Raw genomic sequence first — 57,054 nt, forward strand, 5'->3', positions numbered from 1 at the left:
TCGGGCTTGACGAGCGTCGGGGTGATCGTCGGGCTGAAGCCCGCCTCTTCGGCGACGTCGCGAGCGAGGTTGAGCAGCGCCATCTCGAGCTTCGCGCCGAAGCCGGTGAGGTAGTGGAACCGCGCGCCGGAGACCTTCGTGCCCCGGGCCGTGTCGATGGCCTTCAGCTCCTCGCCGAGGGCGAGGTGGTCGAGGGGTGCGAAGCCCTCCGCTGCGAAGTCCCGCGGCTGACCGACGGTCTTGAGCGTGACGAAGTTCTCCTCACCGCCGGAGGGGATGCCGTCGATGATGAGGTTGGGCAGCTTCGCCGCGAGGCTCTCGAAGGCGAACGAGGCCTCCTCCGACTCCGCCTGCAGGGCCTTGACCTTCGCCGACTTCTCCTTGCCCTCGGCGATGAGGGCAGGCTTCTCGTCCTTCGACGCCTTCGCGATCTGAGAGGAGAAGGCCTTCTGGTCGGCGCGAGCGTCCTCGAACGCCGTGATGGCCGCGCGCCTCGCGGAGTCCGCGGCGAGGACCTCGTCGACGAGCTCGACGGAGGCCCCGCGGGCCTTCTGCGACGCCTTGAACAGGTCCGGGTCTTCTCTGAGCAGCACTAGATCGATCACCGTCTCAGCTTAACGGGCGCGCAGTCATTTCGACATTTCGACCGTTCGGCCTCCACTCAGGTGCACCGGAGTAAATTTGTGCCATGACCCTTGACCTGGACCCCGCCATCCTGTGGCTGCTCATCCCAGGGTTCCTCGTCACCGTCGTCGCCGCCTATCTCCTCGGCGCCCGCAACGGCGGACGCCGGGTCCTGCGCCGCCTTCATCGCTTCTCGAACAACCATGCCCCTGCCGGCATGGAGGAAGTGCCGGCAGACCGCTACCGGGCAGCCCTCGTCATCAATCCGACGAAGGCCAATGCGAAGAACATCGCGGCGACGGCGAAGGCGATCTGCCGGTTCGAGGGGTGGGCTCCCCCGCTCATCTTCGAGACCACCCTCGAGGACGCCGGAGAAGGGGCCGCCAACGAGGCCCTCGAAGCCGGGGTCGACGTCGTCATCGCCGCCGGCGGGGACGGCACGATCCGCGCGGTCGCCTCGGCGCTCACCGGAACGGCGACACCCATGGGGATCATCCCGATGGGCACGGGGAATCTCCTCGCCCGCAACCTCGGCCTCGTGCTCGACAAACCCGAATGGGCGATCCGGATCGCCCTGTGGGGCCGCAACCGCGACGTCGACGTCGGGGTGGCGCAGATCAGCAGGGGCGGGGACCGTCACGTGTTCATGGTCATGACCGGGCTCGGCTTCGACGCCGAGGTGATGGCCAAGACCACCGCGAACGCGAAGAGCAGGCTCGGCTGGCTTGCGTACCTCGAAGCCGGTTCGCGCACGCTGGTGGGGCGCCCGAGCCATGTCAAGATCACCTATGACGACGACTATCGGGTCTCGGCACGGGTGCGGTCCGTCATCGGCGGCAACTGCGGCAAGCTCCAGGGCGGGATCCAGCTGCTGCCCGAGGCGGTCATCGACGACGGCCTCCTCGACGTCCTCGTCGTCAGCCCGAAGAACCTCGGCCAATGGGTGGGTGTCGCCGCCTCGATCATCGGCCGCAAGACCCGCAACGGCCTGCACACCGACATCCGCAAGTGCCACAACGTCGTCATCGAATCCCGTGACGAACTCGAGGTCCAGCTCGACGGGGACCCCGCGGGCACGACGAAGTACCTCGCGATGGGGATCCTGCCGTCGGCGATCACCGTCAAGGTGCCGACGACCGATCAGCGCAAGGAGATCAGGGCCGAAGTCTGGCCCGTGTGAGGCGGGCCGACCGAGAAGTGAGGCGGGTCGGCGGGCGTTGCCGGCGGCGCGTCACCTGTGGGTCGACACTACCCGCCGGTAGGTCACGGGATGGTCGCGAACATGTGACGGCATTCACCAAAGTGTTACCGGAATGCCACTCGAACAAAAGTTACAAAAATAGTTCTGATAATTCCCTGTACCTAGGATGACTTCCAGATGTGCACGGTGGTGTCATAGCGTCGAAGCAACACTCCCGGTCGGCGGGGGTCTGATCGGTGGAGTGTGCAGATGGCGCGGGTGGGGTTGTCGTTCAGCGACAGGTCGGAGATCTCGGCGGCCTCGAAAGCGGGCTGGTCGGTGCGGAGGATCGCCCGTCACCTGGGGCGTTGCCCGTCGGTGATCTCGCGGGAGCTTCACCGGAACTCGACGAAGACCCGCGGCTACCAGGCCGTGACCGCAGACGTCAGAGCGCAGCGTCGGCGAGCTCGCCCGCAGCAGCGGAAGGTCGCGGGGGATCCGGTGCTGCAGGCGAGGGTGGACGCCGACCTGGCCGCGTCCTGGACGCCGAACGAGATAGCGGGCCGGTTGCGTCTGGAGGCGACAGACCCGACCGTTGAACGCATGGCGAACTCTCCTGACGCACGCGGCCGAACCGTCTCCGGTGAGGCTATCTACCAGTACATCTACGCAATCCCGAAGGGTGAGCTCGCCCGCAAGGGCATCTTCCTGCAGTCCAAGCGGACCAAGCGCCGACCACGTACGACCGGGCGGACGCGCGGTGGCCCAATCGTAGGTATGGTCCCGATCGCGGAGCGAGGTGAGGACGCCGCCCAGCGTCGGGTGCCGGGGCACTGGGAGGGTGACCTGATCATCGGGAAGAACGGCACCTCGTGCGCGGCGACGCTGGTGGAGCGGATGAGCGGGTTCACCGGGCTGCTGGCCCTGCCCTCGAAACACGCCGAGCCAACCGCTGACGCGGTCATCGAGTTTTTCAACGACCTGCCCGAGATGATGAAGGCATCGTTGGCGTGGGACCAGGGCAGCGAGATGGCCCAGCACGCGAAGGTCTCCCTGGCCACGGCGATGCCGGTCTACTTCGCCGATCCCCACTCGCCCTGGCAGAGGCCCAGCAACGAGAACACGAACCGGCTCTACCGGGAGTATCTGCCCAAGGGCACGGTGATCCCCGATCACCAGCCCTACCTCACCACCATCGCCGAGGAGATCAACAATCGACCCCGCCGCCGACTGGGCTATCTCACGCCCACCGAGGCATTCGCTCGACTGCTCGCCGGCGAGCCCCATGTTGCTTCGACGCCTTGACATCGCCCACCCCCTCACATATAGATAGAAGGCACTCCAATGAAGAAGATCATCCTCGCGCCGGCTGTCGCCCTCGCGTTCACCGGACTCGTCGCCGCACCGGTCGCCGCCGCCGAAACCCCTTCGACTCAGTCGGCTGAAGCCAAGGCCGCTGAGCAGGAGAAGGCGGAGAAGGAGAAGGCCGAGAAGGAAGCCGCCGCCAAGAAGGCCGCGGAGAAGAAGGAAGCCGAAGAGAAGGCCGAGGCCAAGAAGAAGGCCGACGCCAAGGCGGCTGCCAAGAAGAAGGCGGACGAGAAGGCTGCCGAGGAGAAGAAGGCCAAGGAGGCCGCGGAGGAGAAGGACGACGCGAAGAAGTCGGCTCCTGAACCGGCGAAGAAGGAGACCACTCCTCCGCCTGCGCCGACGCCGTCTTCCTCACCGTCGCCCTCGACCGAGCCCTCGGAGGAACCCACTGACGATCCCACCGAAGAGGCGCCCGAACAGCAGGCCGATCCTGTGCTCGTCGTCCCCCAGGGCGAGATCGCAGCCGAGGATCTTGCTGACCCCTCCAAGGGCGTCACCGTCACGGTCACAGGCCTCGAGACCGGTGATCTCCTCACCCCGCTCAACGGGCTCGCCGGTGACTCCGTCGAAGCCGCAGGCTCGACCGCGACGCTGAATCTCTTCTACGACGGCAACGCCGAAGACCTCGAGGACGGCCCGCTTCCATTCACGATCGACTACCAGGGCGCCGCCGGGATTGAGACGCTTTCGGGCACGGTCAACGTCAAGGCCGTCGATGACCAACCAGTCGAGCCGATCGAAGCAACCCTCACGGTCGACCCCAAGGAGATCACCGCCGAGGACCTCGCGAACGAGGAGAAGGGCGTCAAGGTCACCGTCTCCGGGGTCAAGGAAGGCGACAAGGTCACCGATTCCCTCACAGGCAAGGCTGTGACGGCAAAGTCTGACGGAGAACTCGTCATCCCCATCTACTACAAGGGCGAGCCGGAAGAACTCGATCCGGGCACAGTCCCGTTCACCGTGACGATCGACCGCGAAGGCACCGCGTCGAAGGAACTCAAGGGCGAGATCACCGTCGTCGAAGACGATGCCGTCGAGCCGATCGAGGCTACCCTCAAGGTCGACCCCACGGAGATCTCGCGAACAGGGACAAGGGCGTCAAGGTCACCGTCTCCGGCGTGAAGGCAGGGGACATCATCACCAACTCCCTGAGCGACGACACCTACACGGTCACCGAAGACGGTGATTACACCTTCACCCTCTACTACGAGGGCAACCCGGACAGCATCGAGCCTGGCAAGGTCCCGTTCACCGTGACGATCGACCGAGAGGGCACGGAGTCCAAGGACCTCAAGGGCGAATTCACCGTCATCGACGACAAGACCGAAGCCCCCGCCGAGGCGTCCCTGACGGTCACCCCGAAGTCGATCGAGGCCGCTGACTTCATCAACGAGAAGAAGGGCGTCAAGCTCTCGGTCAAGGACTGCAAGCCCGGCTCGGATGTCCGTTTCATGGTCACCGCCGATGGCAACTCGCGAGTGACCGCCTACGACCGAACGGTCAAAGCCGACAAGGACGGCAAAGCCTGGGTCCGGGTCTTCGGAACCTCATCGAACGCCTCGGCGTATGTCGGCTCCTACTCGGTCACGGCGACCTGCGGCGATGACTCGCTCAAGGGATCGTTCAAGGTCACGGCCGGGTCCAACGCCGGCGGAGGCGACGGCGGCGGTGACAACGGCAGCGGTGCCGGGGGCAACGACGGCGGCAGCGGAAGCGGAAACTACCTGCCCCGCACGGGTGTCGAACTCGACGGCCTCGCCGCAGGCGCACTCCTCCTGCTCGTCGGCGGTGCCGCGGTGACGATCACGATGCGCCGGAAGAAGGGCGACTTCTCTCCGTCGTACATCTGAAGCACTGATCCACCGGACGGGACAGGCAGAGCCTGAGGGAAGCCAGCCTGCACCGGAACGGCGGACGCGACACAAGGGCCGGGAGTTCGATCGAACTCCCGGCCCTCTCGCATGCCCGGAAAACGTGATCAGTCCGTGACAGAAACGGCTTATCCGCCCGGATATGCTTCTGTAGTTATCTGACAATCCCCTGAGAGGACCGCCTCCTTCCATGCCCAAGAAACTTGCGCTCATCCCCGCGCTCGCCCTGGCGATCGCCGGACTCGGCGCGACGCCTGCACTCGCCGACACCGCCGCCGCAGACAGCGCCTACTCCGCTGCGGGCGCGGCCGCTGAGAACCTTGAGACCGCCGTGGCGACTGACGACGCCGCGCCAGCGGACGATGCAGCGACCACCGATGACCCCGCTCCGGCCGAACCCGCCCCGGCAGAGGACCCGACTCCCTCGGAGGGATCGAGCTCGGGCGATGACGCCCCGGCAGAGGACCCGACTCCCTCGGAGGGATCGAGCTCGGGCGATGACGCCCCGGCAACCGGAACCCCGGACGCACCGTCACCGGCAGAGGACGAGACCCCTGCCGCCGACGAGTCCACGGACGGGGCCGAAGAGGAGACCGCTCCCGCCTCGGCGCCGATCGAGGCCACCGTCACGGTCGACCCGAGCACCGTCGACATCTTCGACTTCTGGGAGGACGGAGTCACCATCACCGTCTCCGGGCTCGAGAAGGACGACGTCGTGACGAATTCGCTCACCGGCGAGACGAAGACGGCCAAGGGTTCCACCGTCGAATTCGAGTACTTCGATGATGCCGAGGAGATCGTCGAAGCGCAGGTCGTCGACTTCACCGTCACCGTCGAGCGTGCGGATCAGGAGCCGCAGGGGTTCCCCGGCCGCTTCACGATCACCGAGGAGGACTACGAGGACTTCCAGGAAGGCGAGCTCTCGCTGGCCACCAACTCGATGAGCGTCTCGGAGTTCAAGAGGAAGGGCATCGCCTTCACGGGCACCGGATTCGCACCCGGCGAGATCGCCTTCGCGGCGGCAGCGAAGTTCGACGCCGAGAATTTCTACGTCGACCAGCTGATCTACTCGGAAGACGATCTCACAGTCTCGGACGAGGGCGTCGTCTCCGGCGTCATTCGTCCGACCGAGACCGACGACATCAAGCCGGGCGACTACATCGCCATCGCCAGCGGTGAGGAGCAGTTCTCCTCAGCTGAGTTCACGCTCACCGCTGATCAGGCTCAGGCCTCCCTGACCGTGTCTCCGAAGACGATCGACGCGAGCGACTTCGCGAACAAGGACAAGGGCGTGACCCTGACCGTCAGCGACTGCACACCGGGAACTGACGTCCGCTTCGTCGTCACCCCCAAGGGCAATTCGGACGTCACCGCGTTCGACCAGACACTCACCGCCGATGAGACCGGCACCGCCTCGGTGAACGTCTTCGGCACCTCCTCGCGGACCCAGGCCTACGTGGGCGACTACTCGGTGACGGCGACCTGCGGCGATGACACGCTCACGGGTGAGTTCTCCGTGACCTCCGGCGCGAACGCCGGCGGGACCGCGGGAACCGGGAACGTCAGCGGAAGCCAGCTGCCACGCACGGGCGCCGACTTCGGTGGGCTCACCGGCGGACTCGCGCTCCTCCTCGTCGGCGGCGTCGCCGTGGCGATGACCATGCGTCGGGCGAAGGCCGGACAGGCTCCGACCGAGCTCTGAGCGCTTCACTCCGACACACGACTGTGCCCCGACTTCTGTCGGGGCCACAGTCACATCCGGGATCGGGACCACCGCCTCGGCGAGGCCGGGGACCGGCTCAAGGGACGATCGCCTCGGCGGGGGTGCGGTTGCTCAGCGCACCCGCAGGGCGGACGGGGCGATGCTCACCTCGATCCTCTCCGTCTCGCCGAGCTCGTCGCCGTCGACCTCGACGACCCGGGGCTTCTCGAGTTCGATGGTCAGTGAGGTCACGCGCTGATGGATCGCGGTGTCGCTGCTCTGGGCGGAGTCGTCCTTCGACATCATCCGGCGCAGGCCGTTGTCCCAGACCATGTTCTTCATCGTGTCGAGCCAGCCGGTGACCCCGTCGGCCTTGAGGACGAGGACGTCGAGCTCGCCGTCGGCGGGATCCGCGTCGGGCAGCAGGGTGATGCCTCCCTGGAGGGTGCCGCAGTTGCCGACGATGAGAGTGTGTGCCGACTCGTCGTCGATCTGCTCGCCCGGGCGGGAGAGCTTGATCTCCATGACGTCGCTGGCAGAGACGGCGCGGCCGAGCGACTCGACGTAGGCGAGCCAGCCCGCCTTGTCCTTGAGGTCGTCGTTGGTCTCGGTGATCATGTGGGCGTCGATGCCGAAGCCGGCCATGACGACGAAGGGCTGGTGCTCGTTGCCGTCGGGGAGGGTGATCTCGACCCAGCCCATGTCGATGCTCTGCGGGGTGCCCGTGATCGCCCGATCCATCGCGGCTTCCAGATCGTTGAGCGGCACCTCGAGATTGCGGGCGAGCAGGTTGCCGGTGCCCAGCGGCACGATGCCGAGGTCGACGTTCGCCCCAGTCTCGGCGAGGTGGCCGGCCACTGCACGGACGGTGCCGTCGCCGCCGGCGGCGATGACCACCTCGGCGCCATCGGCGATGGCCTGCTCCGCCGCTGACTTGCCGGGGTCGTCCTCCTCAGTCTCGTACCAGGAGACCGAGAGGTCTGGATCGTCCGGCAACGCCGCCACCAGGTCGTCCTTCTCAGTCTTCGCGGGATTCCAAACGATGCCGATCCGTCTTCCAGCCATTCCAGAACCTTCCCTCTCAGCGGTGCGTTGCAGGTCGTATCGTGCGGGCGTGCGGTGACCGAGGGCAGGACATGGTCAGTCCTGCTCTCGGAATCGCCGACGGCTCAATCCATCTTGTCATATCGCGCGCGGAGGAAGAGGAAGACGCCGTAGAGGACGAGCCCGACGCCCACACAGAGCAGCAGGATGCTGCCGAAGGGCTGATCGCGCATCGCCTTGAGAGCCCCGTCGACACCGGTTGACTTCTCCGGGTCTCCGGCCACGCCGGAGACGATGACGAGGATGCCGACCGCGAGCAGGGTCGCGCCCTTGCCGAGGTAGCCGACCACGCCGGTCACCGTCAGCAGCTTGCCGACGGCGCGCGACCTCGGCGGGCGGACGTCGTCCTTCCACTTCCGACGGATGCCGTTGACGCAGAAGACGATGCCGATGACGGCGATGACGGCACCGATGAGGATGAGCAGGAGGATGCCGCCCGGTGCCTGCGCAAGCGTCGAGCTCGCCTGCGACGAGGACTGCCCGGAGTCCGATCCCTGTCCGAAGGCGAACTTTCCGAACAGCACGGCCACTGCCGCGTACGCGATGCCCTGGGCAATCGCGAGGACGAACTCCTTCCAGTTGCTCCGGCCGTCCTTGTCCCGCGGGTCGCTCGAGCCATGGCCGCGCAGCGACGCGGTGCCGAAGAAGGCGTTGATGAGGTTCCACAGTGCCAACAGCGCACAGCCGAGCATGCACAGCCACAGCAGAACCATGCCGAACGGCTGGGCGGCCATCTGCTGCATCGCGCCGGACTGCTCGGCCTCTCCCCCGCGCCCCAGCGCCAGTCCCACCGAGGTGGCTCCGAGGATGATGTGGACGAGTCCGTTGGCGACGAAGCCGACTCTGGCCGCGCGTTCGAACCACTTGCTGTCCGCGGCGCTGGTCGCCGCATCATCGGCCTTGTCAGCGGCCTTCTTGATCGTTGAGTCTCCAGTCATAGCACTCAGTTAAACACCGACGGCCTCGGAGTCAAGGCCTGTTGTCTCAGAAGGCGTGTTGCAGTCTCAGAAGACGGGTCGCGGAAGACGGGTCGCGGAAGACGGGTCGCGCCGGGGTCGGGCTCCTTGCCGAAGCGGGATTGCTCGAAAAGGGCTGACCAAAACGTTCTAAACTATGTGCGTCGTGAATGTTTCATTACTGTTACTTTCGGAATCGCTCCACCCCCTCGTCCCCGAAGGAACACAATGAAGAAGCTCGTGCTCGCGCCTGTGGTGGCCCTCGCCATCACCGGCCTCGCCGCATCCCCCGTCATCGCCGCTCCGAGCGGAGGCGACGCATTTGCCCGCACCTGAGTCCAGGCTCCCTCCGATGGCGGACAGCCTGCCGACAGCGGCGCCGACTCGCAGACGGAGATCGCGGCGAAGGTCTCCGTGTCACCGCAGAAGATCTCGCAGACCGACCTCAACAACAAGGACAAGGGCGTTGTCGTCACGGTGACCGGCCTCGAAGCCGGTGACAAGGTCTCGGATGATCTCACCGGAGATGTCGGCGAGGCTGAGGGAGGCAGCTTCGAATACACCATCTTCAGCACTGTCGACGATCCTTCCGCGATTCCCGCCGGTCCCATCGACTTCACCGTCACGGTCAAGCGCGGCGAAGAGACCCAGGACATCCCCGCCTCGTTCACCGTCATCGAGGACGACACCGAAGAGCCGACCGCTCCGGTCGTCGACCCCAAGGCGACGCTGGCAACGAAGACGATCACGGTCTCCGAGATCAGCACCGACGGACTCAAGTTCACCGGCGAGGGCTTCACCCCCGGCGGCACCGTGAGCTTCGCCGGCGGTCCTGCCGGCTCTCAGGCCGGCCCGCAGGCCGACACTCAGGCCAACGAACCGCTCAAGGCCGACAAGGACGGCAAAATCTCGGGCGCGTTCATCCTCGCCGAGGGGTCGGCGACTCCCGGCAAGTACACCCTCGTCCTCATCGATGACGAGTCCGGCAAGGAGACCGAGGCCCTCGAATTCACGATCACCGAGGACACGACCGACGATCCGACCGAGGATCCGACGACGCCGGTGGCCGAGGCCAAGCTCATCATCTCCCCGGAGTCGGTCACTCCGCAGGACTTCGTCAACGAGAAGAAGGGCGTCAAGCTCGCCGTCGAGAACTGCGAGCCCGGTGAGGACGTCCGCTTCCTCGTCAACCCCGAGGGCAACACGAACGTCACTGCGTTCGACCGGACCGTTAAGGCCGATGACGAGGGCAAGGCCGACGTCACCGTCTACGGCACCTCGAAGTCGAACCCGAACGCCTACACCGGCGACTACAGCGTCACCGTCACCTGCGGCGACGACAAACTCACCGGCAAGTTCTCCGTCGAGGCCGACCCCAACGCCGGTGGCGGCGATGGCGGCAACGACGATGGCGGCAATGGCAACGGCACCGGAGGCGGAGACCTCCCCCGCACCGGCATGGAGCTCGGCGGTCTCGCCGCCGGAGCAGCACTCCTCCTCGTCGGCGGCGCAGTCGTCACCATGACGAAGCGCCGCCGGTCGGCCGCCCTCTCCCCCTCGGACATCTGAGCCGAGCAGAGATCGTCAGCTCAGCCGATCTCAGACGGACCGGCCACCCTTAGCCAGGCCGATCCGGTGATCGAACGGTTGAGCTGCTGACACAGACAGAGGCGTTCAGTCCGATTCCCTCAGGGTCTCGGACGGAACGCCTCTTGTCGTCTGTCGGGGTGGCAGGCTGTCGACAACCGGCCCGGAACGCCCTATATCGGCGCGGCCGGCCGGTCTCCTACCCGAGGTCGTCACGCGATTCGGCGTAGGTGCCGCCCCATCTCTCCATTTCGGCGATGACCGGGATGAGAGCGCTACCGAGACCGGTCAGACGATAGTCGACTCGCGGTGGAGACTCCCCGTGATCGGTTCGCTGCACCACCCCGTCCGCCTCGAGCTCGGCGAGCTGCCGCGTCAATGTCTTCCGGTTCACTCCCGGCACAGCCCTTTGGAGCTGGCCGAAGCGGATCGGGCCGTCGATCATCGACTTCACCACTGTGATCTTCCACGTGCCACCGAGGACTGCCACGACCACCTCGGCGGGGCAGGTCTCCAGAGCCACTCGAACTTTCCCTCGCACTCTGCCCTCCCGGTTCCGGGCCGTCTCCGTGGCGCCGTTTGCGGTCCTGATGGAAGCCAGGGACAGAAATGTCCGTACTGGTGCCGACTGACTTCTTCCTTCCACCATAGAGCCATGGACGAATCTGCACGGGTGCTCTGGGTTAGTGCACACCCTGAACCTCTCTCGCTCAACGGTTCGATACGCCGGACGGGGATCGCGGCAGTGACGGCTCAATCGCACACCGTCGATGAGGTCGATCTGTATGCGATGGGGTGGGACCCGGTGCTGCGACGTGAGCAGTTCGAGTCCGATGACGCTGTGCTGCCCACCCGATTCGATGCGACCGGCGAGGTTCGACGAGCATTCACCATGGGGCGCCTGCCCGGGGACGTAGCGACTGAACAGGACCGGCTTCGTTCCGCCGACGCTCTGGTCCTGCAGTTCCCGCTGTGGTGGTACGGCATGCCCGCCATCCTCAAGGGTTGGTTCGATCGTGTGTTCACCAGCGGGTTCGCATTCGGCACAGACCCGCGCACAGGCATGCGTCTGCGATTCGAGAACGGCCCATTCAGCGGTCGGCCTGCACTCGTCATCGTTACCGCCGGCGATCGGCCGGGAGCTCTGACCCCTCGCGGGATCAGCGGCGATCCGATCGATCTCCTCTTCGGCCTTCTGCACGGCACGCTGGCCTACACGGGATTCAGTCCGCTTCCTCCTCTCATCGTGCCTTCGGCAGATTTCCTCACCGAGGCAGACTGGCCCCAGGTCGAAACATGTGTGCATGAGCGCCTCTCAGGGCTCTTCACCGATGCTCCCCTTCGCGCACGACCGCAGTTCACCGGCGACTACACAGACGACTGGGTCCTCAAGAACGACGTCGCACCGGAACAGACCGGCTTCGCCGCGCATTGGCTGTGATTCGAGCGACGTTCACCCGTCACCCGACTGCGCGCCTGCGGGCGACGACGAGCGCGACGACGGCGATGAGGGCGAAGACACCGGTGGCGACGAACCCGAGGTACTCGGTGTTGAGCGTTGGCAGGGCAAACGTTGCCGTCTCCGCCCCCACCTCGGCGATGCCGGCGATGACGACGACCCCGGCGATGAGCACCGAGAGCCCGGTGACGATGAGGTTGTACCTCCGGAACCGCCCGCCGTCCCCGGCCGCCCACCGGTAGAGGCGCGCCATCATCACGCTGTCGCCGGTGTCGCAGGCGGCCATGCCCGCGGCGAAGAGCAGGGGCAGGGACAGCGCGAGCAGGGGTGAGGTGCTCGCCGCCGTGGTCCCTGCCGCGATCATCAGGCCGATCGTAGCAGCCGTGTCGAATCCGAGGCCGAAGAGCAGCCCGACCGGATACATGCGCGTCGGTCGGTCGACGGTGTCGATGAGGCGGGAGAAGATCATGGAGATCGAACCCCGACTCGCCGAGGCGGCTGTCCCTTCCGCTGCCGCGTCCCCTGGGCGGCGGCGCAGGAGACGGACGAACGCGACGAGGTTGACGATCCCGAAGATGCCGACGACGCAGGTCGCGAATGTCAGTCCCCACATGCCGAGGACCTCCCGCACCCCCGAATCCTCGCTCTCGACGAGGCTGCGGGCGGCCGCGGCACCGGCAGTGACGAAGGCTGCGGTGACGATGACGACACTCGAGTGACCGAGAGCGAACCAGAACCCGACGGCACCACCGCGCAGCCGGTTCTCGTCGGTGGTCGCGAGACGGCGGGTGACGTTGTCGATGACGGCGATGTGATCGGCGTCGAAGGCGTGCCTGGCACCGAGAAGCACGGCAGTCGCCGCGAGGCCCCACGCCGCCGCATGACCGATCTCGCTCGTCGAGGCGAGCACGAGCCCGATTCCCGTGACCGCGAGCGCCGCAACAACGATGGCAGGGACTCGGGCTCTGCGCGATCCTCTGCCGGCTGCTGCCTCCTCCGTCCTGCTCGCCGAGGTGCTCTTCTCTGCTGTCGTGCTCATCGCTCCGTCCCTCTTTCCCTTGTCGTCGGTGTGCTGTCGACTGTCATCGCTGGGCTGAGTCGTTTGTCGTCACTGGACTGGTGTCGTCTGTCATCGCTGGGTCGGTGTGCTGGGCTGGTGTCGTCTGTGGAACTCTGCGCCTGGAGACGGTCGAGTCGTCACCGGTCGTGGTCACTTTCGTCCACACCTCCCACACGGCGTCGACGTGCGCGTCGTGGGTGTGCGTCCCGCTTGCTCGCGCGATCGCTCCTGGCCGGGCGAGGTGGAGGATTCGACCGTGCCCGTCCGTGTCGCCGTGCGCCTCCGTGTCGCTGCGCCGGCCGAAGAGCATCGCGGTGTCGAGCACCGAGGCAGCTCCCATCACTCCCGGTTCCGGAGCGCTCCCGTCGATGGCGAGTTCCTCGACGAAGTACGGTGCACCGGTCGTGTCGCGGACTTCGGTGGCACCGGTGATCGCCCCACCGTGCTCTCCCGATCGCCCGAGCACGAGCGTCTCCCGCAGGCACACCGTGGCACCGGCCCCGAAGCGCACCCGGGTCGAGCGTCGCACGCGCGCACCGGAGGCGACGACGAACGGAAACGTCTCCCAGACGAGGCTGGCCCCGTCGGCGACGTCGATGTCGACGTCCCACCGGGAGTCGACATCGCGACAGGGATAGGCGACTGTCCCACCGATGTCCTCGATGAGCAGACTGCACCCTGGACCGACTCGGATCCTGATGGACACCGCGTCCCCGCCGAGAAGGGCCGCTCCCCCGGCGACGATCGCGACATGCGCGCGCCCGCCTGCGGACCGGGTGATGAGCCGCGGCTGCATGAGACCCGGCGTGAGACGCAGCTGAGGCAGGTCGCGGTCAGCGGCCTGCTCGACCGCGATGAGGGTCATCCCCGGGCGTCCGCGACCGCGGGCTCGGGCTGCTCCGACCCGGACTCCGGCGAGGCAGTCCCCGTCCCGGAAGTCTCGGCGTGACTGTGCGCATGCTCGTGCTCGTCGTCCGCGTATGCGTGGTTGTGCTCCGCTTCAGCGTCGTCGTGGGAGTGGATGTATCCGCCGTCCTCATCGGCGTGGAAGTGCGGGGCCATCGGGCCCGGATCCTGCGGTTCATGGGCACCGGCCCGATGCTTCTCGAGCATGTCGAGCAGCCACGTGCGCAGGCGTGCCACGGATTCCTCGTCGAGACGCGAGAGCCCGAGGACCGGCGCTCCCTCCCGTGCCGCCTCGGCGTCGGAGACCATCTGCTCGACATCGACACCGACGTAGGGGGCGAGGTCGGTCTTGTTGACGACGAGGAGGTCGGCGCGGCCGATGCCCGGTCCTCCCTTCCGGGCGACGTCACCGCCCCCGGCGACGTCGAGGACGAAGATCTGGGCGTCGATGAGCGCCGGGGAGAACGTCGCGGTGAGGTTGTCGCCTCCGGATTCGACGAGGACGAGGTCGAGGGGATCGAAGTCGGCTTCCAACTCCTCGACACCGGCGAGGTTGGCGGTGACGTCATCGCGGATCGCGGTGTGCGGGCACGCGCCGGTCTCGATCGCGCGGATCCGCTCGGGTTCGAGGACCCCGGCGGCCCGGAGCAGGCGGGCGTCCTCGTCGGTGTAGATGTCGTTGGTGATGACGCCGATGCGGATCTCGGCGGCGAGCGCGCGGCAGATCATCGCGATGAGCGAACTCTTGCCGGTGCCGACCGGCCCGGCGACGCCCAGGCGCAGGGACCGGTGTGGGGTGGGGAACTCAGGCACGGAACAGCCTCCTCGGAAGTGCGGACTGGACCTCTGCCCAGTCCTCGATGAGCGGTGCCCCGGCAGCGGGGATCGCTGCCGGGACGGTGAGCGTCGCCAGGTCGGCGACGAAGCACTCGATAGCGGTGCACGCCCCGAGCACCCAACCGGTGGCCCGGATCGGGTCCATCGGTTCGAGTTTGAGAGTCGCAGCGGCGACGGTCTGCGCGTCGTCGTAGGCGACGATACGCACGAGGTCGGCCGCCGACACCTCGGCGACGGCGGCGATGGCACCGAGCACAAGGGGACGCGGACACCCTCGGCGGGGCAGCACGCCAGCCAGCTGCGGCCACAGGACGACGGCGACGCGGCGCAGCCCGGCCCCGAGCACCTCGGCGATCTCCCGCAGTGCGGGACTGGGGGTGCGGGCTGCCCATTCCTCGGTGATGGACTCGAGCGCCTGGGCGAGGTCGGGGTGCTCGTCGGTACCAGCACCGGCGCTGCGGACGGCATGGTGGGTGACGACGGCGGCACCGGCCTCGACGCGGACGACCGTGCGCATTCGGGCGCGCATGTACGCCGGCACCTCGGCGGGGGTGAGGTCCTGCCGCAGCCCGGCTTCGACGCTGTTCGAACTCACGTGGGCACCGGCCGGCAGGCGGGCGTCGGCGAGAAGCATCATGAGGGTCGCCGAGGCGGCCCCGGGCACTCCAGCAGCGCCGCAACCACCGTTCATCGAGCTGTCCATCAGAACATCTGGTAGAGCTGGGTGAGCGGAAGGGCGGTCGCCGGTGCCCCGGTGACGAGTTCGCCGTCGATGGCGATCTCGAATGTGTCCGGGTCGATGTCGATGGCCGGGCGGACGTCGTTGTTGCGCATGTCCTTCTTCCCGATCTCCCGTGTCGGCCGGACGGCGACGAGCGGGCGTCGGAGCCCGAGCCGCTCGCGCAATCCGTCCTCGACTGCCGCTGGGGCGACGAACGACACCGAGGTCTGCGCCCCGATCGCATCGCCGAAGGCCGGGCGCATGAGCACCGGCTGAGGGGTCGGCGATGTCAAGGCGTCGAAGCAACATGGGGCTCGCCGGCGAGCAGTCGAGCGAATGCCTCGGTGGGCGTGAGATAGCCCAGTCGGCGGCGGGGTCGATTGTTGATCTCCTCGGCGATGGTGGTGAGGTAGGGCTGGTGATCGGGGATCACCGTGCCCTTGGGCAGATACTCCCGGTAGAGCCGGTTCGTGTTCTCGTTGCTGGGCCTCTGCCAGGGCGAGTGGGGATCGGCGAAGTAGACCGGCATCGCCGTGGCCAGGGAGACCTTCGCGTGCTGGGCCATCTCGCTGCCCTGGTCCCACGCCAACGATGCCTTCATCATCTCGGGCAGGTCGTTGAAAAACTCGATGACCGCGTCAGCGGTTGGCTCGGCGTGTTTCGAGGGCAGGGCCAGCAGCCCGGTGAACCCGCTCATCCGCTCCACCAGCGTCGCCGCGCACGAGGTGCCGTTCTTCCCGATGATCAGGTCACCCTCCCAGTGCCCCGGCACCCGACGCTGGGCGGCGTCCTCACCTCGCTCCGCGATCGGGACCATACCTACGATTGGGCCACCGCGCGTCCGCCCGGTCGTACGTGGTCGGCGCTTGGTCCGCTTGGACTGCAGGAAGATGCCCTTGCGGGCGAGCTCACCCTTCGGGATTGCGTAGATGTACTGGTAGATAGCCTCACCGGAGACGGTTCGGCCGCGTGCGTCAGGAGAGTTCGCCATGCGTTCAACGGTCGGGTCTGTCGCCTCCAGACGCAACCGGCCCGCTATCTCGTTCGGCGTCCAGGACGCGGCCAGGTCGGCGTCCACCCTCGCCTGCAGCACCGGATCCCCCGCGACCTTCCGCTGCTGCGGGCGAGCTCGCCGACGCTGCGCTCTGACGTCTGCGGTCACGGCCTGGTAGCCGCGGGTCTTCGTCGAGTTCCGGTGAAGCTCCCGCGAGATCACCGACGGGCAACGCCCCAGGTGACGGGCGATCCTCCGCACCGACCAGCCCGCTTTCGAGGCCGCCGAGATCTCCGACCTGTCGCTGAACGACAACCCCACCCGCGCCATCTGCACACTCCACCGATCAGACCCCCGCCGACCGGGAGTGTTGCTTCGACGCTATGACACCACCGTCGGGATGGAGGCGTTCGGATCGCCGAGTCCTGCCCACGCGATCGTCCCGCCTTTGATGACGAGGTCGGGTCGCACGCCGAAGAACCGCGGATCCCACAAGGTGAGGTCGGCCATCTTCCCCGGTTCGACCGACCCGATGTGCTCGTCGACGCCGTGGGCGATGGCCGGATTGATCGTGTACTTCGCGACATAGCGGCGGGCGCGTTCGTTGTCGGCCGGCAGGGATTCGCCGAGGCGGCCCCGGCGGTGCTTCATCGTGTGGGCGATCTGCCACGTGCGGGTGATGACCTCTCCGATCCGGCCCATCGCCTGCGCATCCGAGGACGTGATCGACAGGGCGCCCATGTCGTGGAGGATGTCCTCGGCGGCGATCGTCGTCGCGCGGATCCGGGATTCGGCGAACGCGAGGTCCTCGGGCACGCTCGGGTTGAGGTGGTGGCAGACCATGAGCATGTCGAGATGCTCGGCGACGGTGTTGACGGTGTGCGGCAGCGTCGGGTTGGTCGATCCGGGGATGATGTTCTCGAGTGCCGCGATGGAGAGGATGTCCGGGGCGTGTCCGCCGCCGGCGCCTTCGACGTGGAAGGCGTGGATGCTGCGCCCGGCGATCGCGGAGATCGTCGATTCGACGAATCCGGATTCGTTGAGCGAATCCGAGTGGAGGGCCACCTGGAGTCCGTGGGTGTCGGCGGCGCGCAGGGCCGCGTCGATCGCCGCCGGGGTGGCACCCCAGTCCTCGTGGATCTTGTAGCCGGCCGCCCCGCCGAGTGCCTGTTCGGCGAGCGCTTCCGCCGAGATCGTGTTCCCCTTGCCGAGCAGCAGCACGTTGACCGGCAGGGCGTCGAGGGCCTGCAGCATCCTGCCCAGGTGCCACGCCCCGGGGGTGACCGTCGTCGCCTTGCTCCCCTCGGACGGTCCTGTACCGCCCCCGACGACGGTGGTGATGCCGGTCGCGAGCGCCTCGTGGATCTGCGAGGGCGAGAGGAGGTGAACGTGGGAGTCGATGCCCCCGGCGGTGAGGATGCGGCCCTCGCCGGAGATGACGTCGGTCGAGGCGCCGATCTCCAATTCGGGGTCGACGCCGTCGGCGATGTCGCTGTTGCCGGCCCGACCGAGTGCCGTGATCCTGCCGTCGCGGATCCCGACGTCGGCGCGGATGACACCCCACCAGTCGAGGACGATGACGTTCGTGATGACGGTGTCCGGCGCGCCCTCGGCCCGGCTCGTCGTGCCCTGGAGCATCGATTCGCGGATCGACTTCCCGCCGCCGAAGACCGCTTCGTCCCCGCCGAAGGTCCGGTCCTCCTCGATCTCGATCCACAGGTCGGTGTCGCCGAGGCGGACCTGATCCCCGGTCGTCGGTCCGTAGAGGGCGGCGTAGCGCTGGGCTGAGATCTCGACCATCAGCCCTCCCCCGCCTCGGCGCCGGATTCCCCCGCGTCGGGGGACGAACCCTCGTCACTTCGCGCCGCCTCGGCGGCGGCTGCCTCCTCTCGGATCTGCAGGCCGGGGACACGCTTGCGCCCGCCGAGGCGGACGATCGCCACGGTCCGCGAGGCCCCCGGTTCGAACCTCACCGACGTCCCCGCGGGGACGTCGAGACGGAACCCGGTCGCGCCTCGGCGATCGAAGGACAGGGCGTCGTTGACGTCGGGCAGGTGGATGTGCGATCCGATCTGCACGGGCCGGTCGCCGGTGTTCTCGATGGTCGCGGTGCCGGTGTCGGGGGCGCTGCGCCGGTTGAGCACGCGGATGCCCTCGCGCACCTGCACGGCACCGGGCCCGTGGTCTCTCGTCCCTGTCATGGGTGGTCCTGTCAGTCGATGGGGTTGTGGATGGTGACGAGCTTGCGCCCGTCGGGGAAGGTTGCCTCGACCTGGACGTCGTGGAGCATGGGCGGCACATCGTCCATGACGTCGCCCCTGGTGAGCACCTCGCGCCCGGTGACCATGAGCTCCTCGACGTTCGCCCCCTCGCGGGCGCGCTCGATGACCCACGTGCTCAGCAGCGCGATGGCCTCGGGGTGGTTGAGGGGCACTCCCCGTGCAAGCCGGTCACGGGCGATCATCCCGGCCACCGACAGCAGCAGCTTCTCCGTGTCGCCCGGAGTGAAGTGCATCAGCGCTCCCGCACGGGGTCGGCCGGCAGGACGTGTTCGCCGAGGCGATCGGTCGACAGTGCCAGGGAGCTGAGGTAGAGGGTTTCGCCGTTGGGTCCGCGCTTCGCCGAGGCGATCATGTCCGGACGCTCGAACTCCATCTCCGTGACGTGGCACCACAGGGTGGCGTCGGTGGGGTTGCCGTGCTCGTCGAGCAAGGGCACGTCGATGCCGTCGTCGCGGCGGCGCAGATAGTACCGGCCACGGGTGAGGATCGCCATGAGCGGGGTCGCGACGATCGCGATGCCGACGGCGAAGAGCGGCGAGAACGGCTGGACGGCGGACCCGAAGGCCCCGAAATAGATCGCGATCGACACTCCTCCGGAGAGGAGCAGCGAGACGACTCCGACGGGATTCCAGTCGTAGAGCATCCCACGACGGAACTCCGGTGTCTTCGGGGAGAGTCCGAGGACGTACTTGTTGATCGCGATGTCGGCGGCGACGACGCAGATCCACGACATCGCGAGGTTGGCGTAGAAGCTGAGGATCGCGTTGAGGAAGTCGAACATGTTCAGCTCCATGAGCGCGAGCGCGAAGAGGAGGTTGACGACGAGGAACGTGATCCGCCCCGGGTAGCGCTTGGTGATCCGCGTGTACGCGTTCGTCCACGCCAGCGAGCCGGAGTAGGCGTTGGTGACGTTGATCTTCACCTGCGAGATGACGACGAGGACGACGGCGAGCAGGAGCGCGAGCCACTGCGGCATCATCTGCTCGTAGGTGGCGAGCAGCTGCTGGACGGGTTCGGTCGCGAAGCTCGTCGCTCCGGGGACGTTGGCGATGAGGTAGACGGCGAGGAACATGCCGATGATCTGCTTCGTCGCCCCGAAGATCACCCAGCCGGGACCGGCGAGGATGACCGCGGTCCACCAGCTGCGACGGTTGGCCGGGGTGCGGGGCGGCATGAAGCGCAGGTAGTCGATCTGCTCGGCGATCTGGGCGATGAGGGAGAGGCAGACGCCGGCGGCGAGCATCGCCGAGGCGAAGTTCGCGCTCTCCCCGCTCTCGCCCTGGTAGGCGAAGAACGAGCTCACGGAGTCGGGCTGGAAGGCGATGAGGTAGCCGACGGGCACGACCATGAGGACGAGCCACAGCGGCGTCGTCGAGACCTGGAGCCGGGCGAGGGCCTTCATGCCGAAGATGACGAGCGGGAAGATGATGACCGTGGAGAGGAGGTAGCCGATCGGGCGCGGTATCCCGAGGCCGAGGTAGAGTCCCTGCGCCATGATCGAGCCCTCGAGGGCGAAGAAGATGAAGGTGAAGGTCGCGAAGATGATGTTCGTGATGACCGAGCCGTAGTAGCCGAATCCGGCCCCGCGAGTGATGAGGTCGAGGTCGAGGTTGTAGCGGGCGGCGTAGAACGCGAGCGGCCACCCGGTGAGGAAGATGATGATCGCCGCGGTGAGGATGCCGAGGATCCCATTGGCCGTGCCGTGGGCGAGCCCGATGCTCGCGCCGATCGAGAAGTCCGCGAGGTAGGCGATCCCGCCGAGCGCACTCGTCGCGACGACGGCCGGCGCCCAAGTCCGGTAGGAGCGCGGGGCGAAGCGCAGCGTGTAGTCCTCGAGGCTCTCCCGCGCCGCGGTCTTCGCCTCGCTGCTGCCCGGCGGCGGTGTCGCCGATGTCTCTTTCATGGTGGCCCTCTCAGTCGCGCCCGATCCCAACATCGCCCATCCTGGCAGGCGATTGTTTCGGTGCGTGTCGACTGAGTTTCGTCCATGTTTCGAGACCAAAGTTTCATCTCGCGGACAGGTCCGCGCAGTGACCAGTGGTGGCTGTGGGAGCACCCGCGGACATCGGCTGCGCTCAGGGGCTTCCTGCAGGCAGAGCCACAGGAACCGAGCGCCACTCCGACCCGCACACACGCAAATGAGTCGGTTCTCGCCCGATCGGTCGGTTCATGAACAGACTCATCGGGCGAAAACCGACCCAATCAGGTGGGCAGCGCGCGGACTCGGCTCGAAGCGATGCCACTGGACACCCGGCGGCGCGGAGGAACACCCCGGGCATGAGAAAAGGGGCGGCGTCAGCCACCCCTGTTCGCTCACGCCCGGCGCCGCCCGGCGCTCACGCCGTGCTACCAGGCGCCGCGTCGCCGCCGGGCGCTCACACCCTCCGGGCGCGGAAGTCGTCGTAGAGCACCACGGCTCCGGTCCCGGACTCCGGCGACACCTTCGGCCGCCGGCCGCGGGCGATCGAGACGACGTCGCCCCTCGACCCGGCGGCGAACACGCGGGCATCCCGCTCGCGTGCCTCCGCCTGGGCGAGGGCCTCCTCCTCGAGCTCCTGGTTCCGGCTCCGGAGGGCGTCGATCTGGTTCTGCATCTCCATGATCTTCTTGATCCCCACGAGGTTGACGCCCTCGTCCTGCGAGAGATGCTGGATCAGGCGCAGCTTGGCGATGTCCCGCCCCGAGTAGCGGCGGCCCTTGCCGGCCGTCCGCTGCGGGGTGACGAGGCCCATCCGGTCATACTGCCGCAGGGTCTGCGGGTGCATGCCCGCGAGTTCCGCTGCCACGGAGATGACGTAGAGCGCCGCACTCTGAGAGAACTGCATGGTGCCCCGCCGCCTCAGCTCGCCTTGGCCCGATCGAGCAGGCCGGCTCGCGGATCCTCGGACTCGGTCGCCGCCTTGTAGGCCTCGACCGCTTCCTTGGCCTCCTTCGAGAGGTTCTTCGGGGCGACGATCTCAACGGTTACGAGCAGGTCGCCCGTGCCCTTCTTCGTCTGCACGCCCTTGCCGCGCACGCGCAGGGTCCGACCCGAGGGCGTGCCCGCGGGGATCTTCACCTTGACGGGCTGACCGCCGAGCGTGGGCACCTTGACCTCCGCACCGAGGGCCGCTTCGTCGAAGCTCACCGGCAGGTCCATCCGCAGGTTGTCGCCGTCGCGGGTGAACACCGGGTGCGGCTTGACGTGGACCGTGAGGATGACGTCGCCGGGCTCGCCGCCGTTCGGGCTCGCCTTGCCCTTGCCTGCCAGTCGGATCTTCTGCCCGTCCTTGACCCCGATCGGGGTGCGCACGGTCAGCGGCTTGCCGTTGGGCATCTTCAGCTTGACCGAGGCACCGTTGGCAGCCTCGGTGAAGCTGAGATTGGTCGAGGACTTGATGTCACCGCCCTTGACCGGGGGCGAGTAGCCGCCGCCGAAGCCGCTGTCACCGTAGCCGCCGTAGGAGGCACCGCCGCCGAAGCCGTTGAGCAGATCGGCGAGATCGGGCGGAACGTCGCCGTATCCGCCGCCGAAACCTCCGCCGCCGGGCGAGTAGGTCGTGCGTGTGCGCGTGCGACCGCCGCCTCCGAAGAGGTCGGAGAAGACGTCGTCGAACCCGCCTCCGCCGCCGGCACCACCGGCACCGGCGCTGAACCTGGCGCCGCTGCCCATCGCGCGGACCTGGTCGTACTGTTCGCGCGACTCCTTGTTCGACAGCACCTGGTGGGCCTGTCCGATCTCCTTGAACTTCGCCTCCGCCTCGGCGTCCCCCGGATTCGCGTCCGGATGGTACTTCCGCGCGAGCTTGCGGTAGGCCTTCTTGATCTCGGAGTCCGTCGCGTCCTTGGAGACGCCGAGGGTCTTGTAGAAGTCCTTCTCGAACCAGTCATTCTGCGGTCCGGTACTCATCTGGCACCTCCCTTCTTCCTTGTCCTGTTCGTCGTGCCGCTGCCACCTGGCCTCGGCTCTGTCATCGTTTCCCTCATCTGTCTGCTCACAATCCGCAGCCCCCGGACAACGTCTGCGTCCCGGAGACTCCGGACCGTCGCCGAGGCGGTTCCTTCGTCCCAGCATCCGCTCACGAACGCTGGGAGGCGGTCCCACCTCGGCGGGGTCGGGGTCCTCAGTCCTCCGGCTGCTGCACGCCGACGCGGGCCGCGCGGATGATGCGATCACCCATGCGGTAGCCCGGCTGCATGACCATGAAGACCGTCGGCACCTCGACGTCGTCCGACGGCTGCTGCATGAGGGCCTCATGCAGCCGCGGATCGAACTCGTCGCCGACGGCACCGTACTGTTCGACGCCGACCTTGGCCAGCGCGTCGAGCAGCTTGTTCACGTGGGCCTCGAAGGGCCCGGAGACGTCGCCGTTCTCCTGCGCCAGCCGCACCTCGTCGAGGACGGGGACCAGCGCCTCGACGACCTTGATCGTGCCGCCGGCTGCCGCCCGCTCGCGTTCGCGGTCGGCGCGCATCCGGTAGGCGGCGTACTCCGCGTTGATCCGCTTGAGATCCGCGAGGTGGGCTGCGGCCTCCGTTCCGGGGGCGGGCTCAGCCGCACCCGGTTCGGCGGCCGCCTCGGTGTCGTTGAGGCTCGAGGCATCGGCGGGGATATCGACCCCGAGGTCGCTGGCATCGGCCAACACTTCCTCGGTGTCCTGTCCCTCCCCGGCCCCCGAGGCCGACTCGGCGTCGGCCTCGGGACGGAGTTCACCGGTGTCCGGATCGACCCGGCGCTTGTCATGGAAGGTGAAGCGTGGCTCCTCGGACGACGGATCGTTGCCCTCGGTGGTCATTACTTCTTCTCCTCGTCCTCATCATCCACGACCTCGGCGTCGACGACATCGTCGTCAGCGCCCGTTCCGGCATCGGAGCCGCCCTGGTCGGAGGCTCCGCCGGCAGCACCGGCGCCGGCTTCCTGCTGTGCGTAGATCGCCTCGCCGATCTTCTGCTGCTTCTCGGTGAGGGTGTCGAACGCCTTCTTCACCGCGTCGTCGTCTTCGCCCTTGAGAGCTTCCTTGACGGCGTCGACGTCGGACTGGATCTCCGACTTGACGTCCTCAGGCAGCTTGTCGGCGTTGTCGTCGAGCAGCTTCTGGGTCTGGTAGGCGAGGTTCTCCGCGTTGTTGCGGACGTCAGCGGCCTCACGGCGCTTCTTGTCCTCTTCCGCGTGCTCCTCGGCCTCACGGACCATGCGCTCGATGTCCTCCTTGGGAAGCGCCGAGCCGCCGGTGATCGTCATCGACTGCTCCTTGCCGGTTCCCTTGTCGGTGGCCGAGACATGGACGATGCCGTTGGCGTCGATGTCGAACGCGACCTCGATCTGCGGGACTCCGCGCGGCGCCGGCGCGATGCCGGTGAGCTCGAAGGTGCCGAGGTTCTTGTTGTCGCGAGTGAACTCGCGCTCACCCTGGAACACCTGGATCGACACCGAGGGCTGGTTGTCCTCAGCCGTGGTGAACGTCTCCGAGCGCTTGGTCGGGATCGGGGTGTTGCGTTCGATGAGCTTCGTCATCACGCCGCCCTTGGTCTCGAGACCGAGCGAGAGCGGGGTGACGTCGATGAGGAGGACGTCCTTGCGTTCGCCCATGAGCACACCGGCCTGGACGGCGGCGCCGATCGCGACGACCTCATCGGGGTTGACGCCCTTGTTGGGCTCCTTGCCTCCGGTGAGCTCGGTGACGACCTGGGTGACACCGGGCATACGGGTCGAACCACCGACGAGGACGACGTGGTCGATGTCCTTGACGGACACGCCGGCATCCTTCATCACCGCGTGGAACGGGGCCTTCGTGCGCTCGAGGAGGTCCTTGGTGAGGTCCTCGAACTTCGCCCGGGTGAGGGTCTCGTCGAGGTGGATCGGACCGTTCTCGCTCATCGAGAGGTACTGGAGGGAGATGTTGGTGCTCGTCGCGGACGAGAGCTCCTTCTTCGCCTGCTCAGCGGCCTCCTTGAGACGCTGCATCGCCGTCGAGTCCTTGGTCAGGTCGACGCCGTAGTTGTTCTTGACCTGCTCGACCAGCCAATCGACGATCCGCTGATCCCAGTCGTCACCGCCGAGGCGGTTGTCGCCGGAGGTCGCACGGACCTGAATGGTCGAGAAGCCGTCGTCGTCCTTGCCGACTTCGAGCAGCGAGACGTCGAACGTACCGCCGCCGAGGTCGAAGACGAGGATGAGCTCGTCTTCCTTGCCGCGCTCGAGGCCGTAGGCCAGAGCGGCGGCGGTGGGCTCGTTGATGATGCGCAGGACGTTGAGGCCGGCGATCTCACCGGCATCCTTGGTGGCCTGACGCTCAGCGTCGTTGAAGTAGGCCGGGACGGTGATGACCGCGTCGGTGACCTTCTCCTGGAGGTATTCCTCAGCGTCGTGCTTGAGCTTCTGCAGGATGCGCGCGGAGACCTCGGGAGCGGTGAGCTTCTTGCCGCCGATCTCGGTGTCCCAGTCGGTTCCCATGTGGCGCTTGACGGACGCCACGGTGTTCTTCACGTTGGTGACGGCCTGGCGCTTGGCGATCTCGCCGACCAGGGAGTCTCCGTTCTTGTTGACTGCGACGACGGACGGGGTCGTGCGACCGCCTTCCATGTTCGCGATGACCTTGGGGTCACCGCCCTCGAGGACGGCGACGACGGAGTTCGTGGTTCCGAGGTCGATTCCAACTGCACGTGCCATATCGTTTCTCCTTAACTCTCAGAGTCGGCTCGGGCTGAATGCGTGCGGTCGTCCTCGGAAGCCGTTCCGGGAGCTGCCTCCCGGTGTCGCCTCGTCGGACCGCCGCCCGCATTGAGTCTGATGGACTCAAGTATTCTCTTCGCGGCTGAGATCGTCAATCCCCACCTGTAAAAGTTGCGTACACTAGACTCAACTTTCTAGAGCGACGGGTTATTCCGCATCTGGAGAATTTTTTTCGAGGAGTTCTTGTAGGTTCTCGTTTAAGTTGTCACTTTCTCACTTTCTTGGCCATGGCGTGTCAAATTTCTCACGCACCTGTCAATCGAGGACCATGAGGATATGGGGCTCTTCGCAGCTGAGAGTGTAGTCGGGTTGGGCGCGTCGGTCGCTGGATAGGGGTCGAGGCCCTCCGAGGATGGAAGTTCTGACACTGCCCATCCTGAGGACCTCGACATGGATCACGCTACCTTCGTTCGCCCTGACCTGACCACGTTCTGCCGTCTCGACGAGCTCGGCCTCGAGGCCGTCGGGCAGCGGGTTGAGCCTGATCGTGCGGTGATCCAGTGCCGGGTCCTGGAGCCGGACCCGTGGTGCAGGGAGTGCGGGGCCGAGGGCGTGCCCCGAGACACGGTGATCCGCCGGTTGGCGCACGAGCCGTTCGGGCACCGGCCCACGACCTTGATGGTCCGGGTCCGCCGGTACCGGTGTGTTACCTGCCGTCGGACGTGGCGGCAGGACACGTCGAAGGCCGCGGCGCCGCGGGCGAAGATCACCCGTGGCGGGGTGGGCTGGGCGCTGACCGGTGTGGTCGTGGACCACCTCACCGTCAGCCGCGTCGCTGCCGGGCTGGGAGTGTCCTGGCATACCGCCAACGAGGCGGTCATCGCCGAGGGCAAGCGGGTGCTGATCGACGATCCGGCCCGGTTCGCCGGGGTCACCACCATCGGGGTCGATGAGCACGTGTGGCGTCACACGCGCCACGGCGACAAGTACGTGACCGTGATCATCGACCTCACCCCGGCCCGGAACAAGTCCGGGCCCGCGCGGCTGCTGGACATGGTCGCGGGCCGGTCGAAGGCCGTGTTCAAGCAGTGGCTGGCCGATCGTCCTCGGGCGTGGCGGGACGGGGTGGAGGTCGTCGCGATGGACGGGTTCACCGGGTTCAAGACCGCTGCCGCCGAAGAGCTACCCACCGCAGTACCGGTCATGGATCCGTTCCACGTCATCCGTCTGGCAGGTGAGGGACTGGACCGGTGCCGGCAGCGCGTCCAGCAGCACACCCTCGGGCACCGGGGCCGGGCCGGGGACCCGCTCTACCGGGCGCGGCGGACCCTGCAGACCGGCGCGGACCTGCTCACCGACACCCAGCGCGCCCGGCTGGACACGGTATTCGCGGCAGACGAGCACGTCCAGGTCGAAGCGACCTGGGGCATCTACCAGCGGATGGTCGCCGCCTACCGCGAGCCCAACAAGACCACGGGCAAGCAGAGGATGCGAGCGGTCATCGAGTCGGTCGCCAGCGGCGTCCCAGACGCGCTGGTCGAGATCCGCACACTCGGCCGGACGCTGAAGCAGCGCGCCGCAGACGTGCTCGCCTTCTTCGACCGGCCCGGGACCTCGAACGGGCCGACAGAGGCCATCAACGGCCGACTCGAACACCTCCGCGGCTCCGCCCTCGGCTTCCGCAACCTCACCCACTACATCGCCCGATCTCTACTCGAGGCCGGCGGATTCAGACCCCGACTACACCCTCAACTGCGATGAGCCAGTTATTCGACCGTCCGACTACGGTGCCTGGCACGATCGTTGACTGGAGTGGCACGAGTAGCGAACGACATCAACCGAACCGATTACTAGTCTGAAATGGCAGGCGAAACATAAGCGATTTCGCATGCAAGTTCCAGCAGAAAGCTGGAAGGAAAACTATGGAAGGACACGAAAATCATGGCTGATGGCAATCGCGCAGTAGTGTTCGCAAATCCGCAAGACATGCAGGTCGAAAACCTCGACTTCCCGAAGCTCGAGATGCCCACCGGAGAAAAAGCACCGCACGGGGTCATCTTGAAAATCGTCGCTACAAACATCTGCGGAAGCGACCTCCATATCTACCGCGGCTCCTTCCCAGTGCCCCAAGGCATGGTCATGGGACACGAAATGACAGGCCAGGTAGTTGAGCTCGGATCCGATGTTACTTTCCTCAAGGAAGGCGATCTCGTCTCGGTGCCGTTCAATGTCGCTTGCGGCCGGTGTCGCAATTGCCGGGGGCGCAGGACGGAAGTCTGCGAGACTACGAATCCAGATGGCCCCTGCGCAGCCTACGGGTTCAACCTCGGCAATTGGCAAGGTGGACAGGCGGAATACCTGTTTGTGCCCTATGCCGACTTTCAGCTGCTCCGCTTCCCAGACAAGGACCAGGCCATGGAGAAGATCCGCGACTTGGCCCTGTTGTCAGACATTCTTCCCACTGCATTCCACGGACTCATGGAGGCCGGCGCCAAGCCAGGCTCGACAGTCTATATTGCCGGTGCAGGACCTGTCGGCCGGTGCGGGGCAGCGGCAGCTCGCCTCCTCGGAGCGTCATGCATCATTGTCGGCGACTACCACAAGGACCGCCTCGATCTGATGAAACAGAACGGCTGCGAGACCATTGACCTCAACGAGGATGTTCCTCTGACCGATCAGATCGAAGCTATTCTAGGCGAGCCCATGGTGGATTGTGCGGTGGACTACGTCGGCTCGGAAGCACATGGAATCGGTCGTGAGGCCGGAGATATGAATCCCGCGCACGCGATCAATCAAGTCATGGACGCTACCCGACCTGGCGGGGCTACTGGCATCATCGGAGTGTACGGACCCGATCCGCTTGCAGAGTCGAAAGCAGAGCAGGAAGGAACTTTCCCACTCGACTTCGGAAAAGCATGGATCAAGTCACCACGAATCTCGGGCGGCCAGGCACCGATCATGCACTACAACCGCGAGTTGATGATGGCCATTCTCTGGGACCGCATGCCGTACCTCAGCGACATGCTCAACACGAAGATCATCAGTCTCGACGATGCTCCAGACGCCTACGCAAGCTTTGATAAGGGTGTTTCGGACAAGTTCATCATCGATCCGCACGGGCTCATTTCAGCCTGACCTGATCCACCCTCCAGGAGGGTTGCAAGCTTCATTTAACGACATCAGAGAACGGGTTCGGGTGCTGGGCTGACCCCGGGATGTAGGTCCAGTCGTTGTGTGAGTCGTCTTGATGCTCGCTGCTGCGGGCAGGAAGACTGGTCTCATCATGACGAACACGAGGAAGCGGCACACGCCTGAGCAGGTCGTGCGCAAGCTCGGACAGGCCGACCGGATGCTGGCCGATGGCGCGGACGTCGCGGCGGTGTGCCGCGAGCTGGGCGTGTCGGAACAGACGTACTACCGGTGGCGCAACCAGTACGGCGGGCTCAAGGCCGACGACGCCAAGCGCCTCAAGGAGCTCGAGAAGCAGAACGCCACCCTCAAGCGTCTGCTCGCTGAAGCAGAGCTGGAGAAGGCGGCGCTGAAGGAGCTGGCAGAGGGAAACTTCTAGGCCCGGGCAGGAGGCGCGCCGCTGTCGCTCACCTCATCGCGAAGATGCGGGTGAGCGAGCGGATGGCGTGCCGGCTGACCGGGCTATCCAGGTCCGCCTACCGGCGCACCCTCAAGGCCGATACCGTCGCCGACCCCGACGCCGCCTTGCGTGAATGGCTGCGCGGTTACGCGAAGAAGCACCCCCGCTGGGGCTACCGGCGCGCGTGCCACGACGCCCGCGGCGAGGGCTGGCAGGTCAACCACAAGAAGATCCAGCGGCTATGGCGCGAGGAAGGCCTACGCGTGCCCCAGCGACGTCGCCGTAAGCGCATCGGCTCCTCGACCACGGACGCCCCCAAGGCGTGCGCCCCGAACGTGGTGTGGGCCATCGACTTCCAGTTCGACGTCGACGAGGCCGGGCGTCCGATCAAAATCGCGTCGATCGTGGACGAGCACACCCGGGTCTGCCTCGGCGGCCTCGTGGAACGCTCCATCACCGCCGACCGTCTCACCGACCATCTCGACGACCTCGTTAAGCTGCACGGACCGCCCGCGGTCCTCAGAAGCGACAACGGGCCCGAGTTCATCAGCCAGGCGATCGCCGACTGGGCCGGCACCCGCACCGGCCTGTCGTACATCCCGCCCGGCTCGCCGTGGCTCAACGGCTACGTCGAGTCGTTCAACTCCCGCCTGCGCGACGAGTGCTTGAACATCAACAGCTTCTACTCACTGCTGCACGCCCAGGTCGTCATCGGCGACTGGAAGGTCGAGTACAACACCGTGCGACGCCACTCGGCGCTGGGCTACCTCACCCCGGCCGACTATGCTCGCCACTGCACCCACGAAATGGAACCCGACGACTCACACAGAGACCGGACCTAACAACGGGGGCGGCCCAGTGCCACCAATGGTGGCACCCGAACTGTATAGTTCGTCAGTAATAGGCTTCCGGCCAACCACCAAACCGATTGACACTGTTCTCGCGAGAATATAAGGGGTGCCGTCACATGAGTGAGCCAACTGTCCCCAGTTTCCGGTTGAGTAGATGGTCGACTACTCAGAACTCGAATAACGATGCTGCAGATCACTGGCAGCACATCCGTCAACAGGCTTACGTCGACGTCTCTACCGACCCCTTGACCTCTGATTTCCACGGCGAGGTCACCCTCGGACGATTTCCCAGCTTCGCACTATCCATCAAGAGAGCCGGAGGTGAGGATGTCTGGCGCAGCCGCAGCCATATCGCACAAGGCGACGAGCGCGATGAGTATCTTTACACCGTCTTTCAAGTCAGCGGAACTTGTGTCCTAGAGCAATTTGATCGGACCGCAGTGGTTCCTCCGGGGTCTGCGGTCATCTACGACAGTTCCGCACCTTTTGTCATGCACAATGCTGGCCCCTACGAACAGGTCATTGTCGAACTTCCTGCCGACGAAGCTTTCGCCCGTGCAGGTATCTCGCGCGGCAACGATCTACTCGCGCGAACCTTGCCTTGTGACGGGGCGGTATCGGCAGTCGCCTCCTTCTTCGTTAACCTGGCGCAAACTCAGATCCGTGATCCTGAAGGCGCAGTACGGCTGGAACCCCATGCTTCTGACCTTGCGTTCTCTACGCTCAATCTGGTTACTCCAACCACCGCGAGTGCAGATCTCCCTGGAGCTGCTCGACGAGAACAAGCCATCGCATATATGCGTGCGAATCTTATCGATCCAAGTGTGGATGCAACCAGCATCGCCAAGGGAATCCACATCTCTCGAAGGAGCCTCTACCGAGAGTTCCAAGGAACTGGCGATTCAGTGATTGGAGTGCTCAGGGAACTCCGAGTGGAGCAGGCTAAACGGCTTTTGCTCGGTTCTCCGAATCGGCCAGTTAGCTCGATTGCGCATGATACAGGTTTCTCGAGCGTGGCTCATTTCTATCGCGTTTTTCGGGCGTCAACATCGATGACTCCTGGCGAATATCGTGCTCAGGGACTTCCACGGGGTCTCTAGCGAAGCACGATAGCGACGCCGAAACTAGCATGCCGCGCTGGAGAAGATCAATCAACTGAGACGACTGCGGAAGTTCCGTAAATAGACCACCCCAAGAACGTTCCTGCGCCGGACACTTTCACGAATATCGAAAGCTATGGAGGCTCTTGCCAGATGAGGGTGTAGGTCGGCCGGGCGCGTCGGCCCGCAGATAGACGTCGAGATCTCCCGACGACGGAGGTTCCTACGCCATCCATCCGAAAGACCTCGACGTGTCCGACGCTACCCCGCCGGCCGGCTTCGGCCGCCCTGACCTGACCGCCTTCGCGTCTTATCCCAATCGACTCTGATCGGGTCTGCTGATCCTCTCGACGAGAACGCAGCGACATCACAGCCACCCAACCCCGACCGTCCGGGAAGCCGGGACACGTCACATGGCCTGTGGTGCGGGCGTGTCGAGTGGGTCGTCCAGGGGCGACGCAGGAGCGTCGACGCGACGTGCTGAGAGCTGGTTCCAGTCGAGTACTAGCACACCGGCTACAGGCATGGCGATAGGTCAGGAACGGCGTCGCTCCCTACGCAGGAGGGAGCGCAGAGTCTCGGCGTTCGCGTAGCCGACCCGTAGCGCGATCTCGGCGGAGGTGAGGTCCGTGGTTGCTGAGAGGTGCCGAGCTCGCTCGATGCGAAGCCGTTGGACGAAGCCGAGCGGAGTGAGGTTGAGCGCCGCACGGACTCGTCGTTCGAGGGTGCGCCGGCTGGTGCCGAGCGACTGCGCGACGAAGGCGACGTTGAACGGTTCGTCCAGGCGGGCGCGCACGAAGCGTTCGAACTCGACGACGATCGGGTCCTCGTGCCGGAGATGTTCGTAGGCGACGAAGGCCGCCTGCGACGGGCGCTCGTCGATGATGAGGAGCTTGGCGACGTGTTGGGCCAGGTCGGGGCTGATCGATCGCACGAGTGAGAGCGCGAGGTCGATGTGGGCGAACGCGGCGCCGGCGGTGACGAGGTTCCCGTCGACCACGACCATGGTGTCGAGATCGAGGGCGACGGTCGGATAGCGCTTCAGGAACTCCGGCCCCAGGAACCAGCTGGTCGTCGCCCGCCGATGCTGCATCCGTCCGGTCTCGGCGACAGCGAACACGCCGGTGCACGCCGCGGCGATCCGGGTGGTCGCCTCGTCGAGGCGCCCGAGCGAGGCGATGACCGAACGAGCATCTCGGCTCTGGAGGGCGTCGTTGGTAGCGGCGGCCGTAAGGGTTCCAAGCGCAGGGACGACGACCACGTCGAACTCTGCGGACTCCGACAGCGGGTGGTCCACCGACAGGGTCATCGATGCCGTCGTGGTCACTCGCCGTTTCGGTCCGAGGATGGCGAGTTCGATCGGGTCGATCCGCGGGTCGACATCGCCGCGGGCTCCGTCGGCCACCCGCACGATGTCGATGATCGACGCGATAGCCGAACCGAAGCAGCCGTCAATCGCGATCAGTCCAATACGCATGACGTAAACAATAGCAATACTGCCGTATACGCCACTCCCCACCGGCCCTCGCTCGTCATACGCTGAACTCGTCACACGAAGAATCACGACTTCAAGGAGAGTCCCTCATGTCAACACCCGCATCACTTCCGTATGCCTTCGTCGCCAAGATCGTCGCGGCCGATGGACAGCACGACGCGCTCGCCGATCTGCTCGCCGGCGCTGTCGAACTCGCCAACGAAGAAGTAGGAACGATTGTCTGGTTCGCGGTCAGGACCCACGCCGACACCTTCTGGATCTTCGATGCATTCCCCGACGAGGCCGCTCGCGACGCCCACGCCAACGGCGCCATCGTCGCAGCCCTGATGGCCAACCAGCACCTCCTCAGCGCAGCACCCGAGATCCTGGCGGCCGACGTCCTCGCGTCCAAGCTCCCGTAGTCCGCCAACGCACGTCCGCAAGGCGAACACAATACGAGCGCTGTCGGTCACAAACTCAACAGGCAAACCAACGGGCGGCTCTGGAGCGGCTCGAGCCACAAAGCGCACGCCACATTCGAAGGAGCAATTGATGCCATCTATTCCTACATTGTCGTTGGACGACGCCAAACGTGTCATCGCGGCAGCAGAAGCTGAATCCAGCACGCAGGGTCAGCCCAGTAACATCGCCGTCGTCGATGCCGGCGGCAATCTCGTCGCTCACGTACGGATGGACGGAGCGTGGCTGGGCAGCATCGACATCTCGATCAACAAAGCTTTCACGGCCCGAGCGTTCGACACAGCCACCAAAGACCTCGGCGACCTCGCCCAACCGGGTGAGCAGTTCTACGGCATCAACGCCTCCAACGACGGTCGGGTGATGATCTTCGCCGGTGGCATCCCGCTCGAGCGCGACGGCCAGGTCGTCCGCGCCGTCGGCGTCAGCGGAGGAACCGGCGTCCAAGACCAGGCCGTCGCCGAAGCCGCCGCCAGCGCCTTCTGAGACCGACCCGCACCGAACCCGGCCCCCGGCCGGCACGGGGCTGGATGCGTGCGTCGTCGACGTAGACGGTCACGGCTCGGACCTGACGGCCAACTAGCACCTCCTCAGCGCAGCACCCGAGATCCTGGCGGCCGACGTCCTCGCGTCCAAGCTCCCGTAGTCCGCCAACGCACGAGACGATCGCGCCCCGCCGAGCCCGTCGCCAGGTCGCGACGCAGCGCCATGCTGCGTTGCCGAGCGGTGCGAGGCCTATCGGCACACGGACAGGATGCCGGCCGCGAGTGCTCAGCCGGCGAGGGGTCCGTCGCAGTGGAGAGCGACGTCGGTGTCGGGCAGAGCCGTGAGGCCAGCGCATCGCTCGACCACCAGAACAGAACAGCCCCTGCCCTGCGTTTCCGCAGGTCAGGGGCTTTTCGCCGGAGCCGCCTGTCGGAATCGAACCGACGAGCTAATCACGTCGGCTTTGCGTCTATCGCTTGATGGGCCCACGGGGCGAACGAGCCGCTGACCTGCGCACACGCCGAGCGTGGGGGACGCCGCCGTCCGGTGGTGACCGACCAGTACCGACCGTTTCACCGGAGCTTGCGGCGGCGTCGAAGCCGAGCAAGCTCCATTCCTTTAGCTCACCGCACCCTCCTCCTCGCCGGTCCCGTCGTCGTCGAAGACGTTTCAGGGGTCTTCTCAGATGACGGTGTAGGTCGGCCGGGCGCGTCGGTCCGCAGATAGACGTCGAGATCTCCCGACAACGGAGGTTCCTACGTTATCCATCCGAAAGACCTCGACGTGTCCGACGCTACCCCGCCGGCCGGCTTCGGCCGCCTTGACCTGACCGCCTTCGCTCGACTCGACGGCCTCGGTCTGAGCGTGACCGGACAACGACTTGAACCGGATCGTGCGGTCCTCGCGTGCCGCGTGGTGGAACCAAATCAGGGGTGCCGACGGTGCGGCAGCGAAGGCGCTGCTCGTGACACCGTGATCCGGCGGTTGGCCCACGAGCCGCTGGGCTGGCGACCGACCGTGCTGGAAGTTGTAGTGCGCCGCTACCGCTGTGCCGACTGCGGACACGTGTGGCGCCAAGACACCAGCGCCGCGGCGGAGCCACGCGCGAAGCTCTCGCGCACCAGGCTGCGGTGGGCGCTGGAAGGGATCGTGGTCGCACACCTCACCGTCGCCCGTGTCGCCGAGGGACTCGGGGTCGCGTGGGACACCGCCACCAACGCGGTCCTGGCTGAAGGCAAGCGGCTGCTGATCAACGACCCCACGCGGTTTGAGGGCGTGAAGGTCATTGGCGTCGATGAGCACGTCTGGCGCCACACCAGGCGAGGCGACAAGTACGTCACCGTGATCATCGACCTCACCCGGTCCGCGATGGCGCCGGCCCAGCAAGGCTGCTGGACACGGTCGAGGGCCGGTCGAACGCGGCGTTCAAGACCTGGCTCGCCGACCGCGACGACGCCTTCCGTGACGCGGTCGAGGTGGTGGCGATGGACGGCTTCACCGGGTTCAAGACCGCCGCTGCAGAGGAGATCCCGGACGCGGTCACGGTGATGGATTGAATCGCCCCGGGGATAATAGAGGCAGGGAGATTGGAAGAAGGAGATTCTCTCTTGCCAGTGAAATACACCGACGAACTCAAGGCTCGCGCCGTCGAACTCGTCATTCATGCTCAGGCCGATCCGGAGACGGCGAACGGGGCAATCACCCGTGTCGCCGGCGAGCTCGGTCTGAGCAAAGAGACCCTGCGAGTCTGGGTCCGTAAGCACAAAGACTCCGGCAAGGCCACACCGACTGAGTCAGTCGATTTGGAAGCGGAGAACCGTCGGCTGCGGGCGGAGTTGGCTGAAGCGAAGCGGGCCAACGAGATCTTGAAGAGAGCGTCGGCTTTCTTCGCGGCGGAGCTCGACCGCCCATCGAAGTGATTGTCGTCTTCATCGACGACAATCGTCACGAGTTCGGAGTCGAGCCAATCGTACGCGCCCTGTCCGGGACTGCGGCACGGATTGCTGTGAGCTCGTATTACGCGTTCAAGAAACGCGAACCATCGGCCAGGGCCCGCCGAGACCAGGCGCTGATGGTCGTCATCCAGGATGTCTATGAGGCGAACTACTCGTGTTACGGGGTGCGGAAGATGTGGAAGGCGATCAACCGCGAGTACGCGGATCAGTTCGGCCCGGTGGCCCGCTGCACGGTGGAGCGGTTGATGCGCCAGTTAGGCATCGACGGTATTCGACGCAGGAGGAAGCGCCCGAAGACGGCTTCGGCTAGGGCTGAGGAGTGTCCGGATGATCTTGTCGAGCGTGAGTTCGCAGCACCGGCACCCAATTGTCTATGGGTCGCGGACATCACCTATGTTCCGACGACTGCTGGGTGGGTATACACGACGTTCATCCTCGATGTCTTCCACAGGGAGATCGTCGGCTGGCAGGTGACGAACCACATGCGGGAGTCCCTGGCCAGGGACGCTCTGACGATGGCTCTCGCTGCGAAATATCGGGCCGGTGAAGACGTTTCCGGGCTGGTGCACCACTCGGATCGCGGGGTGCAATTCCGATCGATTCGCTATGGCGAGACCCTGGCGGAATCCGAGGTCGTGGCGTCGGTGGGGTCGCGTGGGGATTCGTACGACAACGCCATGGCCGAGGCGCTGAACTCGGTCTACAAGGCCGAACTCATCGACCGGAAGGGGTGGTCGGGGTTGATCGAGGTGATGGCGGAGACGTCGAAGTGGGTGGCTTGGTACAACCAGTCCAGGTTGCATTCAGCGATTAACTACCGACCGCCCGTCGAGGTCCATTCCGAATGGATCAACCAGTCCGGGACAGAACCCGCGGCTGCTTAGGAAACCAAGAATAGGAGCCTCTACGAAACCCGGGGCTTGACACTACCCACCGCAGTACCGGTCATGGATCCGTTCCACGTCATCCGTCTGGCAGGTGAGGGACTGGACCGGTGCCGGCAGCGCGTCCAGCAGCACACCCTCGGGCACCGGGGCCGGGCCGGGGACCCGCTCTACCGGGCGCGGCGGACCCTGCAGACCGGCGCGGACCTGCTCACCGACACCCAGCGCGCCCGGCTGGACACGGTATTCGCGGCAGACGAGCACGTCCAGGTCGAAGCGACCTGGGGCATCTACCAGCGGATGGTCGCCGCCTACCGCGAGCCCAACAAGACCACGGGCAAGCAGAGGATGCGAGCGGTCATCGAGTCGGTCGCCAGCGGCGTCCCAGACGCGCTGGTCGAGATCCGCACACTCGGCCGGACGCTGAAGCAGCGCGCCGCAGACGTGCTCGCCTTCTTCGACCGGCCCGGGACCTCGAACGGGCCGACAGAGGCCATCAACGGCCGACTCGAACACCTCCGCGGCTCCGCCCTCGGCTTCCGCAACCTCACCCACTACATCGCCCGATCTCTACTCGAGGCCGGCGGATTCAGACCCCGACTACACCCTCAACTGCGATGAGCCCAAAAACGATGCTTCTCTCTTTCACTCATGGTGGAGGACAGCGACAGTCTCATTGACAGGCTTGCAGAAGGTTGTCTTTACTAGCGATTCGTCTGAGCGACTTCTCCCTGGCCCCAGAGGCAGCACGTTGGTTATCTACGTGGGTTCACGCGGCTTGCTGCATCAAATGGGTCTGAGGATTTTGACAAGATGATGAGACGGGAGCGGTCTCACCTTTGTGTCGCTTCCCAAGTCAGCGGGCTGTGCCTATGACAAGTTCCACGAGATCCTACAGTTCTTCCAAGGCACCGTTGCGGCATGAGAACGGGGCCGGTTCGAGACGAACCGACCCCGAGTGGGCGCACGCGGCGCGGGCACCCGCCCCTACTTGACGACGACCACCGGGCAGGTCGCCTCGAGGATGACGCGCTGGACGCTCGAACCGAGCAGCAGCTTCATCACCGCCGAGCGCCGCCGGGTGGAGATGACGATGAGCTCGGCGGACTGCTCGTCGGCGAGGTCGATGACCTGGGAGGCGACGTCCGCCTCGGCGCGCAGGACCTCGAACTCGACGCCCGCGGAGCTGAGGGCCTCGACGAGCTCGGTGATCTGGGCGGGATCGTTGTCGAGCGGGCCCGCGGGACTGTCGGAGGAGAAGACGACGACCCGCAGCGCCGCCCCCTCGAACCGGGCCATGCGCAGCGCGGTGTCGAGGACGGTCCCCGGCGCATCGAGACGCAGCGCGAGGACGACGGTCCGCTCCGCCTCGGCGATGCCGGCCGAGGCCGCCACCTGCAGGGACGGAACAGGACGACGGTCACGGGGAGTCGAGTAGAGATCGGTCATGACGGCCCCTTATCCGATGGCGATGACGCCGATGAGCACACCGACGGCGAGCATGACGAGTGAGACGAGCAGCGCCCGCCACAGCACCTTCTTGTGATGGTCGCCCAGGTCGACGCCGGCGAGCGAGACGAGCAGGAGGATCGCGGGCACGAGCGGCGACTGCATGTGCACGGGCTGACCGGTGATCGAGGCCCGTGCCATGTCGGCGGCCGAGATCCCGTAGTGCGCGGCGGTCTCGGCGAGGACCGGGAGGATTCCGAAGTAGAACGCGTCGTTGCTCATGAAGAACGTCATCGGGATCGAGAGCAGACCGGTGATGACAGCCATGTACGGTCCCATCGAGGACGGGATGATGTCGACGAGCCACGCGGCCATCGCATCGACCATCCCGGTGCCGCTCATGATGCCCGTGAGCACGCCGGCGGCCATGACCATGGCGACGACGGCGATGATCGCCGAGGCGTGGGAGGCGAGCTCGGCCTGCTGGTCCTTGATCTTCGGGAAGTTGACCATGAGCGCGATGACCATGGCGATCATGAACAGGTACGGCAGCGGCAGGACGTCGAGGACGAGCATGACCATGACGGCGAGCGTGAGCGAGAGGTTGAACCAGAACAGCTTCGGCCGCAGCGTCGGACGGTTGGGGTCGAGTGCGGTGTCCGTGAGGGAGCTCGCCGAGGAGGTCGCAGGCTCCTCGTCGGCACCGTCGTTAGGTCCGCCGACGGAGACCGAGGCCCCGTTGCCGCCCGAGGCAGTGCCCGTGGCCCCGGCCCCGGTGCCGGTGCCGGTCGAACCTCCGATGGTGCCGGTGGTGCCTGCGCCGGAGGCCGAGCGCGCCACGGCACCGACGAGTTCGCGCTTGCGGCCGAAGCCCTTCGTGCGGTCCTCGACCCAGGTCACGCCGTTCTTCGCCAGGCGGCGACGCTCGGAGAGTCCGAGGAAGTACGCGAAGACGAAGCAGACGAGCAGCCCGGCGGCGAGCGCTGGAACCATGGGGGCGAAGATCTCGTTCGCATCGATCTGCAGCGCCGAGGAGGCCCTGGCCGTCGGCCCGCCCCACGGGACGATGTTGAGCGTGCCGTTGATGAGGCCCGCCACACAGGTGAGAACGACCGGGGACATCTCGAGGCGCTGGTAGATCGGCAGCATCGCGGCGGTGACGACGATGAACGTCGTCGACCCGTCACCGTCGAGGGAGACGGCACCGGTGAGCAGCGCGGTGCCGAGGACCACCTTGACCGGGTCGTTGCCGGCGATGCGGAGGATGAACTCGACGAGCCTGTCGAAGAGTCCGACGTCGATCATGATGCCGAAGTAGATGATGGCGAAGAGCAGCAGGGCAGCCGTCGACGACATCGAGGCGATGGCGTCCATGACCATCTCGCCGATGCCGAGGCCGGCACCGGCGAAGAGACCGAAGATGGTCGGGACGATGATGAGTGCCAGGATCGGCGAGAGTCGCTTGGTCATGATCAGCGTCATGAAGACGACGATCATCGCGAATCCGAGGATGACGAGCACGGACTTCTCCTTCGAAGGCGTTTGTGATGCGCGATACACGCACGTGATGCGGGATACACGCTAGACCCGAGGCGATCACCGCCGCGCGCTTAAGTGCACTGATCGCGTTCTGCCCGTTCTGCCACTTTTGCTCATTCTGCTCAGTGGTGGCTACTGTGGAGAGGTGTCCCGCTCATCTCGAGCCTTCTCCCGCCGTGTCCTGGTCAGCCAGCTCGCGGTCATCGTGGCGACCTTGGCCCTGGTCACGGGCGTGTTCGCGTGGATGGCGGCGCGCGCGGTGACCGATGTCAGCGAGACCGAGGCGCTCGCGACCGCCCGGGCACTCGCCTCGGCGCCGGAGGTGCGGGAGGGATCGACCCGGGCCTCGGAAGCCCGCGACCCGATGCCGGCGAAGGAGATCACCGATTCGCTGCGCGCGATCACCCGGGAGCTGCGCGACCGCTCGGGCATCCAGTTCGCCGTCATCACCGACGACCGCGGGATCCGGCTCACCCACCCCAACCCCGACCTCATCGGCAAGCCGGTCTCGACCTCGCCCGACGAGGCGCTCGCGGGCCGTGAATCCGTCACCCAGGAGGTCGGCACGCTCGGGAGCACGGTCCGGGCGAAGGTCCCCATCTACTCGTCCACCGGCGACGGCACGGTCGTCGGCGAGGTGTCGGTCGGCATCCACACCTCGGTGCTCAACGCCGACCTCCGCCGCGAATTCGCAGCCCTCGGCTCCGTCTCCGTCCTCGCCCTCGGCATCGGGGTCCTCGCGTCGATCACCCTCGGTCGGCGCCTGCGCCGGGAGACCCTCGGCGTCGGTCCCGAGGAGCTCGCCGAGATGGCCCGCGACCAGGGAGCAGTGCTGCGCGGACTCGACGACGGCGTCCTCGGCTTCGACTCCGACGGGGAGCTGACCCTGAGCAACGCCGCCGCCCGGGACCTCCTCGCCGAGGCGGCCGACGACACCGACACGGACAGCTCGGACACGGACTCCCCAGGCGACGCAGCCGCTCCCCCACAGGACGGTGCCGATGTCCGCGAGGACATCGTCGACTCCCGCGAGGGCGTCGTCGACGACCTGCCGGTGTCGATCCGGACGATGATGGCCGAGGCCCCCGAGCACGGTGCCCTGCGCCGGCGGATCACTGTCGGAGACAAGATCCTGCTGGCCACAGCGGTGCGCGTGCGCCGCGACGGGGTCTCCGTCGGCGGCGTCGTCACGCTGCGCGACGAGACGACGATGCTCACCATGGCCCGACAGCTCGAATCCGTCACTGCGATGGCCGATGCCCTGCGCGCCCAGCGCCACGAGTTCGCCAACCGCCTCCACACCGTGCTCGGCCTCGTCGACACCGGCGCGACCGATGAGGCGAGCAGCTACCTCGAGTCGATCCTCGGCACCGGTCCCTTGGCCGCTCCCGTCGAAGGCCTCGACCCGATCACCGACCCGTACCTCCGCGCGGTCCTCGAGGCGAAGGGGACCACCGCCGCCGAGGCGGGTGTGACCCTGCGGGTCGCCCCCGACTCCCTCGTGATCGGCAGGGTCACCGACCCCGAGGACGTCACTCTCGTCCTCGGCAACCTCATCGACAACGCCGTGCGCGCCGTCGTCCGCCGCCGCACCTCGGGCGAGGAGGCCGCCGCACGCCCGCCCGTCTCCGACCTCGTCGAGGTCGAACTCCTCGGTGCCGACGGGGAGCTCCACGGGCTCGTCACCGACACCGGATCGGGCATCGACCCGGCCGACGCCGAGAGGATCTTCGACGAGGGTGTGAGCGGGGATGCGCAGTCCACAGGTGCCGGTGACCGCGCAGATGGCGGGGACCGGTCAGACGACGGCACCGGACCGATCCACGGGCTCGGTCTCGGACTCGCCCTGTGCCGTCGGGTCGCGAACCGTCACGACGGTCGGGTGTGGCTCGTCGACGGACACGACCCCCACCTCGGCGGGGCGAGCTTCGGGATGCGCCTGCCCGGGGTGCTCATCGAGGACGACGAGAAACCGCCGCGCACAGACGACACGACCGTGCCGCGCGCCGACGAGACAGAGAAGGAGTGAGCTGATGATCAATGTGCTCGTGCTCGACGACGACTTCTACGTGGGCCGGATCCACGCGCAGTACGTGGGCGACGTGCCCGGCTTCCGGGCGCTCGACCCGGTCCAGGACCTGCGCACCGCGCGGACCGTGCTCGCCGAGCAGGACGTCGACCTCATCCTCGCCGACTACGTCCTGCCCGAGGGCACCGGCGTCGAACTCATCCGCGAGACCGAGGTCGATGCCGCTGTGCTCTCCGCCGTCGCCGATCCGCAGATCGTGCGCTCGGCTCTGCGCGCGGGCGCGCTCACCTACATCGTCAAGCCCTTCCCCGCCGAGCACCTCCAATCCTTCCTCCGCCGCTACGCCCGCTATCGCCGCTACTGGGAGCGCGACCGGATCCAGCAGGCCGACCTCGACCGGCTCCTGCGGACCCTCCACGACGCCTCGTCCTCCGGCACCGGGTCCGCCTCGGGCACGCGGTCGTCGACGACGAGCCGGATCCTCGATGCGCTCGAGGCCGCGAAGCAGCCGATGACGGCGGTGGAGATCGCCGAGGCGGTCGGGGCCTCTCGAGCGACCGCACAGCGGCATCTCGCGAAGCTCGCCGAGTCCCGGGCGGTCACTGTCACCCTCCAGTACGGGAGCACGGGCCGCCCCGAGCACCTCTACCAGACGGGGTGACCACCTCGGCGAGGCCGGGGTCAGCGCCCGTGCCCGACACGGTGCCCCGGTCGGACGACGTCGGCGAGGAGGATCCGAGTCGACATCGACGCCGATCTCGCACCGGATCCTCCTCGCCGGGTCGCTGAGCGGGGACAGCGCCCCGGCCTCAGCCGAGTTCGTCGTCGACGGCGGCCCGGTCCGCGCGGGAGAAGCGCGAGAGCTGCGTGACGTGGCTCGGTTCGAGTTCGGCGACCGTCGAGACCTGGAGGAGCTTCATCGTCCGTTCGATCTGCTCGCGGAGGATCGCGATCGTCCGGTCGACGCCGGCGCGGCCGCCGGCCATGAGTCCGTAGAGGTAGGCGCGGCCGATGAGCGTGAAGTCCGCGCCGAGGGCGAGGGAGGCGACGATGTCGGCACCGTTGCGGATGCCGGTGTCGATGATGATCTCGACGTCGTCACCGACCTCACGGGCCACCTCGGGGAGGAGTTCGAAGGGCACGGGTGCCCGGTCGAGCTGTCGACCGCCGTGGTTGGACAGGACGATGGCGTCGACGCCGAGGTCTGCCAGCCGCTTCGCATCGGCGACGGTCTGGACGCCCTTGACGGCGAACTTCCCGGGCCACATCCCGCGGATCGTCGCGAGGTCGTCGAAGTCGATCGTCGGATCCATCGCCGAGTCGATGAGCTCGCCGACGGTGCCCCCGGTCTCGGACAGAGAGGCGAACTCGAGCTTCTCGGTCGTGAGGAAGTCCCACCACCACCAGGGCCGCGGGAGTGCGTCGAGGACGGTCTTCGGGGTGAGCTGTGGGGGGATCGAGAAGCCGTTGCGGACGTCGCGCAGCCGGGCCCCGCCGACCGGGGTGTCGACGGTGAAGAAGAGGGAGTCGAATCCGGCCTGCGCAGCGCGTTCGACGAGTCCGTAGGAGATCTCACGCTGGCGCATGACGTAGAGCTGGAACCAGTTGCGTCCGTACGGGTTGGCAGCCCGCACGTCCTCGATCGAGGTCGTGCCGAGCGTCGAGAGCGTGAAGGGGATGCCCGCCTCGCCGGCGGCCGAGGCTCCGGCGATCTCCCCCTCGGTCTGCATGAGCCGGGTGAAGCCGGTGGGGGCGATGCCGAACGGCATGGCCGAGCTGCCGCCGAGGATCTGCGTCGTCGTGTCGACGTGGGAGACGTCGCCCAGGATCGAGGGGTGGAATTCGATGTCCTCGAACGCCTGCACGGAGCGGTCCATCGAGATCTCGCCCTCGGCCGCGCCGTCGGTGTAGTCGAAGGCCGCGGCGGGCGTGCGCCGCTTCGCGATCCTGCGCAGGTCCTCGATCGTCAGCGCCGCGTCGAGGCGGCGCTTCTTCGGATCGAGTTCGAGCTTCTTGAACTTCATCAGCTCGAAGATCTCCGCGGGCTTGGGGATCTGCCGTTTGACCATGGATGGGACTCCTTCGTTCTGCGATATTCCGCGCTGAGGGACGCGCCGGGCGCTGAGGGGGTACCGGTCTGACGTATGACATTCATGAGGTCAGACCATTAATCTGAGCATAGGACCGAATGCGGAAGACCGTCAAGGGTGTCTGTGCTCGAGTCCGCGATACGACCCAGGCGGCGAACGCCGAGGAGGGAACGGGATGAGCGAGAAGGCAGCCGGCGGCACGGCAGGTGCGGCGGCCGAGGCCGCTGCGGCGACCCAGAGCCCGGAGTGGAGGCCGGTGACGAGGCCGAGCACCCACGAACTCGTCATCGACGCGATCGAGGAGCAGATCATGGCCGGTTCGCTCGCCGTCGGCGATCCCCTGCCCGCCGAACGCGAACTCGCCGCCAGCCTCAAGGTCAGCCGGGCGAGCGTGCGCGAGGCGCTGCGGGTGCTCGAGAGCCTCGGCGTCATCCGCTCGAGCGGCGGTTCGGGACGGGGAGCAGGGACGTTCATCGCCTCCCTGCCGCGCGAGGCACTCACCCGCTTCCTCCGCCTCCACGTCGCGCTGACGAACTTCAGCGTCGACGAGGTCATCGAGACGCGCATCCAGCTCGAGCGCTCGAGCGCGGCGCTGGCCTCGGCGCAGGCGAGCGATGACGACCTCGCTCGCCTTCACGCGACCCTGGCGATCATGGACACCCCCGGCATCAGTCTCGAGGTGTTCAACGACGCCGACACCGACTTCCACGTCGCCATCGCCCAGGCGACGGGCAACCAGCTCTTCTCCGACCTCACCGGGGCGATCCGCAGCTCGCTGCGCCGCCCGATCCTCGCAGCCTTCCGCGCCGTCGACGACCCGGCCGAGCTCATGGCCACCCTGCAGGCCCAGCACCACGCGATCCGCGATGCGATCGCCGCCGGGGACGCCGGCCGCGCCGCGCAGCTGACGGAGGTGCACATCCTCACCGCCGCGCAGGCGCTGCCGGCGCTCACCGACGGCTGACAGGACGGGACCGCCCAGGACCGCCTCGGCGGGGGCCCGAGCCGGGCGGTCGGTCACTCCCCCGCGTGCCGGCCGACCACCTCGGCGGTCTCCTCCTCGATCCGCGCCTGTTCGGCCTCCTGCTTCCGGGCGGCCTTCTCGGCTCGACGCGCGGCACCCCGCTCCTTGCGCCGTTCGACGAGGAGGTAGAGCGCGGGGACGAGGATGAGGGTGAGCACCGTCGACGAGGTGAGCCCGCCGATGACGACGACGGCCAGCGGCTGCGAGATGAAGACCCCGCCCCCGGTGAGCCCGAGCGACATCGGGATGAGCGCGAACACCGTCGCCGCCGCCGTCATGAGGATCGGACGCAGGCGCAGCCGGGTGCCGTGGACGATCGCGTCCTCGAGGCCCATGCCGTGGTCGCGCAGCTTGTTGATGAGGTCGATGAGGACGATCGCGTTCGTCACCACGATGCCGATGAGCATGAGCAGACCGATGAGCGAGGGGATGCCCAACGGAATGCCCGTGGCGAGGAGAAGGAGCACGGCACCGGTCGCGGCGAAGGGGATCGACACGAGCAGGATGAGCGGTTGGACGAAGCTGCGGAACGTCGCGATCATGACGAGGAAGACGAGGACGATCGCCACGAGCATCGCCCATCCGAGCTGGGCGAAGGACTCGGCCTGTTCGGCGCTGGCACCGCCGACGTCGAAGCTCACCCCGGCCGGCAGATCCATCGTCGTCGTCAGCTGCTGGGCGGCCGCGTTGACCGCGTCGAGCTGACCCTCGGCCGGGGTCGCGAAGACCGTGACCTGACGGTTGCCGTCGGCGCGGGTGATCGTCGCCGGCGTGGTCGTCTCCCTGACCTCGGCGACCTCGTCGACGGTGATGGGATCGCCCTTGATGTCGGTGATCGCCTCCTGCTCGTCGGCCAGCCGCTCGTCCTCGGCCTGGGACTGACGCTGCTCGGCCTGACCGTCGATGAGGTCGTCGATGGCCTGATTGGCCTCGCGCAGACCCTTCTCCGCCGCCTCGACGCCCTCACGGGCCTGGTCGATCTGGTCCTGGCGCATCTCACCCGGGCTCTTCGGCGGGGGCGGGTTCTCGACGTCGCGCAGAGCCTGCCTGGCCTCCTCGAGCTGGTCGGCGGCGGTGTCGCGGGCCTCGCGGGCGGCGTCGAGCTGTTCGGCCGCATCGTCCTCGGCCCTGCGCTGGGCGCGCTCGGTCCGTGCGTCGGTCTCCTCCTTGATCCGGTCGGTTGCGTCCTCCTGCGCGTTCTTCGTCTGCACCTCGGTCACGGGCAGTTCGAGCGCACGGATCTCATCGGGTGAGGCGTCGGGGTTCGTCGGCGCGACGAAGATGTCGCGCTCCTCCCCCTCGAGGGTGATCGTGCCCGCCTCGGTGCCGTGGAGGGCGGCGGCGATCGCCTGACCGAGTTCGGCCTGGCTGTAGCCGTAGTCCGCGGCCTTCTGCCGGTCGACGTCGACCTGGATGATCGGCTGGTCGGAGGCGAGGTCGTTGCGGGCGGTCGCCACCCCCGTCGACTCGGCCATCGACGTCGTCACGGCGTCCGCGGCTTTGCGCAGGGCGCCGAGGTCGGAGCCCGAGAGCGTGATCTCGACGTCCTCGTTCGCGCCGGCGCCGGCGCCTTGGACCTCGATCTCGCCGGCGTCGTCGCCGAGGCTCTCGAGCTGACTGCGGATCCGGGTGATCGCGTCCTGACCGTCGGAGTCCTCGGCGAGGGTGACGTTGAAGCTGTTCTCGGCCCCCGACTCGGGGCCGTTGACCGTCGACGAGTACGTCTCGACGTCGCCGTCGGCACCGAGGACCTCTTCGACCCGCTTCGCTGCCGCATCGCTGGCCTCGAGGGAGGCACCGGCTGGCAGGGTCTGGGTGACGAAGAGCGAGTTCTGTCCCGCGGAGCCGAGCAGGTCGGTCTTGAGGAAGCTCGCGAGCATCATCGTGACGATGAAGACGACGACGGAGAAGGCGATGGTGCGCCACGGGTGGCGGAGGGCGGCGAGGATCGCGGGCAGTCCGCGCTGCTGGAGACGGTCGATGCGGTCCGAGGCCTCCCCTTCGCCGGGCACGGGACGCGGGGCGGGCACGACCGTGGCGGCGGGGAGGAGCTCCTTGCCCTTCTCGGCGCGCTTGGCGTTCTTCCTCTCGATCTTCGCCTGCCGGCGCTCGGCCCGGCGCTGCGACTTCGCCTCCTGGCGTGCGACCCACGCCTCGTAGCGCTCGTCGGCGGCGGCCTGCCGCTTCGGCGACAGCGGCTTGGGGCTGCGCCGCAGCACCCAGTAGCTGAACACGGGCACGATCGTCAGGGCGACGAGCAGCGAGGCGAGGAGGGCAAGGGTGACGGTGACGGAGAACGGGCGGAAGAGCTGCCCGGCGATGCCGTCGACGAAGGCGATGGGGAGGAAGACGGCGACCGTCGTCAGCGTCGAGGCGGTGATCGCTCCGGCGACCTGCCGGACGGAGGCGACGATGTCCGGGATCGTCAGCTCCGTGGTGCCCTGACGGCGGCGGATGTTCTCGATGACGACGATGGAGTCGTCGACGACGCGGCCGACGGCGATCGTCAGCGCGCCGAGGGTGAGGATGTTAAGGGTGTAGTCGCCGACCATGAGGCCGATCATCGCGATGAGCAGCGACATCGGGATCGAGATCGCGGCGACGACGGTCGAGCGGAACGAGCCGAGGAACGCGAGGATGACGAGGACGGCGAAGAGGAGGCCGAGGCCGCCTTCGACGGAGAGGTCCTTGATCGACTTCTCGATCTCCGGTGCCTGGTCGAAGATCGTCGTGAACTCGACGTCGTCGCCGAGCGTCGACTGCGAGGCGGCGAGGACCTCGGCCACCCGGTTCGAGACCTCGACGACGTTGTCGTCCTGGCCCTTGACGACGGACACGGTCACCGAGTCCTTGCCTCCGGCGCGCGAGAGCGAGGTCTTCTCGACCGCGTCGAGGGAGACGTCGGCGACGTCCTTCAACAGGACAGTGCCGTCGGCGGTGCGGATCGGGGTGTTCTCGATCTGCTCGACAGCGTCGACGGGCGTGCCCACCTCGACGGCCATCGCGGTCTCCCCCTGCGCGCTCTGCCCGGCGGGCACGACGGTGCCCGCCCCCTTGAGCTCGTCGGGCACGGAGGCGGTGACGACGCCCTTGTCGTTGACGTCGTCGGGGCGGAAGGCGATGTTCACCCGCTGCTCGGTCTGTCCGGAGACGTCGACGCTCGCCACGCCCTCAATGGCCTGGAGTTCGGGGACGAGGTCGGTCTCGAGGCGGTCGCCGAGGGTGGCGGGGTCCCCGCCGGAGACGGCGAACATGACGACGGGGAAGTCGTCGATCTGCTGGGAGAGGACCTCCACCTCGGCGTCGGCCGGCAGATTCGCCTTCGCCCCGTCGACGGCGGACCGGACGGAGTCGGCCATCTTCTCCGAGTCCTTGCCGAACGGCCACGTCACGGAGGCCGACATCATCCCCGCCGAGGTGGTCGTCTGCACCGATTCGAGATCGCCGACGGAATCGAGGGCCGTCTCCAGCGGCTTCGTCACTGTCTCCTCGACGACCTCGGGTGAGGCGCCGGGGATCGTCGCCTGCACCGTCGTGCCCGGGAGGTCGACCGACGGCATCGTCTCCTGGTTGAGCGAGGTCGTCGCCACGACGCCGAAGACGGCGATGACGAGGGTGAGCAGTCCGACGATGAGACGGTTCTTCAGACTCATCCTGGTCAGCTGGGACACGGGTTCCTCCGGTTTTCGGGCGCAGGGTGGCGCCGATGGGCTGCGGTGCGGGCGATCGGGGACGACGCGGTCGGGTGCGAGGCGACCGGACGAGGCGACCGGTGCGCAGGTCGAGGGCGGCGTTCGTCGGACGAACGAGTTCAGTCTCTCAGGCTCGGCAGGCGTGGCGCGTCCCCCGAAAGTTGTCATTCGCCTCCCCCTCATGGGGGATGCTCCTCCGGGGAGAGATCCCTTCATGGGAGATGTCGGCGTAGTCTCAGGTGGTGCTCACGGTTCGATCCTAGGGGCGCGCGGTCGGGACCACAGGGGTGTTTTCCCCCGTCTTCGACCTGCGGAAATGCTCCTCCGGCGAGGGGCGACCGGATGGCCGGCCGCCGGGTGGGGGCCGATCAGTCTCCGTCGAATCGAGACCGGACCCGGGCGAGCTCGTCGGCGGTGTCGAAGTCGAGCACGACGCCCGGGTCGACGTCGATGACGATCGGTTCACCCTCGGCGAAGAGGAGCTTCACCGCCTTGTCCGTCGGATCGCCGATCTCCTTGAGGCGCGAGCGCAGCAATCGGCTCGGCCATGCCGCGCAGAGGAACTGAGCCTTGCCGCGGTCGTCGGTGCCGGTCACGGGACGTCCGGTCCGGGCGCACTCCTCGATGAGGTCGGCGATGTGGTTCGCGGTGACCATCGGCATATCGCCGGCGATGACGAGGGTGATGTCGGCGCGCTCGGCTGCCGAGGAAGCATCGGCGACGGCGATCCCCGCCAGCGGCCCGGCGAACTCCGGCCGTTCCCGCACGATCGCAACGGTCTCCGCCTCCTCGGCGTCGAGTCCATCGGCACGTCCGGCCACAACCACCTCGGCGAGGGGATCCGCGTCGCGGACGGTCGCCAGGATGCGGGAGATGACAGTCCGGCCGGCGAGCTCGACCCCGGGTTTGTGCACTCCGGCGAAGCGGCTCGAGCGACCTCCGGTGAGGATGATGGCGCGCAGAGACATAGTGCGATCCTACGTCCCGGCCCGTTCGGGGGTCCTGATCCGTTCGGCGGTCCCGATCCGCCCGACGTCGTTCTGACAGGTTCTCTTGCAGCCTCGGGATCAGTGGCGACGGAAATCGTAGGCCCGCCTCGGCGTGCGTGGGCGATACTGGTGGGGCACCCATCGCCCGCACGTGTGGCGGCCGCTGCCCGCACCTTAGGCGGCCGCTGCCCACCCATTCGGGCGGTCACCGTCCCACCCACCGGGCGGTCACCGTCCCACCCACCGAAGGAGCACGAGAATGACGAAGTTCGACGTGGTCGAGGCCTCCATCGCGACCCTGCGCGAGGCGCTCGAGTCCGGGGAGACCACCTCGGCGGACCTGGTCGACGCCTACCTCGAGCGGATCGCCGCGTACGACGGACCCGACACCGAGACCAAGCTCAACTCCGTCATCGTCGCCAACCCCGAGGCCCGCGCCGAGGCGGTCGCCTCCGACGAGCGGCGCGCCCGCGGGGAGACGCTCGGCCCCCTCGACGGGATCCCGTACACGGCCAAGGACAGCTACATGGTCACCGGGCTCACGGTCGCCTCGGGCTCCCCGGCCTTCGCCGATCTCATCGCCCAGAAGGATGCGTTCACGATCGAGCGGCTGCGCGCGGGCGGGGCGATCTGCCTCGGCCTGACGAACATGCCGCCCATGGCCAACGGCGGCATGCAGCGCGGACTCTACGGCCGCGCCGAGAGCCCCTACAACGCCGACTGGCTGACCAGCGCCTTCGCCTCGGGGTCGTCGAACGGGTCGGGGACGGCGACGACGGCGAGCTTCGGGGCGTTCGGCCTCGGGGAGGAGACCTGGTCCTCGGGTCGGGCGCCGGCCTCGCACAACGCGCTCATCGCCTACACGCCGTCGCGCGGGGTGATCTCGGTGCGCGGGAACTGGCCGCTCGTGCCGACGATGGACGTCGTCGTCCCCCACACCCGCACGATGGCCGACCTCGCCGAAGTCCTCGACGTCATCGTCGCCGACGACGAGCAGACCCGCGGGGACTTCTGGCGGGTGCAGCCGTGGGTGGAGATCCCCGCGGCCTCCGCGGTCCGCCCCGACTCGTATGCCTCGCTGCTGCCCACCGACCGCGCAGCCGCGGAGTCGACGCTTCACGGCAAGCGCCTCGGCGTGCCGACAATGTACATCAACGCCGACCCTGAGGCCGGGACGAACCCGGACGGCGGCATCGGCGGACCCACGGGTGAGCGCGTCGTCACCCGCGATTCGGTCATCGCCCTGTGGGAGGCGGCACGGCGTGACCTCGAGGCCGCCGGCGCCGAGGTCGTCGAGACCGACTTCCCCGTCGTGAGCAACTACGAGGGCGACCGCCCCGGGGCCCCGACGATCGCAACCCGCGGCCTGGTGAGCCCCGAGTACCTGCAGCGGGAGATCGTCGACCTCTCCGCATGGGCGTGGGACGACTTCCTCGGAGCCAACGGGGACCCGAACCTCAGCTCGCTCGCCGAGGTGGACGGGGCCCTCATCTTCCCCCACCCCGAGGGTGCGCTGCCCGACCGCTACACCGGCTTCGACGACGACATCGCCGAATACCCGGCACAGGTGCGGGAGCACCCGTATGCCGCGATGACGGACATCCCGCACCTCGAGGAGGGTGTCCACGGCCTCGAACTCAGCCGGCGGGTCGACCTCGAGGCGTGGATGGATGAGAACGGCCTCGACGCAGTGATCTTCCCCGCGATGGCCGACGTCGGACCCGCCGACATGGACGTCGACGAGGACTCCGCCGACCTCGGCTGGCGCAACGGCACGTGGGTGGCCAACGGCAACCTCGTGCCCAGGCATCTCGGGATCCCGTCGGTGACGGTGCCGATGGGCACGATGGCGGACACCGGCATCCCCGTCGGGCTGACGATCGCGGGCCGCGGCTGGGACGACTCGGCGCTCATCGCCCTCGCCGCCGCCTTCGAGGCCACCGGCGACCGCCGCGAGGTCCCCCCGCGCACCCCGCGTCTCTGACCACCCACGGGCACTGGTCACTTCAGGCAGATCTTCGGGCCGGAACCCTGTCCAGAGTGACCAGCACCCGCCGCGAGGAGGCGGGCGCCCTGCTGCCCCCGTTGCCCTCGACTTGAGGACCCGGAGTGTCGATTATGCGCGCGAAGATCGACACTGCGGGTCCTCAAGTCGCGGGGTCTTCCCTCCCACCTCGGGTGATTCTGAATTCTTCGGGTGAATGGGTGATAGTGCTGGCGCGTTCAGGGCAAGTGGTGCAACAGTGGGGACCATGACAGACCTCTCTGTGCTCGCGGACCGCGCCGCCGCCCTTCTCGACGCCCACCACCAGGCGAAACCCGTCGTCCTGCCCACCGTGTGGGACGCCTGGTCGGCGAATGCCATGGTCGACGCCGGGTTCACCGCCCTGACCGTCGGTTCCCACCCACTCGCCGACTCCCTCGGCTTCTCAGACGGGGAGAACATGCGCCTCGAGGACGCGCTCGCAGGGATCGCCCGGATCACCGCATCCGTCGACGTCCCCGTCAGCGCCGACCTCGAATCCGGCTATGACACGCCTGCACCCGATCTCATCGCCGGTCTCCTCGAGGCCGGTGCCGTCGGCGTCAACATCGAGGACACCGTCCACAGCGCCGGTCGTCTCCGCACCGCCGAGGAACATGCCGAGTACATCGGCGACCTCCGCCGGGCCGCCGACGCCCAGCGCGTCCACGTCGTCATCAACGCCCGCACCGATGTCTTCAAGTCCCCTGAGGGATTCGACGACCCCACCGCCGAGGTGATCCGCCGCCTCCAGCTGTGCGCCGAGGCGGATGCGGACTCCGTCTACCCCGTCGCGATGCCCGACACCGAGACCCTCAAGCGCGTCGTCGCCGAGGTGCCCCTTCCCCTCAACGTCACCGCGAAGCCGGTCGACGGAGCGATCCCCGACGGACTCGGTCTCGCCCAGCTCACCGAGATCGGCGTCAAGCGCGTGTCCTTCGGCCCGCTGCTCCAGGCGGCCCTGCGCCCGCAGTTCGCCGAGGTCACGCAGGCCTGGCACTGATCCCCCACCTCGGCGACGGTGATCCGTCGCCACCCCAGAGCGCACCACCCCTTCAACCACCCGCAGCACCACAACGAGGAGATGCTATGCCTGAGAATGCACGCGAAGGTCAGCCCTGTTGGATCGATTACGTCTGTCAGGACTTCGACGGGATGAAGCGCTTCTATGAGGAGCTCTTCGGCTGGGAGATCGTCGACCAGGGTCCTGACTTCGGTCACTACCATATTGCCCGCAAGGACGGAGTCGACGTCGCCGGGTTCATGCGCGCGATGAACATGGACGGCACCCCGGAGCCGTCGATGCCGACCGCATGGTCGACGTACCTCAACACGAAGAACATCGACCACACCTTCAAGAAGGCCGTCAGCGACGGCGCACACGAGGTCGTCGGGCCGATGGCGGTCGGACCGCTCGGGCAGATGGCCGTCGTCGTCGACCCCACGGGGGCACCGATCGGCATGTGGCAGGCGGATGAGTTCACCGGCTTCGAGACTCCGCTCGTTCCTGGTACGCCCGTGTGGTTCGAACTCATGACGACGAACTACGACGCCGCCTGCGAGTTCTACGTCGACGCCTTCGACTTCGAACTCATCGAGATGGAGGGCCAGGACATCAAGTACGCGACGAACGGCGGCAACGAGAAGGCCGTCGCCGGCATCTGCGACGCCAGCCAGTGGGTCTCGAACTCGTACTGGCGCACGTACTTCAACGTCGCCGACATCGATGCCGCGACGGCGAAGATCGTCGAACTCGGCGGCAAGGTGCTCGACGGGCCCGAGGACTCGGAGTTCGGCCGCATCGCGACCGTCGCCGATCCCGAGGGCGCGACGTTCCAGCTGCACCAGGACCTCTGAGCGAGAAGCCCATAGCACTGGGCTCAGCGCACGCCACAGAGGGCTCAGTGCGCGGTGCTCCCGTTCACCCTCGCATCGCCAGGGCGAACGGGAGCACCGCGGCAGCACCGGCCAGTCGCAGCTGACGGGCGGCGATCGCCATCGTCCACCGGGAGACGATCTCGTCGTCGACGAGGAGGACCGCCTTGCCGGCGACCGCCTCGGCGACCTCAGGGGGAACGACGAACGCGTCATGGAGGTCTTTGACGCGGAAGGCACTGTTGACGTCGGGAGTGCCGTGGTCGTGGACCTGGAGCAGCTCACCGCCGTCGATCAGCCGTCCCGCCGAGGCGAGGTTCGCCGCGAGTGAGCGCACCGTGACCGGGCGCCGCGCGCTCGGGATCGACACGACGACCTCGGGGCGGACCGCCCAGTCCCATTCGCCGAGCACCTGCAGGCACCACTTCCCGATCTGCGACGGAACCTCGGCATCGGGAGCATCGGGGGCGAGGAACTCCCGCAGCACCTGCCCCTGGCCGAGATCGCTCAGGCGCGCGATGACGCGTCCCTCCTCGGCGAGCTCGTCGGCGGGAATCCGGCCCTTGAGGGAGACCCCGATGTTCGCCATCCCCGACGGCCACGTGCTCCGCGCTTCGATCGGCAGCCCGATCCGGTGGAGCGTCCCGGCCGCGTCCTGGCGGCTGGCTTCCGTGATCTCCGTCGACCACCACACCCCGGCGCAGTTGTCGCAGCGTCCGCACGGGCGCGGATCCGGGTCGTCGAGCTGGCGGATGAGGAACTCCATCCGACAGGCACCGGTCGACTCGTAGTCGAGCATCGCCTGCGCCTCGGCGCCGCGCACCTCGGCGACCTTCTCGTAGCGCTCCTGGTCATAGGTCCAGCCTCGGCCGGTGGAGACGTACCCGCCGCGGACCTTCTCGACGGCGTCCTCGACCTCGAGGGTCTTGAGCAGCAGCTGCAGTCGGGTCCGCTTCGTCCCCACGAGCGTCTCCAAGCGGGCGACGGACAGGGGGCCGTCCGCCTCGGCGAGGGCGGTGAGGACGGCGTTCGCATCGGACTGGCTCGGCATCGACGCGGTCGCGAAGTACTCCCAGATCTCCGTGTCCTCGGCCCCGGGCAGGAGGAGGACGTCGGCGGATTCGGTGGCGCGACCGGCGCGACCGACCTGCTGGTAGTAGGCGACGGCCGAGGAGGGCGCGCCGACATGGACGACGAATCCGAGGTCGGGTTTGTCGAATCCCATCCCCAGCGCCGAGGTGGCGATGAGCGCCTTGAGCCGGTTGTCCTTGAGCATCTGCTCGAGTTCGGCCCGCTCCTCTGCGTCCGTCCGCCCCGTGTAGGCGCGCACTTCGTGGCCTTGGTCGCGCAGGATCCGGGTGATGTCCTCGGCCGCGGAGACCGTGAGCGTGTAGACGATGCCCGATCCGGTGAAGTCGCCGAGGTGGGAGGCCAGCCACGCGATCCGCGCGCTGGGGTCGAGGCCGGGTTGGACGCCGAGGCGCAGGGAGTCGCGGGCGAGCTCCCCGCGGACGACGGTCGTGTCGTCACCGAGCTGTTCGGCGACGTCGGTGACGACGCGGGAGTTCGCCGTCGCCGTCGTCGCGAGCACAGGGGTGTCCCCGGGGAGCTCTGAGAGGATGTGGCCGATCCGTCGATAGTCGGGGCGGAAGTCGTGCCCCCAGTCGGAGATGCAGTGGGCTTCGTCGACGACGATGAGGCCGAGGAAGCGCATGAGCTGGGGCAGCACCTCGTCGCGGAACTGCGGGTTGTTCAGCCGTTCCGGGGAGATGAGGAGGACGTCGAGGCTGCCGGCGCGCAGTTCGTCGAGGACGTCGTCCCATTCGGTGACGTTCGAGGAATTCAGCGTCGCCGCCCGGACCCCGGCCCGCTCGGCGGCGGCGATCTGGTCGCGCATGAGGGCGAGCAGCGGGGAGATGATGAGACTCGGACCCCCGCCGGCGGCACGGAGGAGGCGGGTGGCGACGAAGTAGACGGCGGACTTGCCCCAGCCGGTGCGTTGGACGACGAGGACGCGCCTGCGGCCGACGACGAGGTCGCGGATCGCCTCGAGCTGACCGTCGCGGAACTCGGCGTTCGGGTTGCCCGTGAGTTCGGCGAGCACGGTCCGTGCGTCGGCGTCGAAGTCGGTGAGCAGGCTGTTCTCCGTCATGCGCCCAGTCTAGGCGGGGGCACTGACACGGCCCCCGCCTCGGCGCTTCCGGGCCGGGAACGCCGGACTTCGGGCGACGGGGGGACTCTCACCGGAGGGCGACGTTGACTCCGAGGGTGGCGAGGACTCCGAAGAGCACGCCCCAGAGGATGATCGAGATGATCTGCCAGACGGCGACGGTGTTGCGATTCGCTCCGAAGCTCACCATCGCCATCGAGGTGATCTGCGAGGGCAGGACGGTCTGGCCGAGCAGGGAGACCCCGGGGACGCCGAACCGGTCGAACATGCGCTTGATGCGCTGCCGCCTCGGCGAGGTCTCCTTCTCCCGGTTCTTCGTCGCCTTGTCGCGAAGGGCTCCGGCACCGTAGACGAACGCGAGCATCGAGATGACGTTGCCGATGACGGCGACGAGGATCGCGACGACCGGACCCAGTCCGATCGCGACCCCGATGACAGAACCGAAGTACGACTCGACGAACGGGATCGCCGAGACGATCATCACCCCCAGCCACTGCAGCCAGTCGGGGAACGAGTCGGCGAAGCTCTGGATGTTCTCGATCATGGTGAAGCTCCCATCTGTGCGGTTCCGCATCTGCGGCGCGGTCGGTCGAATCGTCTGTAGTACGCTGTACTAGTACACTGTACTATACATAGGATGAGCGGAGCGACGACGCCGTGGAGAGGAGAGCCGATGTCCCGACGCGATGAGATCATCGAGGCGGCGATCCGCCTCGCGGAGTCCGCTCCGCCTGGCGAGGCGAAACTGAGCGTGCGCACGATCGCCAAGGAGGCGGGCATCGGAGCCTCGACCCTGCGGCACTACTTCCCCACCCAGAACGCCCTCTACCAGGAGGTCGCACGGCGCTCGATGCAGACGGTCGTCCAGGACTTCGCGATCACCGACTCGAGCATCGATCCCGCCGAGCGCCTCTACGAGGTCTGCGCGCAGTTCCTCATCAACGACGAACTCAGGGACATCCAGCTCGAGACGTGGTTCAAGATGCACCTCAACGCGCTCGGGCCCGATCCCCGCGAAGGGTCCCACGAACTCCTTCGATACGGCCACGAGATCACCTACGACAGCCTTCACCGCTGGCTGGGCATCCTCGCCGACGAAGGGCACATCGACCCCGCCGAGGTGGCCCCGAGTGCGACGCTCCTCTTCACCGCCATCGACGGCATGGCCCTGCACTCGATCATCACGCCCGAACGCATGACCGTCGAGACCGTCCATGACACCGTCAGGTGGACGATCGCCAAGATCCTCGACTGACGCTGTCCCCCGCCGAGGCGGGGCGGCCGTCGGCCGGTCATGCGTGGTCCACGATTGGTCGGATGCGGTTCCCCGCCGAGGCGACCGACCCCGCAACACATGTGGGGCGGCCCTCCCTCACCGCATGTGCGCGGCGGCCCTCGTGAGCGCCTCGGTGAGGCGGGAGAGCTTGTCCGAGGCGAGCTTCCAGTGGTGCCAGTAGAGGGGGACGTCGACGCTCGGATCCGCAGTGATCGGGACGAGTTCGGCGTCGATGTCGGCAAGCTGGAGGACGGGGATCATCCCCCAGCCGACGCCGGCGACGACGGCGGTCGCGAATTCGGTCGAGCTCGGCACGACCGACATCGGCGGCACCTGCCTGATGCCGTTGCGTTTGAGGAAGGCGAGCTGGAGGTCGTCGTCCCTGCCGAAGTTGACCATGGGCAGGGACGCGAGGTCCACCTCGGCGAAGGGACCTGACGACCCCTCGCGCTGCGTCCAGCCGTGCCTGTCGAGGAGTGCGGGAGCGGCGACGGCGACGTAGCGCATCGCGCCGAGTCGCTGGACGCGCGTGCCGTACGTGCGCGCCCCGGTCGAGGCGATCGCGCCGAGCACCTCACCGGAGGTGAGCAGCGGCATGACCTTGTCCTGGTCGGCGACATCGAGGCGGATGACGACATCGTCCCAGGCGGCCACCTCGGCGAAGACAGGACGGAACCACGTCGCCAGGGAATCGGCGTTGAGCCCGATCCGCAGCACTGTCGGCTCGCGCAGGACGCCGGGCGCCCGCGGGTCGGCGTCGGCGGCGATCCCGTGGAGGC

At 67.2% G+C, this 57,054-nt stretch carries 47 protein-coding genes, 4 pseudogenes and 1 other annotated feature (2 of these 52 running past the window's edge); of the genes and pseudogenes, 24 read left to right on the forward strand and 27 right to left on the reverse strand.

The genetic code is table 11. The features are described from left to right. Positions 1-605, reverse strand: the 5' portion of a protein-coding gene (gene serS / locus ACQ1RG_RS02300; RefSeq protein ID WP_040342538.1) for a serine--tRNA ligase. It extends 676 nt beyond the left edge of the window; 605 of the gene's 1,281 nt are visible here — the first part of the coding sequence; the start codon lies at positions 603-605; the stop codon falls past the left edge of the window. An 83-nt stretch (positions 606-688) separates the two neighbouring features. Between serS and ACQ1RG_RS02305 the strand changes: the two genes are divergently transcribed. From ACQ1RG_RS02305 to ACQ1RG_RS02325, 5 genes are all read left to right on the forward strand, one after another. Further along, on the forward strand, positions 689-1,804 hold the full coding sequence (locus tag ACQ1RG_RS02305) for a diacylglycerol/lipid kinase family protein (RefSeq protein ID WP_063250616.1): 1,116 nt from the start codon (positions 689-691) through the stop codon (positions 1,802-1,804). Positions 1,805-2,074: 270 nt separating this feature from the next. Next, positions 2,075-3,109 (forward strand): IS30 family transposase, encoded by a 1,035-nt coding sequence (locus tag ACQ1RG_RS02310; RefSeq protein ID WP_009381402.1) that lies wholly within the window; start codon positions 2,075-2,077, stop codon positions 3,107-3,109. 39 nt (positions 3,110-3,148) lie between these two features. After that, a complete protein-coding gene (locus ACQ1RG_RS02315; protein ID WP_063250595.1) occupies positions 3,149-4,294 on the forward strand; it encodes a hypothetical protein in 1,146 nt (381 codons plus the stop codon). Further along, positions 4,291-5,022, forward strand: a complete 732-nt coding sequence (locus ACQ1RG_RS02320; RefSeq protein ID WP_063250596.1) for a hypothetical protein — start codon at positions 4,291-4,293, stop codon at positions 5,020-5,022. Before ACQ1RG_RS02315 ends, ACQ1RG_RS02320 begins: the two co-directional genes overlap by 4 nt. Before the next feature lie 211 nt (positions 5,023-5,233). After that, entirely contained in the window at positions 5,234-6,745 is a 1,512-nt protein-coding gene (locus ACQ1RG_RS02325; protein WP_430600461.1) for a hypothetical protein, read from the forward strand. Positions 6,746-6,877: 132 nt separating this feature from the next. On the opposite strand, the gene ACQ1RG_RS02330 is transcribed toward ACQ1RG_RS02325, so the two are convergent. Both ACQ1RG_RS02330 and ACQ1RG_RS02335 read right to left on the reverse strand, forming a co-directional pair. Further along, positions 6,878-7,810, reverse strand: a complete 933-nt coding sequence (locus tag ACQ1RG_RS02330) for a diacylglycerol/lipid kinase family protein (protein WP_009381297.1) — start codon at positions 7,808-7,810, stop codon at positions 6,878-6,880. A 104-nt stretch (positions 7,811-7,914) separates the two neighbouring features. Then, entirely contained in the window at positions 7,915-8,787 is an 873-nt protein-coding gene (locus tag ACQ1RG_RS02335) for a DUF1206 domain-containing protein (RefSeq protein ID WP_063250598.1), read from the reverse strand. Between the two features lie 432 nt (positions 8,788-9,219). On the opposite strand from ACQ1RG_RS02335, the gene ACQ1RG_RS02340 reads away from it, so the two are divergent. Continuing rightward, a complete protein-coding gene (locus tag ACQ1RG_RS02340; protein WP_119297167.1) occupies positions 9,220-10,374 on the forward strand; it encodes a hypothetical protein in 1,155 nt (384 codons plus the stop codon). Between the two features lie 217 nt (positions 10,375-10,591). On the opposite strand, the gene ACQ1RG_RS02345 is transcribed toward ACQ1RG_RS02340, so the two are convergent. Continuing rightward, complete coding sequence (locus ACQ1RG_RS02345; RefSeq protein WP_232254122.1) at positions 10,592-10,915, reverse strand: winged helix-turn-helix transcriptional regulator; 324 nt, start codon at positions 10,913-10,915, stop codon at positions 10,592-10,594. A gap of 132 nt (positions 10,916-11,047) precedes the next feature. On the opposite strand from ACQ1RG_RS02345, the gene ACQ1RG_RS02350 reads away from it, so the two are divergent. After that, on the forward strand, positions 11,048-11,833 hold the full coding sequence (locus tag ACQ1RG_RS02350; protein ID WP_179952604.1) for an NAD(P)H-dependent oxidoreductase: 786 nt from the start codon (positions 11,048-11,050) through the stop codon (positions 11,831-11,833). A 19-nt stretch (positions 11,834-11,852) separates the two neighbouring features. On the opposite strand, the gene ACQ1RG_RS02355 is transcribed toward ACQ1RG_RS02350, so the two are convergent. From ACQ1RG_RS02355 to dnaK, 14 genes and pseudogenes are all read right to left on the reverse strand, one after another. Then, positions 11,853-12,890 carry a HoxN/HupN/NixA family nickel/cobalt transporter gene (locus ACQ1RG_RS02355; RefSeq protein ID WP_119297166.1) on the reverse strand — a complete coding sequence of 346 codons (1,038 nt, stop codon included), beginning with the start codon at positions 12,888-12,890 and terminating at the stop codon, positions 11,853-11,855. A 43-nt stretch (positions 12,891-12,933) separates the two neighbouring features. Beyond that, positions 12,934-13,776 carry an urease accessory protein UreD gene (locus ACQ1RG_RS02360; protein WP_009381301.1) on the reverse strand — a complete coding sequence of 281 codons (843 nt, stop codon included), beginning with the start codon at positions 13,774-13,776 and terminating at the stop codon, positions 12,934-12,936. Further along, a complete protein-coding gene (gene ureG, locus ACQ1RG_RS02365) occupies positions 13,773-14,630 on the reverse strand; it encodes an urease accessory protein UreG (RefSeq protein ID WP_009381303.1) in 858 nt (285 codons plus the stop codon). The genes ACQ1RG_RS02360 and ureG overlap by 4 nt, the downstream gene beginning before the upstream one ends. Continuing rightward, entirely contained in the window at positions 14,623-15,357 is a 735-nt protein-coding gene (locus ACQ1RG_RS02370; RefSeq protein ID WP_232254123.1) for an urease accessory protein UreF, read from the reverse strand. The genes ureG and ACQ1RG_RS02370 overlap by 8 nt, the downstream gene beginning before the upstream one ends. Then, positions 15,357-15,659, reverse strand: a pseudogene (gene ureC / locus ACQ1RG_RS02375) (urease subunit alpha); the annotation flags it as partial. The pseudogene ureC (ACQ1RG_RS02375) and the gene ACQ1RG_RS02370, both read right to left, overlap by 1 nt. Before the next feature lie 5 nt (positions 15,660-15,664). After that, positions 15,665-16,699: an IS30 family transposase gene (locus ACQ1RG_RS02380; RefSeq protein ID WP_009381402.1), complete on the reverse strand. Its 1,035-nt coding sequence runs from the start codon at positions 16,697-16,699 to the stop codon at positions 15,665-15,667. Between the two features lie 63 nt (positions 16,700-16,762). Then, positions 16,763-18,169, reverse strand: a pseudogene (ureC, locus tag ACQ1RG_RS02385) (urease subunit alpha); the annotation flags it as partial. Beyond that, complete coding sequence (gene ureB / locus ACQ1RG_RS02390) at positions 18,169-18,570, reverse strand: urease subunit beta (protein ID WP_009381306.1); 402 nt, start codon at positions 18,568-18,570, stop codon at positions 18,169-18,171. The pseudogene ureC (ACQ1RG_RS02385) and the gene ureB, both read right to left, overlap by 1 nt. Before the next feature lie 11 nt (positions 18,571-18,581). Beyond that, positions 18,582-18,884 carry an urease subunit gamma gene (locus tag ACQ1RG_RS02395; RefSeq protein WP_009381307.1) on the reverse strand — a complete coding sequence of 101 codons (303 nt, stop codon included), beginning with the start codon at positions 18,882-18,884 and terminating at the stop codon, positions 18,582-18,584. After that, on the reverse strand, positions 18,884-20,554 hold the full coding sequence (locus ACQ1RG_RS02400) for a purine-cytosine permease family protein (protein ID WP_009381309.1): 1,671 nt from the start codon (positions 20,552-20,554) through the stop codon (positions 18,884-18,886). The genes ACQ1RG_RS02395 and ACQ1RG_RS02400 overlap by 1 nt, the downstream gene beginning before the upstream one ends. A gap of 472 nt (positions 20,555-21,026) precedes the next feature. Beyond that, complete coding sequence (locus tag ACQ1RG_RS02405) at positions 21,027-21,476, reverse strand: heat shock protein transcriptional repressor HspR (protein ID WP_009381310.1); 450 nt, start codon at positions 21,474-21,476, stop codon at positions 21,027-21,029. A 14-nt stretch (positions 21,477-21,490) separates the two neighbouring features. Continuing rightward, positions 21,491-22,540 (reverse strand): DnaJ C-terminal domain-containing protein, encoded by a 1,050-nt coding sequence (locus tag ACQ1RG_RS02410; protein WP_009381311.1) that lies wholly within the window; start codon positions 22,538-22,540, stop codon positions 21,491-21,493. A gap of 214 nt (positions 22,541-22,754) precedes the next feature. Next, a complete protein-coding gene (locus tag ACQ1RG_RS02415) occupies positions 22,755-23,426 on the reverse strand; it encodes a nucleotide exchange factor GrpE (protein ID WP_131248643.1) in 672 nt (223 codons plus the stop codon). Beyond that, the gene (gene dnaK / locus ACQ1RG_RS02420; RefSeq protein WP_040342593.1) at positions 23,426-25,300 is read right to left on the reverse strand and encodes a molecular chaperone DnaK; all 1,875 of its coding nucleotides are present in this window, start codon (positions 25,298-25,300) and stop codon (positions 23,426-23,428) included. Before dnaK ends, ACQ1RG_RS02415 begins: the two co-directional genes overlap by 1 nt. A 453-nt stretch (positions 25,301-25,753) precedes the next feature. Here dnaK and ACQ1RG_RS02425 point away from each other — a divergent pair, with 453 nt between their 5' ends. The 4 genes from ACQ1RG_RS02425 (at position 25,754) to ACQ1RG_RS02440 (ending at position 30,843) form a co-directional block, all read left to right on the forward strand. After that, positions 25,754-27,064, forward strand: a complete 1,311-nt coding sequence (locus ACQ1RG_RS02425) for an ISL3 family transposase (RefSeq protein ID WP_036316278.1) — start codon at positions 25,754-25,756, stop codon at positions 27,062-27,064. 180 nt (positions 27,065-27,244) lie between these two features. After that, positions 27,245-28,438 carry an alcohol dehydrogenase catalytic domain-containing protein gene (locus ACQ1RG_RS02430; protein ID WP_063250653.1) on the forward strand — a complete coding sequence of 398 codons (1,194 nt, stop codon included), beginning with the start codon at positions 27,245-27,247 and terminating at the stop codon, positions 28,436-28,438. 148 nt (positions 28,439-28,586) lie between these two features. Continuing rightward, positions 28,587-29,734 (forward strand): IS3 family transposase gene (locus ACQ1RG_RS02435; protein WP_100227560.1). Its coding sequence is split into 2 segments (ribosomal slippage): positions 28,587-28,857 and positions 28,857-29,734, totalling 1,149 coding nucleotides; the frame shifts between segments, so codons are not numbered across the junction. A gap of 125 nt (positions 29,735-29,859) precedes the next feature. After that, positions 29,860-30,843 carry a helix-turn-helix domain-containing protein gene (locus tag ACQ1RG_RS02440; RefSeq protein ID WP_082835007.1) on the forward strand — a complete coding sequence of 328 codons (984 nt, stop codon included), beginning with the start codon at positions 29,860-29,862 and terminating at the stop codon, positions 30,841-30,843. A 535-nt stretch (positions 30,844-31,378) separates the two neighbouring features. On the opposite strand, the gene ACQ1RG_RS02445 is transcribed toward ACQ1RG_RS02440, so the two are convergent. After that, on the reverse strand, positions 31,379-32,320 hold the full coding sequence (locus ACQ1RG_RS02445; RefSeq protein ID WP_063250652.1) for a GlxA family transcriptional regulator: 942 nt from the start codon (positions 32,318-32,320) through the stop codon (positions 31,379-31,381). Positions 32,321-32,427: 107 nt separating this feature from the next. On the opposite strand from ACQ1RG_RS02445, the gene ACQ1RG_RS02450 reads away from it, so the two are divergent. The 6 genes and pseudogenes from ACQ1RG_RS02450 to ACQ1RG_RS02475 all read left to right on the forward strand — a co-directional run. Continuing rightward, positions 32,428-32,739, forward strand: coding sequence for a putative quinol monooxygenase (locus tag ACQ1RG_RS02450; RefSeq protein WP_063250651.1), 312 nt, complete (start codon positions 32,428-32,430; stop codon positions 32,737-32,739). A 130-nt stretch (positions 32,740-32,869) separates the two neighbouring features. Beyond that, positions 32,870-33,280, forward strand: coding sequence for a heme-binding protein (locus ACQ1RG_RS02455; RefSeq protein WP_131248683.1), 411 nt, complete (start codon positions 32,870-32,872; stop codon positions 33,278-33,280). A 783-nt stretch (positions 33,281-34,063) separates the two neighbouring features. Further along, positions 34,064-34,833 (forward strand): annotated as a pseudogene (locus tag ACQ1RG_RS02460) (ISL3 family transposase); the annotation flags it as partial. A gap of 60 nt (positions 34,834-34,893) precedes the next feature. Continuing rightward, complete coding sequence (locus ACQ1RG_RS02465; protein ID WP_009381361.1) at positions 34,894-35,199, forward strand: transposase; 306 nt, start codon at positions 34,894-34,896, stop codon at positions 35,197-35,199. Then, positions 35,160-35,288: a sequence feature (AL1L pseudoknot), on the forward strand. (Overlaps the previous gene by 40 nt.) Continuing rightward, complete coding sequence (locus ACQ1RG_RS02470; RefSeq protein ID WP_009381362.1) at positions 35,196-36,119, forward strand: IS3 family transposase; 924 nt, start codon at positions 35,196-35,198, stop codon at positions 36,117-36,119. Its footprint overlaps the feature before it by 93 nt. The genes ACQ1RG_RS02465 and ACQ1RG_RS02470 overlap by 4 nt, the downstream gene beginning before the upstream one ends. A gap of 42 nt (positions 36,120-36,161) precedes the next feature. Further along, positions 36,162-36,740 (forward strand): annotated as a pseudogene (locus ACQ1RG_RS02475) (transposase); the annotation flags it as partial. Between the two features lie 366 nt (positions 36,741-37,106). On the opposite strand, the gene ACQ1RG_RS02480 reads toward ACQ1RG_RS02475, so the two are convergent. Together ACQ1RG_RS02480 and ACQ1RG_RS02485 are read right to left on the reverse strand one after the other, a co-directional pair. Next, positions 37,107-37,568 carry a universal stress protein gene (locus tag ACQ1RG_RS02480; protein WP_063250569.1) on the reverse strand — a complete coding sequence of 154 codons (462 nt, stop codon included), beginning with the start codon at positions 37,566-37,568 and terminating at the stop codon, positions 37,107-37,109. A gap of 9 nt (positions 37,569-37,577) precedes the next feature. Further along, positions 37,578-39,089, reverse strand: coding sequence for a CitMHS family transporter (locus ACQ1RG_RS02485; RefSeq protein ID WP_063250570.1), 1,512 nt, complete (start codon positions 39,087-39,089; stop codon positions 37,578-37,580). 163 nt (positions 39,090-39,252) lie between these two features. Between ACQ1RG_RS02485 and ACQ1RG_RS02490 the strand changes: the two genes are divergently transcribed. Together ACQ1RG_RS02490 and ACQ1RG_RS02495 are read left to right on the forward strand one after the other, a co-directional pair. Then, positions 39,253-41,136 (forward strand): ATP-binding protein, encoded by a 1,884-nt coding sequence (locus ACQ1RG_RS02490; RefSeq protein WP_131248302.1) that lies wholly within the window; start codon positions 39,253-39,255, stop codon positions 41,134-41,136. A gap of 4 nt (positions 41,137-41,140) precedes the next feature. After that, positions 41,141-41,797 (forward strand): response regulator, encoded by a 657-nt coding sequence (locus ACQ1RG_RS02495; RefSeq protein ID WP_131248301.1) that lies wholly within the window; start codon positions 41,141-41,143, stop codon positions 41,795-41,797. A 148-nt stretch (positions 41,798-41,945) separates the two neighbouring features. On the opposite strand, the gene ACQ1RG_RS02500 is transcribed toward ACQ1RG_RS02495, so the two are convergent. Then, positions 41,946-43,205 carry an alpha-hydroxy-acid oxidizing protein gene (locus ACQ1RG_RS02500; protein ID WP_131248300.1) on the reverse strand — a complete coding sequence of 420 codons (1,260 nt, stop codon included), beginning with the start codon at positions 43,203-43,205 and terminating at the stop codon, positions 41,946-41,948. A gap of 196 nt (positions 43,206-43,401) precedes the next feature. Between ACQ1RG_RS02500 and ACQ1RG_RS02505 the strand changes: the two genes are divergently transcribed. Continuing rightward, the gene (locus tag ACQ1RG_RS02505) at positions 43,402-44,190 is read left to right on the forward strand and encodes an FCD domain-containing protein (protein ID WP_131248299.1); all 789 of its coding nucleotides are present in this window, start codon (positions 43,402-43,404) and stop codon (positions 44,188-44,190) included. A 53-nt stretch (positions 44,191-44,243) separates the two neighbouring features. Here the strand turns inward: ACQ1RG_RS02505 and ACQ1RG_RS02510 are convergent, their stop codons facing one another. Both ACQ1RG_RS02510 and mobA read right to left on the reverse strand, forming a co-directional pair. Then, positions 44,244-47,903, reverse strand: coding sequence for an efflux RND transporter permease subunit (locus ACQ1RG_RS02510; RefSeq protein WP_430600463.1), 3,660 nt, complete (start codon positions 47,901-47,903; stop codon positions 44,244-44,246). A gap of 407 nt (positions 47,904-48,310) precedes the next feature. Next, positions 48,311-48,910: a molybdenum cofactor guanylyltransferase gene (gene mobA / locus ACQ1RG_RS02515; protein WP_009378921.1), complete on the reverse strand. Its 600-nt coding sequence runs from the start codon at positions 48,908-48,910 to the stop codon at positions 48,311-48,313. A 280-nt stretch (positions 48,911-49,190) separates the two neighbouring features. On the opposite strand from mobA, the gene ACQ1RG_RS02520 reads away from it, so the two are divergent. The 3 genes from ACQ1RG_RS02520 to ACQ1RG_RS02530 all read left to right on the forward strand — a co-directional run bounded on the left by ACQ1RG_RS02520 (position 49,191) and on the right by ACQ1RG_RS02530 (position 52,811). Beyond that, positions 49,191-50,915, forward strand: coding sequence for an amidase (locus ACQ1RG_RS02520; protein WP_009378920.1), 1,725 nt, complete (start codon positions 49,191-49,193; stop codon positions 50,913-50,915). A 268-nt stretch (positions 50,916-51,183) separates the two neighbouring features. After that, positions 51,184-51,957: an isocitrate lyase/PEP mutase family protein gene (locus tag ACQ1RG_RS02525; protein ID WP_430600464.1), complete on the forward strand. Its 774-nt coding sequence runs from the start codon at positions 51,184-51,186 to the stop codon at positions 51,955-51,957. Positions 51,958-52,043: 86 nt separating this feature from the next. Then, positions 52,044-52,811: a VOC family protein gene (locus ACQ1RG_RS02530; protein WP_430600466.1), complete on the forward strand. Its 768-nt coding sequence runs from the start codon at positions 52,044-52,046 to the stop codon at positions 52,809-52,811. A gap of 64 nt (positions 52,812-52,875) precedes the next feature. Here the strand turns inward: ACQ1RG_RS02530 and ACQ1RG_RS02535 are convergent, their stop codons facing one another. Next, a complete protein-coding gene (locus tag ACQ1RG_RS02535) occupies positions 52,876-54,981 on the reverse strand; it encodes a RecQ family ATP-dependent DNA helicase (protein ID WP_009378915.1) in 2,106 nt (701 codons plus the stop codon). Between the two features lie 88 nt (positions 54,982-55,069). After that, the gene (locus tag ACQ1RG_RS02540) at positions 55,070-55,543 is read right to left on the reverse strand and encodes a hypothetical protein (protein WP_009378912.1); all 474 of its coding nucleotides are present in this window, start codon (positions 55,541-55,543) and stop codon (positions 55,070-55,072) included. 129 nt (positions 55,544-55,672) lie between these two features. On the opposite strand from ACQ1RG_RS02540, the gene ACQ1RG_RS02545 reads away from it, so the two are divergent. Next, positions 55,673-56,254: a TetR/AcrR family transcriptional regulator gene (locus ACQ1RG_RS02545; protein ID WP_063249679.1), complete on the forward strand. Its 582-nt coding sequence runs from the start codon at positions 55,673-55,675 to the stop codon at positions 56,252-56,254. 117 nt (positions 56,255-56,371) lie between these two features. On the opposite strand, the gene ACQ1RG_RS02550 is transcribed toward ACQ1RG_RS02545, so the two are convergent. Further along, positions 56,372-57,054, reverse strand: partial view of an ArgP/LysG family DNA-binding transcriptional regulator gene (locus ACQ1RG_RS02550; protein WP_009378909.1) — the 3' portion only. It continues 238 nt past the right edge of the window; only the last 683 of its 921 coding nucleotides appear in the window; its start codon lies off the right edge, out of view; the stop codon is at positions 56,372-56,374.

It is taken from the genome of Brevibacterium sp. K72 (genome assembly GCF_050562175.1).
Lineage (GTDB): Bacteria > Actinomycetota > Actinomycetes > Actinomycetales > Brevibacteriaceae > Brevibacterium > Brevibacterium casei.

What these genes read in the sequence shown, in the direction of transcription:
- ACQ1RG_RS02445 (WP_063250652.1), bottom strand. Translation starts at nt 32,320, where the DNA reads ATGCGTATTGGACTGATCGCGATTGACGGCTGCTTCGGTTCGGCTATC.
- ACQ1RG_RS02380 (WP_009381402.1), bottom strand. Translation starts at nt 16,699, where the DNA reads ATGGCGCGGGTGGGGTTGTCGTTCAGCGACAGGTCGGAGATCTCGGCG.
- ureB (WP_009381306.1), bottom strand. Translation starts at nt 18,570, where the DNA reads ATGACAGGGACGAGAGACCACGGGCCCGGTGCCGTGCAGGTGCGCGAG.
- ACQ1RG_RS02395 (WP_009381307.1), bottom strand. Translation starts at nt 18,884, where the DNA reads ATGCACTTCACTCCGGGCGACACGGAGAAGCTGCTGCTGTCGGTGGCC.
- ACQ1RG_RS02410 (WP_009381311.1), bottom strand. Translation starts at nt 22,540, where the DNA reads ATGAGTACCGGACCGCAGAATGACTGGTTCGAGAAGGACTTCTACAAG.
- ACQ1RG_RS02325 (WP_430600461.1), top strand. Translation starts at nt 5,234, where the DNA reads ATGCCCAAGAAACTTGCGCTCATCCCCGCGCTCGCCCTGGCGATCGCC.
- ACQ1RG_RS02530 (WP_430600466.1), top strand. Translation starts at nt 52,044, where the DNA reads ATGCCTGAGAATGCACGCGAAGGTCAGCCCTGTTGGATCGATTACGTC.
- ACQ1RG_RS02505 (WP_131248299.1), top strand. Translation starts at nt 43,402, where the DNA reads ATGAGCGAGAAGGCAGCCGGCGGCACGGCAGGTGCGGCGGCCGAGGCC.
- ACQ1RG_RS02440 (WP_082835007.1), top strand. Translation starts at nt 29,860, where the DNA reads ATGAGTGAGCCAACTGTCCCCAGTTTCCGGTTGAGTAGATGGTCGACT.
- ACQ1RG_RS02330 (WP_009381297.1), bottom strand. Translation starts at nt 7,810, where the DNA reads ATGGCTGGAAGACGGATCGGCATCGTTTGGAATCCCGCGAAGACTGAG.
- dnaK (WP_040342593.1), bottom strand. Translation starts at nt 25,300, where the DNA reads ATGGCACGTGCAGTTGGAATCGACCTCGGAACCACGAACTCCGTCGTC.
- ACQ1RG_RS02535 (WP_009378915.1), bottom strand. Translation starts at nt 54,981, where the DNA reads ATGACGGAGAACAGCCTGCTCACCGACTTCGACGCCGACGCACGGACC.
- mobA (WP_009378921.1), bottom strand. Translation starts at nt 48,910, where the DNA reads ATGTCTCTGCGCGCCATCATCCTCACCGGAGGTCGCTCGAGCCGCTTC.
- ACQ1RG_RS02495 (WP_131248301.1), top strand. Translation starts at nt 41,141, where the DNA reads ATGATCAATGTGCTCGTGCTCGACGACGACTTCTACGTGGGCCGGATC.
- ACQ1RG_RS02510 (WP_430600463.1), bottom strand. Translation starts at nt 47,903, where the DNA reads ATGAGTCTGAAGAACCGTCTCATCGTCGGACTGCTCACCCTCGTCATC.
- ACQ1RG_RS02355 (WP_119297166.1), bottom strand. Translation starts at nt 12,890, where the DNA reads ATGAGCACGACAGCAGAGAAGAGCACCTCGGCGAGCAGGACGGAGGAG.
- ACQ1RG_RS02415 (WP_131248643.1), bottom strand. Translation starts at nt 23,426, where the DNA reads ATGACCACCGAGGGCAACGATCCGTCGTCCGAGGAGCCACGCTTCACC.
- ACQ1RG_RS02370 (WP_232254123.1), bottom strand. Translation starts at nt 15,357, where the DNA reads ATGGACAGCTCGATGAACGGTGGTTGCGGCGCTGCTGGAGTGCCCGGG.
- ACQ1RG_RS02425 (WP_036316278.1), top strand. Translation starts at nt 25,754, where the DNA reads ATGGATCACGCTACCTTCGTTCGCCCTGACCTGACCACGTTCTGCCGT.
- ACQ1RG_RS02405 (WP_009381310.1), bottom strand. Translation starts at nt 21,476, where the DNA reads ATGCAGTTCTCTCAGAGTGCGGCGCTCTACGTCATCTCCGTGGCAGCG.
- ACQ1RG_RS02305 (WP_063250616.1), top strand. Translation starts at nt 689, where the DNA reads ATGACCCTTGACCTGGACCCCGCCATCCTGTGGCTGCTCATCCCAGGG.
- ACQ1RG_RS02315 (WP_063250595.1), top strand. Translation starts at nt 3,149, where the DNA reads ATGAAGAAGATCATCCTCGCGCCGGCTGTCGCCCTCGCGTTCACCGGA.
- ACQ1RG_RS02540 (WP_009378912.1), bottom strand. Translation starts at nt 55,543, where the DNA reads ATGATCGAGAACATCCAGAGCTTCGCCGACTCGTTCCCCGACTGGCTG.
- ACQ1RG_RS02450 (WP_063250651.1), top strand. Translation starts at nt 32,428, where the DNA reads ATGTCAACACCCGCATCACTTCCGTATGCCTTCGTCGCCAAGATCGTC.
- ACQ1RG_RS02400 (WP_009381309.1), bottom strand. Translation starts at nt 20,554, where the DNA reads ATGAAAGAGACATCGGCGACACCGCCGCCGGGCAGCAGCGAGGCGAAG.
- ACQ1RG_RS02335 (WP_063250598.1), bottom strand. Translation starts at nt 8,787, where the DNA reads ATGACTGGAGACTCAACGATCAAGAAGGCCGCTGACAAGGCCGATGAT.
- ACQ1RG_RS02350 (WP_179952604.1), top strand. Translation starts at nt 11,048, where the DNA reads ATGGACGAATCTGCACGGGTGCTCTGGGTTAGTGCACACCCTGAACCT.
- ACQ1RG_RS02455 (WP_131248683.1), top strand. Translation starts at nt 32,870, where the DNA reads ATGCCATCTATTCCTACATTGTCGTTGGACGACGCCAAACGTGTCATC.
- ACQ1RG_RS02520 (WP_009378920.1), top strand. Translation starts at nt 49,191, where the DNA reads ATGACGAAGTTCGACGTGGTCGAGGCCTCCATCGCGACCCTGCGCGAG.
- ACQ1RG_RS02360 (WP_009381301.1), bottom strand. Translation starts at nt 13,776, where the DNA reads ATGACCCTCATCGCGGTCGAGCAGGCCGCTGACCGCGACCTGCCTCAG.
- ACQ1RG_RS02500 (WP_131248300.1), bottom strand. Translation starts at nt 43,205, where the DNA reads ATGGTCAAACGGCAGATCCCCAAGCCCGCGGAGATCTTCGAGCTGATG.
- ACQ1RG_RS02525 (WP_430600464.1), top strand. Translation starts at nt 51,184, where the DNA reads ATGACAGACCTCTCTGTGCTCGCGGACCGCGCCGCCGCCCTTCTCGAC.
- ACQ1RG_RS02545 (WP_063249679.1), top strand. Translation starts at nt 55,673, where the DNA reads ATGTCCCGACGCGATGAGATCATCGAGGCGGCGATCCGCCTCGCGGAG.
- ACQ1RG_RS02310 (WP_009381402.1), top strand. Translation starts at nt 2,075, where the DNA reads ATGGCGCGGGTGGGGTTGTCGTTCAGCGACAGGTCGGAGATCTCGGCG.
- ACQ1RG_RS02480 (WP_063250569.1), bottom strand. Translation starts at nt 37,568, where the DNA reads ATGACCGATCTCTACTCGACTCCCCGTGACCGTCGTCCTGTTCCGTCC.
- ACQ1RG_RS02430 (WP_063250653.1), top strand. Translation starts at nt 27,245, where the DNA reads ATGGCTGATGGCAATCGCGCAGTAGTGTTCGCAAATCCGCAAGACATG.